The organism is Escherichia sp. MOD1-EC6098 (assembly GCF_002965865.1).
Taxonomy (GTDB): Bacteria; Pseudomonadota; Gammaproteobacteria; order Enterobacterales; family Enterobacteriaceae; genus Escherichia; species Escherichia marmotae.
This window is the reverse complement of sequence record NZ_PTSN01000004.1, coordinates 57,672-114,319: the sequence shown is the minus strand read 5'-3', so window position 1 is coordinate 114,319 and position 56,648 is coordinate 57,672. Positions and strand designations below refer to the sequence as shown.

The 56,648-nt window shown below is 51.1% G+C and carries 63 protein-coding genes (2 of these 63 cut by a window edge); 44 read left to right on the top strand and 19 right to left on the bottom strand.

Features of this window, described 5'->3' with window-relative positions; translation table 11 throughout:
- From C0K55_RS06505 to C0K55_RS06480, 6 genes are all read left to right on the top strand, one after another.
- Positions 1-199, top strand: partial view of a DNA adenine methylase gene (locus C0K55_RS06505; RefSeq protein WP_072664519.1) — the 3' end only. 650 nt of this gene lie to the left of the window's left edge; only the last 199 of its 849 coding nucleotides appear in the window; its start codon lies beyond the left edge, outside the window; it ends in the stop codon at positions 197-199.
- Positions 196-1,206 (top strand): phosphoadenosine phosphosulfate reductase domain-containing protein, encoded by a 1,011-nt coding sequence (locus C0K55_RS06500; RefSeq protein WP_105266190.1) that lies wholly within the window; start codon positions 196-198, stop codon positions 1,204-1,206. The genes C0K55_RS06505 and C0K55_RS06500 overlap by 4 nt, the downstream gene beginning before the upstream one ends.
- Before the next feature lie 56 nt (positions 1,207-1,262).
- On the top strand, positions 1,263-3,644 hold the full coding sequence (locus C0K55_RS06495; protein WP_072833020.1) for a replication endonuclease: 2,382 nt from the start codon (positions 1,263-1,265) through the stop codon (positions 3,642-3,644).
- Positions 3,645-3,796: 152 nt separating this feature from the next.
- Positions 3,797-3,985 (top strand): hypothetical protein, encoded by a 189-nt coding sequence (locus tag C0K55_RS06490; protein ID WP_025649910.1) that lies wholly within the window; start codon positions 3,797-3,799, stop codon positions 3,983-3,985.
- Positions 3,986-4,155: 170 nt separating this feature from the next.
- A complete protein-coding gene (locus tag C0K55_RS06485; RefSeq protein ID WP_025649912.1) occupies positions 4,156-5,316 on the top strand; it encodes a hypothetical protein in 1,161 nt (386 codons plus the stop codon).
- Positions 5,317-5,595: 279 nt separating this feature from the next.
- Positions 5,596-6,750 (top strand): RES family NAD+ phosphorylase, encoded by a 1,155-nt coding sequence (locus C0K55_RS06480; protein ID WP_105266191.1) that lies wholly within the window; start codon positions 5,596-5,598, stop codon positions 6,748-6,750.
- Between the two features lie 54 nt (positions 6,751-6,804).
- Here C0K55_RS06480 and C0K55_RS06475 read toward each other — a convergent pair whose 3' ends face one another.
- Both C0K55_RS06475 and C0K55_RS06470 read right to left on the bottom strand, forming a co-directional pair.
- Positions 6,805-7,833 (bottom strand): phage portal protein, encoded by a 1,029-nt coding sequence (locus tag C0K55_RS06475; RefSeq protein WP_105266192.1) that lies wholly within the window; start codon positions 7,831-7,833, stop codon positions 6,805-6,807.
- Complete coding sequence (locus C0K55_RS06470) at positions 7,833-9,599, bottom strand: terminase ATPase subunit family protein (protein WP_105266193.1); 1,767 nt, start codon at positions 9,597-9,599, stop codon at positions 7,833-7,835. The genes C0K55_RS06475 and C0K55_RS06470 overlap by 1 nt, the downstream gene beginning before the upstream one ends.
- Positions 9,600-9,741: 142 nt before the next feature.
- On the opposite strand from C0K55_RS06470, the gene C0K55_RS06465 reads away from it, so the two are divergent.
- The 11 genes from C0K55_RS06465 (at position 9,742) to C0K55_RS06415 (ending at position 15,173) form a co-directional block, all read left to right on the top strand.
- Positions 9,742-10,575 (top strand): GPO family capsid scaffolding protein, encoded by an 834-nt coding sequence (locus tag C0K55_RS06465; protein ID WP_105266194.1) that lies wholly within the window; start codon positions 9,742-9,744, stop codon positions 10,573-10,575.
- A gap of 16 nt (positions 10,576-10,591) precedes the next feature.
- Positions 10,592-11,650 carry a phage major capsid protein, P2 family gene (locus C0K55_RS06460; RefSeq protein WP_000742511.1) on the top strand — a complete coding sequence of 353 codons (1,059 nt, stop codon included), beginning with the start codon at positions 10,592-10,594 and terminating at the stop codon, positions 11,648-11,650.
- A gap of 3 nt (positions 11,651-11,653) precedes the next feature.
- On the top strand, positions 11,654-12,304 hold the full coding sequence (locus C0K55_RS06455; RefSeq protein WP_000059197.1) for a phage terminase small subunit: 651 nt from the start codon (positions 11,654-11,656) through the stop codon (positions 12,302-12,304).
- Positions 12,305-12,399: 95 nt separating this feature from the next.
- Complete coding sequence (locus tag C0K55_RS06450) at positions 12,400-12,864, top strand: head completion/stabilization protein (protein ID WP_000673520.1); 465 nt, start codon at positions 12,400-12,402, stop codon at positions 12,862-12,864.
- Positions 12,864-13,067: a tail protein X gene (locus C0K55_RS06445; RefSeq protein ID WP_000868175.1), complete on the top strand. Its 204-nt coding sequence runs from the start codon at positions 12,864-12,866 to the stop codon at positions 13,065-13,067. The genes C0K55_RS06450 and C0K55_RS06445 overlap by 1 nt, the downstream gene beginning before the upstream one ends.
- A 3-nt stretch (positions 13,068-13,070) precedes the next feature.
- Positions 13,071-13,286: an HP1 family phage holin gene (locus C0K55_RS06440; RefSeq protein ID WP_042106347.1), complete on the top strand. Its 216-nt coding sequence runs from the start codon at positions 13,071-13,073 to the stop codon at positions 13,284-13,286.
- Positions 13,267-13,782: a lysozyme gene (locus C0K55_RS06435; protein WP_001573376.1), complete on the top strand. Its 516-nt coding sequence runs from the start codon at positions 13,267-13,269 to the stop codon at positions 13,780-13,782. The genes C0K55_RS06440 and C0K55_RS06435 overlap by 20 nt, the downstream gene beginning before the upstream one ends.
- Complete coding sequence (gene lysB, locus C0K55_RS06430; protein ID WP_105266195.1) at positions 13,779-14,207, top strand: Rz-like lysis system protein LysB; 429 nt, start codon at positions 13,779-13,781, stop codon at positions 14,205-14,207. Before C0K55_RS06435 ends, lysB begins: the two co-directional genes overlap by 4 nt.
- Positions 14,092-14,340: an Rz1-like lysis system protein LysC gene (gene lysC, locus C0K55_RS26525; protein ID WP_236942157.1), complete on the top strand. Its 249-nt coding sequence runs from the start codon at positions 14,092-14,094 to the stop codon at positions 14,338-14,340. The genes lysB and lysC overlap by 116 nt, the downstream gene beginning before the upstream one ends.
- Positions 14,303-14,734, top strand: coding sequence for a phage tail protein (locus tag C0K55_RS06420; protein ID WP_105266196.1), 432 nt, complete (start codon positions 14,303-14,305; stop codon positions 14,732-14,734). Before lysC ends, C0K55_RS06420 begins: the two co-directional genes overlap by 38 nt.
- Positions 14,727-15,173, top strand: a complete 447-nt coding sequence (locus C0K55_RS06415; protein WP_105266197.1) for a phage virion morphogenesis protein — start codon at positions 14,727-14,729, stop codon at positions 15,171-15,173. Before C0K55_RS06420 ends, C0K55_RS06415 begins: the two co-directional genes overlap by 8 nt.
- Positions 15,174-15,230: 57 nt before the next feature.
- Here the strand turns inward: C0K55_RS06415 and C0K55_RS06410 are convergent, their stop codons facing one another.
- Positions 15,231-16,985 carry a hypothetical protein gene (locus C0K55_RS06410; protein WP_021542920.1) on the bottom strand — a complete coding sequence of 585 codons (1,755 nt, stop codon included), beginning with the start codon at positions 16,983-16,985 and terminating at the stop codon, positions 15,231-15,233.
- A gap of 80 nt (positions 16,986-17,065) precedes the next feature.
- On the opposite strand from C0K55_RS06410, the gene C0K55_RS06405 reads away from it, so the two are divergent.
- Genes C0K55_RS06405 through C0K55_RS06380 form a run of 6 tightly spaced genes read left to right on the top strand, consistent with a single transcriptional unit; the run spans position 17,066 to position 21,714 of the window.
- Entirely contained in the window at positions 17,066-17,644 is a 579-nt protein-coding gene (locus C0K55_RS06405) for a phage baseplate assembly protein V (RefSeq protein WP_105266435.1), read from the top strand.
- Positions 17,641-18,000 (top strand): GPW/gp25 family protein, encoded by a 360-nt coding sequence (locus tag C0K55_RS06400; RefSeq protein WP_000177576.1) that lies wholly within the window; start codon positions 17,641-17,643, stop codon positions 17,998-18,000. The genes C0K55_RS06405 and C0K55_RS06400 overlap by 4 nt, the downstream gene beginning before the upstream one ends.
- Positions 17,987-18,895, top strand: coding sequence for a baseplate assembly protein (locus tag C0K55_RS06395; protein WP_040075574.1), 909 nt, complete (start codon positions 17,987-17,989; stop codon positions 18,893-18,895). The genes C0K55_RS06400 and C0K55_RS06395 overlap by 14 nt, the downstream gene beginning before the upstream one ends.
- Complete coding sequence (locus tag C0K55_RS06390) at positions 18,888-19,493, top strand: phage tail protein I (protein ID WP_105266434.1); 606 nt, start codon at positions 18,888-18,890, stop codon at positions 19,491-19,493. Before C0K55_RS06395 ends, C0K55_RS06390 begins: the two co-directional genes overlap by 8 nt.
- On the top strand, positions 19,490-21,115 hold the full coding sequence (locus C0K55_RS06385; protein ID WP_105266433.1) for a phage tail-collar fiber domain-containing protein: 1,626 nt from the start codon (positions 19,490-19,492) through the stop codon (positions 21,113-21,115). Before C0K55_RS06390 ends, C0K55_RS06385 begins: the two co-directional genes overlap by 4 nt.
- Positions 21,115-21,714 carry a tail fiber assembly protein gene (locus C0K55_RS06380; RefSeq protein ID WP_105266432.1) on the top strand — a complete coding sequence of 200 codons (600 nt, stop codon included), beginning with the start codon at positions 21,115-21,117 and terminating at the stop codon, positions 21,712-21,714. The genes C0K55_RS06385 and C0K55_RS06380 overlap by 1 nt, the downstream gene beginning before the upstream one ends.
- A gap of 20 nt (positions 21,715-21,734) precedes the next feature.
- On the opposite strand, the gene C0K55_RS06375 is transcribed toward C0K55_RS06380, so the two are convergent.
- Complete coding sequence (locus C0K55_RS06375; protein WP_105266431.1) at positions 21,735-22,724, bottom strand: acyltransferase family protein; 990 nt, start codon at positions 22,722-22,724, stop codon at positions 21,735-21,737.
- A gap of 186 nt (positions 22,725-22,910) precedes the next feature.
- Between C0K55_RS06375 and C0K55_RS06370 the strand changes: the two genes are divergently transcribed.
- The 8 genes from C0K55_RS06370 (at position 22,911) to C0K55_RS06335 (ending at position 30,057) form a co-directional block, all read left to right on the top strand.
- Positions 22,911-24,083, top strand: a complete 1,173-nt coding sequence (locus tag C0K55_RS06370; protein WP_105266430.1) for a phage tail sheath protein — start codon at positions 22,911-22,913, stop codon at positions 24,081-24,083.
- A gap of 9 nt (positions 24,084-24,092) precedes the next feature.
- Positions 24,093-24,608, top strand: coding sequence for a phage major tail tube protein (locus C0K55_RS06365; protein ID WP_001207660.1), 516 nt, complete (start codon positions 24,093-24,095; stop codon positions 24,606-24,608).
- A gap of 54 nt (positions 24,609-24,662) precedes the next feature.
- On the top strand, positions 24,663-24,965 hold the full coding sequence (locus C0K55_RS06360; protein WP_105266429.1) for a phage tail assembly protein: 303 nt from the start codon (positions 24,663-24,665) through the stop codon (positions 24,963-24,965).
- 14 nt (positions 24,966-24,979) lie between these two features.
- Positions 24,980-25,099, top strand: a complete 120-nt coding sequence (locus tag C0K55_RS06355) for a GpE family phage tail protein (RefSeq protein ID WP_000763311.1) — start codon at positions 24,980-24,982, stop codon at positions 25,097-25,099.
- Complete coding sequence (locus C0K55_RS06350) at positions 25,092-28,169, top strand: phage tail tape measure protein (protein ID WP_105266428.1); 3,078 nt, start codon at positions 25,092-25,094, stop codon at positions 28,167-28,169. Before C0K55_RS06355 ends, C0K55_RS06350 begins: the two co-directional genes overlap by 8 nt.
- Positions 28,166-28,651, top strand: coding sequence for a phage tail protein (locus C0K55_RS06345; RefSeq protein ID WP_000980389.1), 486 nt, complete (start codon positions 28,166-28,168; stop codon positions 28,649-28,651). The genes C0K55_RS06350 and C0K55_RS06345 overlap by 4 nt, the downstream gene beginning before the upstream one ends.
- On the top strand, positions 28,648-29,748 hold the full coding sequence (locus tag C0K55_RS06340) for a phage late control D family protein (RefSeq protein ID WP_001583381.1): 1,101 nt from the start codon (positions 28,648-28,650) through the stop codon (positions 29,746-29,748). Before C0K55_RS06345 ends, C0K55_RS06340 begins: the two co-directional genes overlap by 4 nt.
- Before the next feature lie 90 nt (positions 29,749-29,838).
- Positions 29,839-30,057, top strand: a complete 219-nt coding sequence (locus tag C0K55_RS06335; RefSeq protein WP_000972391.1) for an ogr/Delta-like zinc finger family protein — start codon at positions 29,839-29,841, stop codon at positions 30,055-30,057.
- Positions 30,058-30,292: 235 nt separating this feature from the next.
- Here the strand turns inward: C0K55_RS06335 and C0K55_RS06330 are convergent, their stop codons facing one another.
- Positions 30,293-31,978 (bottom strand): aspartate:alanine antiporter, encoded by a 1,686-nt coding sequence (locus C0K55_RS06330; protein ID WP_001024862.1) that lies wholly within the window; start codon positions 31,976-31,978, stop codon positions 30,293-30,295.
- A gap of 268 nt (positions 31,979-32,246) precedes the next feature.
- Here C0K55_RS06330 and C0K55_RS06325 point away from each other — a divergent pair, with 268 nt between their 5' ends.
- Entirely contained in the window at positions 32,247-32,624 is a 378-nt protein-coding gene (locus tag C0K55_RS06325) for an inner membrane protein YbjM (protein ID WP_000681115.1), read from the top strand.
- Between the two features lie 32 nt (positions 32,625-32,656).
- On the opposite strand, the gene grxA is transcribed toward C0K55_RS06325, so the two are convergent.
- Complete coding sequence (gene grxA / locus C0K55_RS06320; RefSeq protein ID WP_001195226.1) at positions 32,657-32,914, bottom strand: glutaredoxin 1; 258 nt, start codon at positions 32,912-32,914, stop codon at positions 32,657-32,659.
- A gap of 159 nt (positions 32,915-33,073) precedes the next feature.
- On the opposite strand from grxA, the gene C0K55_RS06315 reads away from it, so the two are divergent.
- From C0K55_RS06315 to rlmC, 10 genes are all read left to right on the top strand, one after another.
- Positions 33,074-33,361 carry a YbjC family protein gene (locus tag C0K55_RS06315; RefSeq protein ID WP_001259126.1) on the top strand — a complete coding sequence of 96 codons (288 nt, stop codon included), beginning with the start codon at positions 33,074-33,076 and terminating at the stop codon, positions 33,359-33,361.
- Positions 33,345-34,067, top strand: coding sequence for a nitroreductase NfsA (gene nfsA, locus C0K55_RS06310; RefSeq protein ID WP_000189116.1), 723 nt, complete (start codon positions 33,345-33,347; stop codon positions 34,065-34,067). Before C0K55_RS06315 ends, nfsA begins: the two co-directional genes overlap by 17 nt.
- 60 nt (positions 34,068-34,127) lie before the next feature.
- Positions 34,128-35,030 (top strand): 30S ribosomal protein S6--L-glutamate ligase, encoded by a 903-nt coding sequence (rimK, locus tag C0K55_RS06305; RefSeq protein ID WP_000684354.1) that lies wholly within the window; start codon positions 34,128-34,130, stop codon positions 35,028-35,030.
- 87 nt (positions 35,031-35,117) lie between these two features.
- Positions 35,118-35,594, top strand: coding sequence for a YbjN domain-containing protein (locus C0K55_RS06300; RefSeq protein WP_001516074.1), 477 nt, complete (start codon positions 35,118-35,120; stop codon positions 35,592-35,594).
- 350 nt (positions 35,595-35,944) lie between these two features.
- The gene (potF, locus tag C0K55_RS06290) at positions 35,945-37,057 is read left to right on the top strand and encodes a spermidine/putrescine ABC transporter substrate-binding protein PotF (protein WP_000147250.1); all 1,113 of its coding nucleotides are present in this window, start codon (positions 35,945-35,947) and stop codon (positions 37,055-37,057) included.
- A 94-nt stretch (positions 37,058-37,151) separates the two neighbouring features.
- Complete coding sequence (potG, locus tag C0K55_RS06285; protein ID WP_000995979.1) at positions 37,152-38,285, top strand: putrescine ABC transporter ATP-binding subunit PotG; 1,134 nt, start codon at positions 37,152-37,154, stop codon at positions 38,283-38,285.
- Positions 38,286-38,294: 9 nt separating this feature from the next.
- Positions 38,295-39,239: a putrescine ABC transporter permease PotH gene (gene potH, locus C0K55_RS06280; RefSeq protein WP_001516075.1), complete on the top strand. Its 945-nt coding sequence runs from the start codon at positions 38,295-38,297 to the stop codon at positions 39,237-39,239.
- On the top strand, positions 39,236-40,081 hold the full coding sequence (gene potI / locus C0K55_RS06275; protein ID WP_001516076.1) for a putrescine ABC transporter permease PotI: 846 nt from the start codon (positions 39,236-39,238) through the stop codon (positions 40,079-40,081). The genes potH and potI overlap by 4 nt, the downstream gene beginning before the upstream one ends.
- 59 nt (positions 40,082-40,140) lie before the next feature.
- Positions 40,141-40,629 (top strand): YbjO family protein, encoded by a 489-nt coding sequence (locus C0K55_RS06270; RefSeq protein WP_000389253.1) that lies wholly within the window; start codon positions 40,141-40,143, stop codon positions 40,627-40,629.
- A gap of 40 nt (positions 40,630-40,669) precedes the next feature.
- Entirely contained in the window at positions 40,670-41,797 is a 1,128-nt protein-coding gene (gene rlmC, locus C0K55_RS06265; protein ID WP_001149757.1) for a 23S rRNA (uracil(747)-C(5))-methyltransferase RlmC, read from the top strand.
- A gap of 174 nt (positions 41,798-41,971) precedes the next feature.
- Here rlmC and artJ read toward each other — a convergent pair whose 3' ends face one another.
- The 6 genes from artJ to C0K55_RS06235 form a co-directional block, all read right to left on the bottom strand.
- On the bottom strand, positions 41,972-42,703 hold the full coding sequence (gene artJ / locus C0K55_RS06260) for an arginine ABC transporter substrate-binding protein ArtJ (protein ID WP_001516078.1): 732 nt from the start codon (positions 42,701-42,703) through the stop codon (positions 41,972-41,974).
- Between the two features lie 303 nt (positions 42,704-43,006).
- A complete protein-coding gene (artM, locus tag C0K55_RS06255; protein ID WP_000895404.1) occupies positions 43,007-43,675 on the bottom strand; it encodes an arginine ABC transporter permease ArtM in 669 nt (222 codons plus the stop codon).
- On the bottom strand, positions 43,675-44,391 hold the full coding sequence (artQ, locus tag C0K55_RS06250; protein WP_001001690.1) for an arginine ABC transporter permease ArtQ: 717 nt from the start codon (positions 44,389-44,391) through the stop codon (positions 43,675-43,677). The genes artM and artQ overlap by 1 nt, the downstream gene beginning before the upstream one ends.
- A gap of 6 nt (positions 44,392-44,397) precedes the next feature.
- Positions 44,398-45,129: an arginine ABC transporter substrate-binding protein ArtI gene (artI, locus tag C0K55_RS06245; RefSeq protein WP_000756581.1), complete on the bottom strand. Its 732-nt coding sequence runs from the start codon at positions 45,127-45,129 to the stop codon at positions 44,398-44,400.
- A gap of 17 nt (positions 45,130-45,146) precedes the next feature.
- Complete coding sequence (gene artP / locus C0K55_RS06240; protein ID WP_000027205.1) at positions 45,147-45,875, bottom strand: arginine ABC transporter ATP-binding protein ArtP; 729 nt, start codon at positions 45,873-45,875, stop codon at positions 45,147-45,149.
- Between the two features lie 217 nt (positions 45,876-46,092).
- Complete coding sequence (locus tag C0K55_RS06235; protein ID WP_001516079.1) at positions 46,093-46,608, bottom strand: lipoprotein; 516 nt, start codon at positions 46,606-46,608, stop codon at positions 46,093-46,095.
- A gap of 125 nt (positions 46,609-46,733) precedes the next feature.
- Between C0K55_RS06235 and C0K55_RS06230 the strand changes: the two genes are divergently transcribed.
- On the top strand, positions 46,734-47,057 hold the full coding sequence (locus C0K55_RS06230; protein ID WP_001160731.1) for a heavy metal-binding domain-containing protein: 324 nt from the start codon (positions 46,734-46,736) through the stop codon (positions 47,055-47,057).
- On the top strand, positions 47,054-47,884 hold the full coding sequence (amiD, locus tag C0K55_RS06225) for an N-acetylmuramoyl-L-alanine amidase AmiD (RefSeq protein ID WP_001516080.1): 831 nt from the start codon (positions 47,054-47,056) through the stop codon (positions 47,882-47,884). The genes C0K55_RS06230 and amiD overlap by 4 nt, the downstream gene beginning before the upstream one ends.
- On the opposite strand, the gene C0K55_RS06220 is transcribed toward amiD, so the two are convergent.
- From C0K55_RS06220 to lysO, 7 genes are all read right to left on the bottom strand, one after another.
- Positions 47,881-48,894 carry an NAD-dependent epimerase/dehydratase family protein gene (locus tag C0K55_RS06220; protein ID WP_000866894.1) on the bottom strand — a complete coding sequence of 338 codons (1,014 nt, stop codon included), beginning with the start codon at positions 48,892-48,894 and terminating at the stop codon, positions 47,881-47,883. The genes amiD and C0K55_RS06220 overlap by 4 nt on opposite strands.
- Positions 48,895-48,994: 100 nt before the next feature.
- The gene (locus C0K55_RS06215; protein WP_001516081.1) at positions 48,995-50,425 is read right to left on the bottom strand and encodes an SDR family oxidoreductase; all 1,431 of its coding nucleotides are present in this window, start codon (positions 50,423-50,425) and stop codon (positions 48,995-48,997) included.
- Between the two features lie 10 nt (positions 50,426-50,435).
- On the bottom strand, positions 50,436-51,437 hold the full coding sequence (gene ltaE, locus C0K55_RS06210; RefSeq protein WP_105266427.1) for a low-specificity L-threonine aldolase: 1,002 nt from the start codon (positions 51,435-51,437) through the stop codon (positions 50,436-50,438).
- A 36-nt stretch (positions 51,438-51,473) separates the two neighbouring features.
- Entirely contained in the window at positions 51,474-53,192 is a 1,719-nt protein-coding gene (poxB, locus tag C0K55_RS06205) for a ubiquinone-dependent pyruvate dehydrogenase (protein ID WP_105266426.1), read from the bottom strand.
- Positions 53,193-53,324: 132 nt separating this feature from the next.
- Complete coding sequence (hcr, locus tag C0K55_RS06200) at positions 53,325-54,293, bottom strand: NADH oxidoreductase (RefSeq protein ID WP_001516083.1); 969 nt, start codon at positions 54,291-54,293, stop codon at positions 53,325-53,327.
- Between the two features lie 11 nt (positions 54,294-54,304).
- Positions 54,305-55,957, bottom strand: a complete 1,653-nt coding sequence (hcp, locus tag C0K55_RS06195; RefSeq protein WP_000458827.1) for a hydroxylamine reductase — start codon at positions 55,955-55,957, stop codon at positions 54,305-54,307.
- 142 nt (positions 55,958-56,099) lie between these two features.
- A protein-coding gene (lysO, locus tag C0K55_RS06190; RefSeq protein WP_105266425.1) for an L-lysine exporter LysO crosses the window boundary here: on the bottom strand, positions 56,100-56,648 show its 3' portion. It continues 351 nt past the right edge of the window; the window shows 549 of its 900 coding nt (coding positions 352-900); its start codon lies off the right edge, out of view — the gene reads right to left on this strand; its stop codon occupies positions 56,100-56,102.

Genomic DNA, 56,648 nt, shown 5'->3' with positions numbered 1-56,648 from the left:
TGTTTCTAACAGTGACACATCCCTGATCCGTTCGCTGTATCGCAATTTCACTCACCACTACATCAAGTCAAAACGCAGCATTGGCGTGTCAGCTGGCGAGAGTAAATCTGCAACAGAAATCATTGCCACCAAATCAGCTGGGTGGTTTGGTGTCGATTTTGCCAGCGGCTCTGACCGTACCGTTGAGGTACGCGCATGAATGCTATCGATCCGCGTTGCTTTGCCTCAAGCACCATTAACATCATCACTACTTCTGGTGGCAAAGATAGTCTCGCTCAATGGTTAAGAGCCATTGAAAACGATGTTCCGCATATTTCTGTATTTGCCGATACGGGTCATGAACATCCACAGACAATAGAATATCTGGATTATCTGGAATCAAAGCTGGGCAAGATTATTCGCGTCAAAGCGGATTTCACACGCCAGATAGAAGGGAAACGTAAATTCATTGCGGAAAAGTGGCCCATTTCTCTCGTTGAGGAATGTGGTATGTCGACAGATGAGGCTGAGGAACGTATTTACCGGGCACTGGAAATCCTTAAACCAACCGGCGTTCCGTTTCTTGATTTGTGCATGTGGAAAGGTCGCTTCCCTTCAACAAAAGCTCGTTTCTGCACTTTTGAACTGAAACATGAACCAATACGTACACAGGTAATCGATCCGGCTCTGGATGAATACGATGAGGTAATCAGCTGGCAAGGAGTCCGGGGGCAGGAATCACCGGAACGTGCATTGTTGCCTGAGTGGGAGGACGATGCAGACAATACTCTGGGCCTGCATGTTTATCGTCCGATCCTTAATTGGCTGCATGAGGATGTGTTTGCTATTGCCAAACGTCATGGCATTAAGCCTAACCCCCTTTATATGCAGGGATGCAGTCGTGTCGGTTGTATGCCATGTATTCATGCTCGCAAGTCAGAACTTGCTGAGATTTTCCAACGCTGGCCAGAAGAAATCCGCCGAGTGGCTGAGTGGGAAAGACTGGTTGCGGAATGTTCAAGACGTGGCAATTCAACGTTCTTTCCATCCACGCATGATCCGCGCCGTGATGAAAAACGGATCGAAGTCATAACTGTTGATGCTTATGGCATTGAAACTTATCGGGACTGGGCCTTAACGACTCGGGGCGGTATGCAGTTTGACCTGCTGGCAGGCATGAATGATAAAGCGGTGTGCAGCAGTGTATATGCAGGAGTCTGTGAGTGACAGAGATCAGCACAGGCCGTCTTGCCGATCCATTTGTCAGTGTAACTTCCGGTAGCATTGAGAATTCTGCCGGGGGTTATTCGTGGAATTTACCTAAGAAAGCCATTAACCCTTATCTGGACCCGGCGGAAGTTGCGCCGGTTTCTGCGCTTTCAAACCTGATCACTCTGTACGCTGCCGATAACGAGCAGGAACAAGTGCGCCGCGAGGCACTGAGTGATCAGGTCTGGGAGCGTTATTTCTTTAATGAATCCCGTGATCCTGTCCAACGCGAAATGGAGCAGGATAAGCTCATTAGCCGGGCAAAGCTGGCGCATGAGCAGCAGCGTTTTAATCCGGACATGGTCATTCTGGCGGACGTTAACGCCCAGCCTTCCCATATCAGCAAGCCGCTGATGCAACGTATTGAATACTTCAGCAGCCTGGGCAGGCCAAAGGCTTATTCCCGCTATTTGCGTGAGACGATTAAGCCATGTCTGGAACGGCTGGAGCATGTACGCGACAGTCAGCTATCCACTTCTTTTCGCTTTATGGCGAGCCATGAAGGGCTGGACGGCCTGCTGATCCTGCCTGAAATGAGTCAGGATCAGGTGAAACGCCTGTCCACCCTGGTAGCTGCGCATATGAGCATGTGCCTTGATGCCGCTTGTGGTGATTTGTACGCCACCGATGATGTTAAGCCAGAAGAAATCCGCAAGACATGGGAAAAGGTGGCAGCGGAAACCCTGCGACTGGATGTTATCCCGCCTGCGTTTGAGCAACTTCGTCGGAAAAGAAAGCGTCGCAAACCCGTGCCCTATGAACTCATTCCGGGTTCGCTGGCGCGTATGTTGTGTGCCGACTGGTGGTATCGGAAATTATGGAAGATGCGCTGCGAATGGCGGGAAGAGCAGTTGCGTGCTGTCTGCCTGGTCAGCAAAAAAGCATCTCCCTATGTCAGCTATGAAGCCGTGATGCATAAACGTGAGCAGCGCCGTAAGTCGCTGGAGTTTTTCCGTTCTCATGAACTGGTGAACGAAAACGGCGACACGCTGGATATGGAAGATGTGGTAAACGCCAGCAGCAGCAACCCGGCGCATCGCCGCAATGAGATGATGGCCTGTGTTAAAGGTCTGGAGCTTATCGCGGAAATGCGCAGTGACTGCGCCGTTTTCTACACCATCACCTGTCCGTCACGTTTCCATTCCACGCTAAATAACGGCAGGCCCAACCCGACCTGGACAAATGCGACGGTAAGACAAAGCAGTGATTATCTGGTCGGCATGTTTGCTGCATTTCGTAAGGCGATGCACAAAGCCGGATTGCGCTGGTATGGCGTGCGGGTGGCTGAGCCGCATCATGACGGTACAGTTCACTGGCACCTGTTGTGTTTTATGCGCAAAAAAGATCGCCGCGCCATTACTGCTTTGTTGCGTAAGTTTGCCATTCGTGAAGACCGCGAGGAGCTGGGTAATAACACGGGACCACGCTTTAAGTCTGAGCTGATAAACCCGCGCAAAGGTACGCCAACAAGCTACATCGCGAAATACATCAGTAAGAACATTGACGGGCGTGGTCTGGCTGGCGAGATCAGCAAGGAAACGGGTAAATCCCTGCGTGATAACGCTGAATACGTTAATGCCTGGGCGTCTCTGCATCGTGTTCAGCAATTCCGCTTCTTTGGCATTCCGGGGCGTCAGGCTTACCGTGAACTGCGATTGCTGGCTGGTCAGGCGGCAAGGCAACAGGGCGACAAAAAAGCAGGTGCGCCGGTACTGGATAACCCGCGCCTTGATGCCATCCTGGCTGCTGCTGATGCTGGTTGTTTTGCCACCTACATCATGAAGCAGGGCGGCGTACTGGTTCCCCGCAAATATCACCTCATCAGAACCGCTTATGAAATTAACGAAGAGCCGACCGCCTATGGCGATCACGGCATTCGTATTTATGGCATCTGGTCACCCATTGCAGAGGGCAAGATCTGCACTCATGCCGTGAAGTGGAAAATGGTTCGTAAGGCCGTTGACGTTCAGGAGGCGGCAGCCGACCAGGGCGCTTGCGCCCCTTGGACTCGTGGCAATAACTGTCCCCTTGCTGAAAATTTGAACCAACAAGGGAAAGACAAATCAGCTGATGGGGACTCCAGAACGGATATTACCCGTATGAATGACAAGGAGTTGCACGATTACCTGCACAGTATGAGCAAAAAAGAGCGCCGGGAACTGGCTGCAAGGTTACGCCAGGTGAAACCGAAACGGCGTAAAGACTACAAACAGCGAATTACAGACCATCAGCGACAGCAGCTCGTCTATGAACTGAGGTCCAGAGGATTTGATGGCAGCGAGAAAGAGGTCGATTTACTCCTTCGCGGCGGCAGTATTCCGTCAGGAGCAGGCCTGCGTATCTTCTATCGGAACCAGCGTTTGCAGGAAGATGACAAGTGGCGGAACCTGTATTAATTACGCGGGTTAACAATTCGTGCTCTTAATAATACCAGGCATATCAGGCTGATGAGCGTAAAAAAACGTTTTACATCAGTAAGATTATTATATACTGTAAATATAAACAGTGGTTATGTATACAGTATTGTTTTGGTGTCATAGGAGGAAAGATGCAGGACTATTTTTTGGAGTCTTTGAAGCTCCAGCGCATTGATTTTTTTCTTAAGCTTGTAGCGGCTAGTGAGTGTAGTGATGAAGAGAAGGGGCTGGCTCTGCAGTGGGTTTCAGAGCTGACTGATGAGTTGATGGCGAAAATTCGTGCCCATGAATATAACCGTGTAATGGATCTTCCCGGTTAGCAGCAGGGGCGTTGCTGGCGTGAGAACTAGATTCTCGCGTCAGCAAGGTCAACTAAGGATTGAAACAGAAAGCCCTTGAAAACAGTAGCAAGTTGCCTATTATCTACGCTGTATTTAATCGATGTCATTGGCTGTAATACCTTAAGTGATATTGAAAGGCGGTGTGGGGAATGGATCTGGCTAAAGTTGAAGAACGCGTCCGAAGAGTCATAGGGACAATGGAGTCTGCCGAGCTTGATGAATATTTTTGGGGTAAGCGCTCGGGTTTGGGAGACTCATTACCTCCGTATTATCTCGTTTATTTTCTTTTGGTAGATTTACTGAAATTTAAAAATCGTGGGGTTGATGAGAAGATTTCTTTTTCTATCCCAGTCCGGATTGATGGGACTGTCGTAATTATAGAACATCGTAAACTTGGTTTAGATATATTTATCAAGAGTGATGATGATATAGAGCAAGCTAAAACTGTTTTGAGACATATTTGCGCAGGGGTTAAAGCTGCTACGAAATTTTTTGACTCGCTTGCAGACAATGCAGCAAAGACTTCAAATCTAAATGTTAATAACAATGCTAATTCTCTTTATGATAGGTTTTGCTATTTTTTAGAGCTATATAAACAGAAGCTTGATGAAGTTGCTGCTGGCCAAGAGTCTAAACTGGAAGTTGATAGTGAGTTTAAGTCTGATAATTTTTTCAGCCTGTTACAATCCACTTTTGAACAATCAAATAAGATAATTGAACTCCGAAGAGAGGCTATGTGGTTAGCAACGTCTGCAATTGAGTCATTTTTCAATTGGACCGAGCATGTTTTCATTCTTATTGCAATCTTGAAGGGTGAGATAAAAAATGGGAATGATGTGGCTGATAAAGTTGGAAAAGAATGGGGGGAGAAATTCAAATTAGCCATTGATATTAACTCTTCCAGTCTAAAATCATTCTATGATCGTTTACTTATACTCAGAAAACAGGTGCGTAATTTTGTAGCCCATGGCGCCTTCGGTAAGGATGGGCAAGCATTGGAATTTCACTCAAGTGTAGGGGCTGTGCCACTATTGCTGCCTCATCGAGAAAATAAAGAACGTTTCAAGTTTGGAAATGGTGTGCATTTTTTGGCACCTGAAGCAATGCAATTAATTAACGATTTTCTTGAAAATTTGTGGCAGGGAGAACTGTCCCCAGCAAAAATTTATATTGAATCTGGATGTCCTTTAATACTATCTTACGTAACTAATGGAACCTATGCGGAGGCGATGAAATCAGAAAGGAATATGGACTTATTGGTTAATTACTTAACTCGTGAGATGGATAATGCCGCAAACATGGATTGGTAAACTCTAGGTGCGGGTTACAAACACACAAAAAATCTTCCTGAGTTAGGTGTTATCCCAACCCAAGGCTGTGTCAGGAAAACTTCATATGGCGCATGAGATCGCATGATAGTATGACGATCGTTTTCGCTGATGCCAGCCTGAGCTGGCGGGCTGTTGCATATGTCATGCAGGCGCATGAAAACCACTGCATAAAGCGGGTAGGCGTGGCGGGGATACGATTGCGCGCGCAGTCCCAAACGGCAATAATTAGTATCTAAGGGGTAATTAAGGGGGATTATAATGTTTATCTGCGAAAATCATATTATCGAATCAAATATTAAAAACTTAATGCGTTTGCAAAACATTCATAGTACTTGTGCTTTTTGTGGTTCAGATAATATTTGTTTAGATACTGAATCACTTGAAGTACATAACTTGCTGAAGGCTATAGTGAGATATTTTTATGATGAGGTTGATTATAATACTCATTTTGGTGGTGATAATTTTACGGGTTTTCTTTTAGCAGATGATTTTATTTTTTCTAAAGATATACAGGAGCAAGATGAAGCTCTTGGGGACCTTGATGGCGAATTGTGGAATATGGGTTTTTATGTGGAAAATGAAATTAATCTTTATGCAGGATATGGAGTTGATAGAACATATAATATGCCATATATGTCTATCAAGAATTCACATCAGCCATTTTTAGAGTCGTTATCGAAAAAACTTTCAGAAAGAAATTATCATGATTTTGAAGATGAGTTAAGGAGTATTATAAGCAGCTATGATGATAACTTCGCTAAGACTATTGAAGGGAGTTCGGTAGTCTATAGAGCAAGAGTCGGAACTGCTGGTTATAAAGTTGCTTTTCAAGAATTCAGCCGTGAAGGAAAGAAAATATTTGTTCCATTTAAAGACAAGGAAATAGGAGCAGTGCCTCCACTTAGGGCAACGTCTGGTAGGGCCAATAGAGTGGGGGTTTCATATCTTTATTGTGCTACAGATAGCTATACCGCGATTGCGGAAGTTCGACCGCATCCAACAGATGTTGTTTCAATTGGCACCTTTAGAGTTGCAAGAGCATTAAAAGTATTCGATTTTTCACACCCGAATTTTTTAGGATTCATTGAGGATGATGACAGTCTATTAGCTATGATTCCATATGCTAAAATGGCGGGTATTTTTAATACTGCAACCCCGCCTTCCTTAGAAGGTAGATATAGCGTGTCACAACTTATATCCGATTGTATAAGAAAGGAAGGGTACGATGGTATTCAATTTTCAAGTACAGTTGGTGAAGGAAAGAATTTGGTTGTTTTTAATCCTTCGGACATGGAATTTATAGAAGGAACCTCAAAAGTGATTGAAATTGATAGAGTTCAGTATACTTACGAGGAAAAACAAGTTGTAGGAATGAATGACCAGTGGGAAATTTATTATGAGGAAGTTGAGTAAGTGAGGGTTGCCCCGTTGAAAAAGTTTGTATTTTCTCGGGGCTGGATCCGAATGTTAAGTAAAATAATATGGATTGAATGTGATTAGGTCTTCCCCTAGCCAATCATTAAATTCCTCCATCCTCTTTTGTAATGGTAATAGTTCGTTACGTACAAAAACATTTGCGGCCTTCTCCACATCCCCAAATCCCCCAACATTATTCGGCATAATCCCCATCATCTGCGGCGGCACGCGGTGCGCAGCCATCATGTCATCACGGCTCACGTTCTTGATATTCAGAAACTCATCCTTCGCCGCAACTTCTGACAAAGGGATGATCTGAAGGCCGTCCTTTTTGCCGTTAGGCGAGTACATAAACAGGTTGCGGAAGTTGCCTGGACCTTTGGCGCTTTTCATCGCGTTGCGGAGATTGTTCACATCCTCCTGATTCTGCGCGGCGTCGGTCATGTACATGATGAAGCCTGCATGGCTGCCGTTGATGTAATACTTACGGCGGAACAGCGTGGCAGACTCGTTGAGCAGGGCGGATGGAATGGCAGAAAGATAGCCTGGCAGGCCGTAGATCTCCTGGTTGATGTCCGGTTCCATCAGATGAAAAATGCTGCCTTTCGTGAACTGATACGGCTGCGTGGTCATGCCGTATTGCACAAACCAGTAGGTATCCAGGTCTAATCCGCGTCGGGTGTATTTTGCCAGCGCAGGTTCAAGGGCGATAACTTCACCGAAGCGGTTCGTGCGTTTCTCCAGGTAGGCGTTACCAAATACCAGATAGTCCTGCACAAAACGTGAAAAAGCCTGCTGGCTGAGCAGCGGGTGAGGGATATAGGTGCTGGTCAGAATGTTGCACTTTACTGCAATCGGTGAGCTGTGGTGTACGGCGGCGCGGAAGGTTCGCGCCAGGCCGTCGAAACTCACAGGCGGCTCATACCAGCGATCCATCTGTACGCATTCCACATAGTCCAGCAGTTCGCGACGGTCCAGAACAGGAACGGGATCGCCGAAGCTGAATGCTTCGGCTGAAGTCTGGCTTTTATGCTGGATCTGATTCATCTCCGCTGCGCGGTTTTTCTTACTCTTTCCCATCAAAAAATCTCCACAATATTGCTGGTATTGGCGGACTCGCCCTGCAGCGGTTCGTTAAACAGTGCGTGCATCGTTGCCCAGGCCAGATCGGCGTGGCTGGCTTCTTCGCTGCGGCTGGCTTCATAGGTTGGGCGGTTGCCACTGGCGGTGGTTGCGCGACGGATTGCCATGAATGACTGCGCAATGTCGGTGTGCCCGGCGTCAAACTCCAGACGGCGGTGGCTGATAATGTCGTAGGCCTTGAGTACCAGGGCGTTTTTAACGTTGGGGTTGTAGACAAACTCCCTGACGGCAGGAAAAAACGCTTTCACGTTCTCGTAAACCCCGTGACCGACGCCGGTCGAGTCGATGCCGATATAGGTCACGTTATACTGTTCGGTCAGTTTTTTGATGGCGTCAGCCTGGGCGCGGAAGTCCATCCCGCGCCACTGGTGACGCTCAAGAATGCGGAACTTACCGCCCGGCACGGCTGGCGGTGCCACCACCACGCATCCGGCGCTGTCGCCGTTCTGCGTACCTTTTGCCGGGTCATAACCGATCCAAACCTCGCGCCAGCCAAACGGGCGCAGCGCCAGTGCATGAAAGTCGGTCCAGACTTCCCAACTGTCCACCATGCACGCCTGCAGCTCGCTGAGCGGGAACACGGACGCGAGATCGTCCACGAACTCACACATCAGCAGGTTCTGGTATTCGTCCGGGCTGTACTCCATGCGCAACTGGTCGAGATCGAACAGGTTACAGCCGCCGCGCACCGCATCTTCCACGGTGACTATCTGGCGGTATTGCCCGTCTGCGCACAGCAGGCCGGGGGCCAGATTGCTGTGGGACAGGTCGATGTCCACCTTATCGGCTTTGTTGCGCCCACGGTTGAATAGCGCACCGGACCAGAACGGATAAGCACTGTGTGTCAGGCTGGATGGCGTGGAAAAATAGGTTTGTCGCCATTTTTTGTGAATAGCCATACCGGAAGCCACTTTGCGTAACTCCTGGAATTTCGGTATCCAGAAATATTCATCCAGATACAGGTTGCCGTGGTAACTCTGGGCCGTGCGGGCATTGGTGCCGAGGAAGTAAAGCGTGGCCCCGTTAGGAAGCACCATCGGATCGCCTTTCAGCTCCACCTCCACTTCTTTGGCGAAGTCGATGATGTACTGCTTAAAGACGTGGGCCTGTGCCTTGCTGGCAGAAAGGAAAATCTGGTTACGTCCGGTAAGCAGGGCGTCAATCAGGGCTTCACGGGCAAAGTAAAAGGTCGCGCCGATCTGGCGTGACTTCAGCAGGTTGCGGATGCGGTTGGTTTTTCCGGCTTCCCACCAGTGGCGCTGGTAGTTGAACATGGAGGAATGGAAAATTTCTTCCAGCTTCTCAATCTGTTCATCGGTGAAAACGTTCTTTTCCGGCTGACGGCGTGGGCCTTTGTTGCGGTTGGCGACGTTAGGGTTTAAGTCGGCTTCGTTGCCGCCATTGTTAAACTTGCCGATCTGCGCGTGGCGTTCCGACTGGCGCGCCAGCAGGTCAATCTCTTTGAAATCTTTCCCTTCTTTGTGCTCCTTCATAATGAGCTGGCAGTAGCGTGTGGCGGTGGTGAGCTGCATCTGATCCAGCGGCCCATAATCACCCCACTTGTCGCGTTTTTTCCAGCTGTGAACGGTTGCAACTTTCTCGCCCAGCATTTCAGCAATGCGGGCTACGCGGTATCCCTGAAAGTACAGCAGCATGGCCTGCCGACGGGGATCGAGATCTGCGGGTGTCAGTGTGGTGTTCATGGCACAAACCTACAGCCTTGAATGAAGGCTTTCCCCGCCTGCGGTTTGTGTGGTTGTCGGTACAAATACCGCGCATTGTTTCACTACCCCCATCACCGCAACCATAAGGCTCCAGTAAGTTTTTTCTAACGGAGCACGGCTCATGACAGTGAAAGCAAAGCGTTTTCGCATCGGGGTGGAAGGTGCCACCACCGACGGACGCGAAATCCAGCGTGAATGGCTGGAACAGATGGCAGCCAGCTACAACCCGGCGGTGTATACCGCGCTGATTAACCTTGAGCACATCAAGTCTTATCTGCCGGACAGCACCTTTAACCGCTACGGCAAGGTGACGGCGCTGTTTGCTGAAGAAATCACGGAAGGTCCGCTGGCAGGCAAGATGGCGCTGTATGCCGATGTTGAGCCAACGGAGTCCCTGGTGGAGCTGGTGAAAAAAGGCCAGAAATTATTCACCTCTATGGAAGTCAGCCCGAAGTTCGCTGATACGGGCAAAGCCTACCTGGTCGGCCTGGCTGCCACTGATGACCCTGCCAGTCTGGGCACTGAAATGCTGACATTCAGCGCAAGTGCAGCCCATAACCCGCTGGCAAACCGCAAGCAGAATCCCGCCAATCTCTTTACCGCTGCAGAGGAAACGGTGATCGAACTGGAAGAAATCCAGGACGACAAACCTTCCCTGTTTGCCCGTGTCACGGCGCTGTTTACCAAAAAAGAGCAGTCCGACAATGCCCGGTTCTCTGATGTGCATAAGGCCGTGGAGCTGGTCGCCACTGAGCAGCAAAACCTGAGCGCACGCACCGAAAAATCCCTGTCTGAGCAGGAAGAACGTCTGTCTGAGCTGGAGACTGCCCTGCAGGCACAGCAGACCGCCTTTAACGAACTGGTGAATAAGCTGAGTCATGAAGACAGCCGCCAGGACTACCGCCAGCGTGCAACAGGCGGTAACGCCCCCGCTGACACTCTGACCAATTGCTGATGGAGCACAAAACCTGATGAAGAAGAATACCCGCTTTGCTTTTAACGCTTATCTGCAGCAGCTGGCGCGTCTGAACGGTGTGGCAGTTGAAGAACTGTCCAGCAAGTTCACTGTAGAGCCGTCTGTGCAGCAGACGCTGGAAGACCAGATCCAGCAGTCCGCCGCTTTCCTGACGCTGATTAACGTCACGCCAGTGACTGAGCAGTCCGGTCAGCTGCTGGGGCTGGGTGTTGGCAGCACCATTGCCGGAACCACTGACACCACCGCGAAAGAGCGTGAACCTGTCGATCCAACGCTGATGGTCGATGTGGAATACAAATGCGAACAGACCAACTTTGACACGGTGCTGACCTACGCGAAGCTGGATCTGTGGGCGAAGTTTCAGGATTTCCAGGTGCGTATCCGTGACGCCATCGTGAAACGTCAGGCACTGGACCGCATCATGATCGGCTTTAACGGCGTGAAGCGTGCGAAAACCTCCAACCGTAGCGAAAACCCGCTGCTGCAGGATGTGAACAAAGGCTGGCTGCAGAAAATCCGTGAGGATGCACCGGATCACGTCATGGGCAGCACCACCACGGGCGGTGAAACCACACCGGGCGCAGTGAAAGTCGGCAAAGGTGGCGAATATGCCAACCTGGACGCCGTAGTGATGGATGCCGTCAATGAGCTTATCGATGTGGTCTACCAGGACGATGACGATCTGGTGGTGATTTGCGGTCGTGAACTGTTGTCTGACAAGTATTTCCCACTGGTCAACAAAGAGCAGGAAAACAGTGAAAAACTGGCTGCCGATATGATCATCAGCCAGAAACGCATGGGTGGCCTGCAGGCCGTGCGTGCGCCGTTCTTCCCGCCGAATGCGCTGCTGATCACCCGTCTGGATAACCTGTCCATCTACTGGCAGGAAGACACCCGCCGCCGTTCAGTTATCGACAACCCGAAACGTGACCGGATTGAAAATTTTGAATCCGTTAACGAAGCCTATGTGGTTGAGGACTACCGCTGCGCCGCACTGGTGGAAAACATCCAGATTGGCGACTTCAGCGCCGCCGCAGCAGAAACCGGAGCATAAACCATGAGCCTGAGTCCCGCACGGCAGCATCGCCTGCGCGTTCAGGCTGAACAGGCCGCCCGTGAGGGCGGCAGCGTTCGCCACGCGTCGGGCTATGACCTGATGCTGCTGCAACTGGCGGAAGACCGCCGCCGTCTCAAGGGCGTTCAGTCCACGGTCAAAAAAGCGGAAATCAAAGTGGAGCTGCTGCCGAAGTACGCCGCCTGGGCGGAGGGTGTTCTGGCTGCCGGAGGCGCGCAACAGGATGACGTGCTGATGTACGTGATGCTGTGGCGTATTGATGCCGGAGATTATGCCGGGGCGCTGGAGATCGGGCGTCATGCCCTGCGTCATGGCTGGGTGATGCCGCTGGGTAACCGCAACGTGCAGACCGTGCTGGCAGAGGAAATGGCAGACGCCGCGCAGAGCGCAATGCTTGCCGCCACCGGCTTCGATGTCGATCTGTTGTTGCAGACGCTGGAGCTGACAGACGGTCTGGATATGCCGGACCAGTCACGGGCGCGTCTGCATAAAGCGATTGGCGCAGTCCTGAGCGAAAGCAATCCGGCTTCCGCCCTTAATCATCTCAACCATGCGTTACAGCTCGATCCCCGCTGTGGCGTGAAAAAAGACAAACAGCAGCTGGAGCGCAGACTGCGCAATGACAGCCGCTGACAGAACGTGCCCCCGCGCACGGGCGGCACGGGGTGGCGAAAGGCACAGCCACATCAAAACTCCGTCCACCGCCCTCTATTTCAGGAGAAAGCAGCATGAAGTTTGTTGCGCCAGAACAGGCACCGGAACAGGCGGAAATCATCAGAAATACGCCGTTCTGGCCTGATGTGGACCTGTCGGAGTTTCGCAGTGTCATGCGCACTGACGGCACGGTGACGCAGCCGCGTTTAAAGCAGGTTGCGCTGTCGGCAATTTCGGAGGTCAACGCAGAGCTGTATGAGTTTCGCAGACGCCAGCAGATGCTGGGGTATGCCTCGCTGGCAGAAGTCCCGGCGGAACAACTGGACGGCAAAAGCGAGCGCATTCAGCACTATTTCAACGCGGTTTACTGCTGGGCACGCGCCATGCTCAACGAACGTTACCAGGACTATGACGCCACGGCATCCGGTGCGAAGCGAGGCGAGGAACTGGCGGAAGCAAGCGGTGATTTATGGCGTGACGCCCGCTGGGCCATCAGCCGGGTGCAGGATGCGCCGCACTGCACAGTGGAGCTTATCTGATGAAAGTGCGTGCGCATCAGTATGACACGGTGGACGCACTTTGCTGGCGTCATTACGGGCGCACGCAGGGTGTCACGGAGCAGGTACTGAAGGCAAATCCGGGGCTTGCCGAATACGGCCCCTTTTTACCTCACGGGCTGCAGGTGGAGCTGCCGGACATTCCGACAACCACCACCGTGCAGACCGTCCAGCTATGGGACTGAATTATGACGCTTGAGCGAATCAGCGCCTTTATCACGTATTGCATCGCCGTCGTGCTGGCCTGGCTGGGCGATTTGTCCATCAAGGATGTCTCAACGCTGGGCGGCCTGATGATCGGTGTGCTGATGCTGGCTATCAACTGGTACTACAAACACAAAGCCTACCAGCTTCTGCGCGACGGGCAGATCTCGCGGGAGGATTATGAATCCATCAATCGTTAAACGTTGCCTTGTCGGGACCGTGCTGGCTATTGCTGCCACTCTGCCGGGTTTTCAGCAGCTTCACACCTCCGTCGAGGGGCTGAAACTGATTGCCGATTACGAAGGCTGTCGTCTGCAGCCGTATCAGTGCAGCGCGGGTGTCTGGACCGACGGCATTGGTAATACATCGGGCGTCATTCCCGGCAAAACTATTACGGAACGACAGGCAGCAGAAGGGCTGATCTCCAACGTGCTACGTGTGGAGCGGGCGCTGGAAAGGTGTGTGAAGCAACAGCCGCCGCAGAAGGTGTATGACGCTACGGTGTCGTTTGCCTTCAACGTGGGGACGGGCAATGCCTGTAGTTCCACGCTGGTGAAATTGCTCAATCAGCGGCGCTGGGCGGATGCGTGCCGACAGTTGCCGCGCTGGGTTTATGTGAAAGGTGTTTTTAATCAGGGGCTGGATAACCGCCGTGCGCGGGAGATGGCCTGGTGCCTTAAAGGAGCTGGACTATGACACGTGCGCTGGCGGTAGTGGCGGTGCTGGCACTCGTTGCGCTGGGCTGGCAGTCGTGGCGGCTTAACAGCGCCAGCCACACCATCGAAACGCAGCGCGCGGCGCTGAAAAGTAAAGCGCAGGAACTGACGAAGAAAAACAGCCAGCTCATCGGTCTGTCCATTCTGACTGAAACCAATAACCGGGAGCAGGCGCGGCTCTATGCCGACGCAGAACAAACCAGCGTACTGCTGAGACAACGACAACACCGGATTGAGGAACTGAAACGTGAGAACGAGGATTTACGCCGCTGGGCTGATACTCCTTTGCCTGCTGACATTATCCGGCTGCGAAAACGTCCGGCATTCACCGGAGGTGCAGCTTACCGTCAGTGGTTGTCCGCGAGTGACGCCGTGTCGGCTGGATCAGGCCGCGCCGCGCACTAACGGTGATCTGAACGCATTGCTGGATGAAACGGAGGCCGCCTGGGCGGTCTGTGCAGACAAAGTGGACATGATTATTGCGTGTCAGGAGCGAAACAGTGAACAAACCACAATCCCTGCGCCACGCCCTCAATAAAGCAGTGCCTTATGTCCGTAATAACCCGGACAAACTGCATCTGTTTGTAGATAACGGTTCGCTGGTTGCCACCGGGGCCAGCTCCATGTCATGGGAGTATCGTTACACCCTGAACGTGGTGATAGAGGATTTCAGCGGCGACCAGAATCTGCTGATGGCCCCGGTTTTGCTGTGGCTGCGTGATAACCAACCTGATGCCATCAATAATCCGGCATTACGGGAAAAGCTATTCACCTTTGAGGTGGATATTCTGCGCAACGATGTCTGTGATATCAGCCTTAACCTGCAGCTGACAGAGCGTGTGGTGGTCAACACTGACGGCAGTGTGTCGAGTGTTGAAGCTGTAGCGGAACCCGATGAACCTGAAGAAATGTGGACGGTGAAACGTGGCTGAACTGCAGAAGGTGGACGACTGGCTGAGTGCCTTGCTGGCGAATCTGGAGCCAGCCGCAAGAAGCTGCATGATGCGTCAGCTGGCGCAGGAACTGCGCCGGACACAGCAGCAGAACATCAGGATGCAGCGCAACCCTGACGGCAGCAGCTATGAACCGCGACGGGTAACAGCACGCAGTAAAAAAGGCCGTATCAAACGTCAGATGTTTGCAAAGCTGCGCACCACAAAATACCTGAAAACTGCCGCCAGCGCCGACTCTGCCAGCGTGCAGTTTGAAGGCAAGGTGCAGCGCATTGCCCGCGTTCACCATTACGGCCTGCGTGATCGCGTCAGTCGCAAAGGACCGGAGGTCCGTTACGCAGAGCGTCGCCTGCTGGGTGTAAATGATGATTTATACTTTTTAACACGCCGCATTTTATTGCAATGGTTGGCGAGGTAGAGTTGGTTGACTTTTTGTAGTTCCTACTCTAACCTCACCGATTGATTTTAGGTTATATCAATCCCAAAATAAATTATTATTAATATTGCTCATATCGAAAGTGAAGTTCTTTTCTGTAATAGTTTCGTACCTTTGTTCATAGATTATTTTTACATATCTAAACCCCTGTGTTACAGAGCGAATTTTTCGGGGTTTTGATGCAAGCATAACAAGTATTTCAAATACTTTATCAAGATAGTTGTGGGTGTGTTCAACTAAAAGGGGGGTAAATTTACCACCTTTTCCAGAATGGACTATGTTATTTCTTGTTCTATAAATTCTTCTGAGTTGCCATTCTAATCTTAACTTATGGTTATCTAAAGTTGATTTAATTGACTCCGGGGATGAAACTATGTTTTTTATATACTCGAAACGATCTGAAAGCAATGTGTAATCACGAAATTTAGCGGATAAAGATTCCCTTACTGATTCGTATTCAGGAAGAATCATTATATTGGCTAGTTTGTGTTTCGCTTTTGCTCCAGGTATTCCTTTTAAATGTGAGTTTAGTATGTGTCTATTCCATAACAGCAGGTCTCGGGTAAGGTTGTCAATTAAGGAGTCTATATATGTAATATTCAGGAATGGAATTATACTTGCAGTAATATGTTCTATTGTTGCTTGATCCTTGGATTTAGTGTCTGTCGGCACTAATGATTCAAGAGCTATCCATAGATTTAAAAGCTGATTTTCAACATTTTCACTTTTTAATGCCATTGAATGTAATTGAATACTTCTCAAGAACTTGGCAAATGAACTATTTTCTAGAGAAAACTCAGACATCAATGATTCAAGACGTTTCTTGGCCTTTTCATGCTTTAAGTCCTTGCATTTTTTCATGGGGTTAAGTCTTTCAGCCACTTTCAAAGAGTCTGTATCAGTTATAACGAAAGCTTCATTTGACCAAGTAGGTTTATCTTTATGATGATAAATATTTAAAAAGGATGATGCTAATTTAAGTAGGTTTTCAGCATTCTCTCTTGCTGAATAAGAATCAAAAGCTTCTATATTTGATACGCAAACTATCTTCTTTCTTTGCAGATTTCTAAAAAAAACATGTTGGGAAAATTCTTCTGGTGGTTCTTTCTCAACAGACAAAGAGAGTCTTTCGAAAGTTGGCTCTGCGCCTAAAAACACTGGTTCAACAATAAAATATATTTTGTATTTCTTTTTTTCGAGTTTTATTAAATCAAAAAAAGAAGAGACATCAGTGTTATTTGATATTTTATTATTCCCATAATAAAAAAATTGCTGGGTTAAATTCTTAAGATTATGTTGGCTAAAGCCAATGTAGAGTAATAAACTGATATAATTTCTTGTTAGCTTGCGTATGATGCTTCTTTCCCAGTTAGGGGATGATAACTCTTGGGTGATAAGTTCTTCACTTTTTTCTTTATATAATTTGGGTGGTAATTGAATGACCAGCATTTCAATTATTGAGCTTCTCTCTTTAGGGCTTATGTTAGTATTTTTTAGTTTGTTGAGAAAAGCTTGGTAAGCATCACCTAATAAATCTTGTGCTACTTTATCACATGACAAGTTATGTATTAATTCTGCGGTTAAATGTTCAATATTTTTAGGCTGAATAATACCATCCTCAACATCTTTAATTGTATTTAAAGTTTCTACTCCAATTGTTGGGGTATTCATCACTGAGGGTTTGTATGTGTCCAGTGTATAGTCAAATAGCATTTCATCCAGTAATTGCGCAAAATATACTAGTGCTTTACAAGTGTCTGGGCAATCCCATTTATACAAAGAACGAAATTTCATTTTTGTTATTCCATATTGTAAGACCGCTCATACAAATACATATGTTTTAAGATAAATGCAAGATGTTGAATCATTGCCCTATGAACGCACAACTAACCGAAATCATGCGCCTTATCACCAACCTGATCCGCACTGGGGTAGTCACCGAAGTGGACAGGGAAAACTGGCTTTGCCGGGTGAAAACGGGCGAGCTTGAAACCAACTGGATCAGCTGGCTGACGCTGCGTGCCGGGAATGCCCGCACATGGTGGCGACCATCGGAAGGTGAGCAGGTTGTGCTGCTGAGTCTGGGCGGCAATCTGGAAACCGCCTTTGCGCTGCCCGCTGTCTATTCGAATCAGTTCGCACCACCGTCTACGTCGGCGGACGCCTGCGTGACAGAACATCCTGACGGCGCCTGGTTTGAATACGAACCCGCCACCGGGCGCTGGTATGTCAGGGGCATCAAATCAATGGTCATTGAGGCCGCTGACAACATCACCATGAAAACCAGTGAGTTTGTGCTGGAGGCTGATCGCACGCGTATTAACAGCGAAGTGGTGATCAATGGTGGCGTTACCCAGGGCGGCGGAGCGATGAGTTCTAACGGGATCGTGGTTGATGCGCATCAGCATACTGGCGTTCTGAAAGGCGGCGACACAACCGGAGGCCCGCTATGACGCTTTATAGCGGGATGAACAATACCAGCGGCAAAGCCATTACTGATATTGACCATCTGCGCCAGTCGGTGCGGGACATTCTGCTGACGCCGCAGGGTAGCCGCATTGCTCGCCGTGAATATGGTTCCCTGCTGTCGGCACTGATAGACCAGCCACAAAATCCGGCGTTACGCCTGCAGGTCATGTCGGCAGTGTATGTGGCGCTGAGTCGCTGGGAGCCACGGCTGACGCTGGATTCCATCACCATCAACAGCCATTTTGACGGTTCAATGGTGGTGGCGCTGAGCGGGCGGCGTAATAACGGTGTGCCTGTTTCCCTTTCCGTATCAACAGGAGCAGAGAATGGCAGTGATTGACCTTTCGCAGTTGCCTGCGCCGCAGATTGTGGATGTGCCGGACTTTGAGACGCTGCTTGCCGAACGCAAGGCCGAATTTGTTGCGCTTCATCCGAAAGATGAGCAGGAAGCAGTGATGCGTACGCTGGAACTGGAATCTGAACCCGTCACCAAATTGCTGCAGGAGAACGCTTACCGTGAGTTGCTTCTGCGCCAGCGCATTAACGAAGCCGCGCAGGCTGTGATGGTGGCTTACGCGATGGGCAGCGATCTTGACCAGCTCGCTGCCAACTACAACGTGAAACGCCTGACGGTGACGCCTGCTGATAATGACGCTGTGCCGCCCGTTGCAGCTGTGATGGAAAGCGATGAAGCGTTACGCCTGCGTGTGCCTGCAGCCTTTGAAGGGCTTTCAGTTGCGGGGCCAACTGCAGCTTATGAATTTCATGCCCGAAGCGCCGACGGTCGGGTGGCGGATGCCAGTGCAACCAGCCCGGCACCTGCAGAGGTGGTGCTGACTGTCCTTAGCCGCGAAGGCGATGGAACTGCAGAAAAAGACCTGCTGGACGTGGTGGAAAAAGCTCTGAACAGTGAGAACGTCCGCCCGGTGGCTGACCGTCTTACGGTTCGCAGCGCAGAAATCATCCCGTATCGCGTGGAAGCCACCATTTTTCTCTATCCGGGACCGGAAGCAGAGCCGGTAATGGCAGCGGCAAAAGCCAGCCTGCAGAAGTACATCGCCAGTCAGACGCGTCTTGGTCGGGATATTCGCCGTAGCGCCATCTTTGCCGCCCTGCATGTTGAGGGTGTGCAGCGTGTGGAGCTGGCTTCTCCTCTGGCGGATGTGGTCCTGAACAAAACACAGGCGGCATCATGTACGCAGTGGAGCGTGACCAACGGGGGAACGGATGAATAGTCTGCTGCCACCGGGTTCAACGCCACTGGAGCGCCGACTGGCGCAGACCTGTCGCGGGATTTCTGAACTGCAGGTGCCACTGCGTGACCTGTGGGATCCGGCTACCTGTCCGGTCAGTTTCCTGCCTTATCTCGCCTGGGCGTTCTCTGTGGATCGCTGGGACGAGGGCTGGACAGAAGGCGTCAAGCGCCAGGTGGTGAAGGATGCTTTTTATATTCATCAGCATAAAGGGACCACCAGTGCCGTGCGTCGGGTGGTGGAGCCGTTCGGCTTTCTGATCCGCATTATTGAGTGGTGGCAGACCGGAGAGACACCGGGCACGTTTCGTCTGGATATCGGCGTGCAGGACCAGGGCATCACTGAAGATACCTATCTGGAACTTGAGCGACTGATAAGCGATGCCAAACCATGTAGCCGTCACATGATCGGCATGTCCATCAACCTGCAGACCAGCGGCCCGCATTGGGTGGGGGCAGCCAGTTATCTTGGCGAAGAAATCACGATCTATCCGTATATCAACGAAACAATTATTTCCGGCGGCACCGCGCATGAGGGCGGGGCAGTCCACGTTATTGACACAGTGAGAGTGAATCCATGAGCACAAAATTTTATACCCTGCTGACGGATATTGGCGCGGCGAAACTTGCCAGCGCCGCCGCGCTCGGTGTGCCGCTAAAAATTACCCATATGGCGGTGGGCGATGGCGGCGGAGCATTGCCGACGCCGGACGCAAAGCAGACTGCACTGGTAAATGAGAAACGCCGGGCTGCGCTGAATATGCTCTATATCGACCCGCAGAACAGCAGCCAGATTATTGCTGAACAGGTGATCCCTGAAAACGAGGGCGGTTGGTGGATTCGTGAAGTGGGGCTGTTTGATGAGTCCGGGGCATTGATTGCCGTGGGCAACTGCCCGGAAAGCTATAAGCCGCAACTGGCTGAAGGCAGCGGGCGCACCCAGACCGTGCGCATGGTGCTGGTTACCAGCAGCACGGACAATATCACCCTGAAAATCGACCCTGCCGTCGTGCTGGCAACCCGCAGGTATGTGGATGACAAGGCTCTGGAGCTGAAGGTGTACGTGGATGATCTGATGGCAAAACATCTTGCCGCACCGGACCCGCATTCACAGTATGCACCCAAAGAAAGTCCGACGTTTACCGGGACACCCAAAGCGCCAACGCCAGCAGCAGGGAATAACACCACGCAGATTGCGACCACCGCGTTTGTTCAGGCGGCTCTGACGGCTCTTATTAATGGTGCGCCAGCCACCCTGGACACGCTGAAAGAAATAGCCGCAGCCATTAACAATGATCCGAAATTCAGTACCACCATTAACAATGCGCTGGCGCTGAAAGCGCCGCTGTCGAGTCCGGCACTTACCGGGACGCCAACAGCTCCCACGGCGGCGCAGTCGGTCAACAATACACAGATTGCCACTACCGCTTTTGTGAAATCGGCAATTGCAGCCATGGTGGGTTCTGCACCTGCGGCACTGGATACGCTGAACGAACTGGCAGCGGCGCTGGGGAATGATCCGAACTTTGCCACGACAATAACTAACTCCCTTGCGGGGAAGCAGCCAAAGGATGCTACTTTAACGGCGTTGGCAGGGCTTTCTACATCAAAAGATAAACTCCCTTATTTTACAGGGGAAGATCGGGCTGCCTTAACTGCACTGACAAGTGTTGGGCGTGCCATTCTTAGCAAGCCCAGCGCACAGGGCGTTCTTGATTATCTTGGTTTAGGGGATGGCTCTGCATTACCTGTTGGTGTCCCTGTTCCGTGGCCTTCTGCCACTCCACCGACAGGCTGGCTGAAATGCAACGGAGCGGCTTTTTCGGCTGAAGAATATCCCAAACTGGCAAAGGTTTATCCGACAAATAAATTGCCTGATTTACGTGGTGAGTTTATTCGTGGCTGGGATGATGGGCGTGGTATTGATGCTGGACGTGCTTTATTGAGCCTTCAGGCTGGAATGCTGGAAAAACACCGCCATATGGTTGTAGCCAACGATGGGTATGATTCAAAAGAGGAATGGGAACTGGCGGCAATCTTCAGAAAAGCATATACGCAAGGCCGGGGGCTTGATGCTGCCGATGCCGGAGGGACTCTGATTCCATCACCAACGCTACATACACGAGGGAGTATTGGTAACACAGGTGGGAGCGAAACCCGTCCACGAAATATTGCATTTAACTATATCGTGAGAGCTGCATAATGGATAAAGCCGTATTAAATAGCGAACTTATTGCCACGAAGGCGGGGAATATTACCGTCTATAACTATGATGGTGAAACACGGGAATATATTTCTGAATCAACAGAATATCTTGCTGTCGGCGTCGGTATCCCCGCATATTCGTGTTTAGATGCTCCTGGTTCATATCAGTCAGGTTATGTGTCCTGTCGAACTCTGGATTTGAGATCATGGGAATATGTCCCTGACCACCGTGGTGAAACGGTCTATAACACATTGAACGGTAAACCGATGGAAATAAAAACGATTGGTGAATACCCGGAAAATGTGACCACTCTTGCACCATCCACACCATATGATGTTTGGAATGGGAATGAATGGGTTGTGGACCTACAGGCGAAAAAAAACGCATTAGAGAAGGTTTTTATAACAGAAAGAGATATGGCGATCAATGAAGCTCTGAACTACATATCTCCTTTACAGAGTGAATTATTATTGGGGAGTATTTCGGAGCGAAATAAAGAAATTTTGCAGGTATGGTTAAACTATATTAATGAGCTAAAGGAAGCGGTATTTGTTTCTGATAAAGCTTCCTTATTGCCTGCTAAGCCAGAATGTTAGTATTGCCTAAAGCTAGCCATTTATTGGCTGGCTTTTGAGAGCAATATACTTTGTGTGCGTGAAAATAATCGGTCCATGATTCTGGAAGAAATTGTACTGCTTAATAAGTAACATATAGCAAAGCTGATTATTACTGTACCTACCAATACGAACGGCCATGACAACATCTTATTTAGGTAAGTGGAAATGTATAATATAAATAGACCATGTAACAGATATATACTAAGACTATTTTTTCCAAACATCTCTAAAATTACACAGGTGGGTTTTAGCTGCATGAGAGCTAATACAAAAGCCGGAACTGCTGCATAGTTGACTACTTTGTATAACATAAGTACAACTATAGACTTATCAAAATAAGAGAATGGAAAAGCGCCGTAGAGAAATATGGTAGGTGCAAATATCGATAAAATCACTAATGCAATAACTGCTGAGAATAAAATGAGGTATATCGTATTTTTGCCGTGCCTTTTACGTAATAAATTATTCCGATAAAATAACGCTCCTATAATAAAGTAGGGTAGAAAATTAATTGTCCTCATAATGGATAGAGTCTGCGAACTGAAATCAATGAATTGAAATGCGAAGCTTATAAGTAAAGAAAGACAAAGAGGGTAACGGAAGGTGAATAGAACAGAAGCAATTATTTGCCAGAAAAAAAGGCTTAAAAGATACCACATTATCCAATAAGGCGCGCCAATCTTAAGATAACCAGAAATACTTCCTGTCAGCAAGAAGTTGATAAATTCATAAATAAAATTAAAAACAATGAATGGAACAAGAATATGTTTGCTTAATTTGTATATGTCAAGATTGCTACATCCCTTGCTAAGAAAACCAGAAATTAATACAAAGGCGGGCATGTGAAATGTGTAAATGAAATCATATATATATTTCACTTGTTCATGTTCTACGCCACCGCCAAGTATGTGCGCCATAACCACCAGTAAAATTAACGCGCCTTTGAGCGTATCGATAGTGTTATCACGATTATCGATCTGTTGTGCCACGGACAATCCTTAAGTGTATATAGTTAGTTTTCTGTTGAAGACAGTATCCAGGGTAACGGATTCAATTAAAAGTATTAAATGAGAATCTGATAATTGTGCAGGCCGTCGTACAAACGACCTCGCGTGACCTAAGGCAACTTTATTTTCATAGTAGGCATTATCCCTGTAAACCGGAGAGACTGCCTTATGGCTCAGGATTACCACCACGGGGTGCGCGTTGTTGAAGTCAACGAAGGCACCCGATCCATTACCACGGTGAGCACCGCCATCGTGGGTATGGTCTGCACGGGCGATGATGCCGATGCAAAAATGTTTCCTCTTAATAAACCCGTGCTGATCACTGATGTACTGACCGCCAGCGGTAAAGCGGGTGAGACCGGCACGCTGGCCCGTTCGCTGGATGCCATCGCTGACCAGGCAAAACCCGTGACCGTAGTTGTGCGTGTGCCGCAGGGTGAAACGGAAGAAGAAACCACAACCAATATCATCGGCGCAGTGACTGCTGAAGGTAAAAAAACAGGCATGAAAGCCCTGTTATCTGCCCAGTCACAGCTCGGCGTTAAACCGCGCATTCTCGGCGTGCCGGGTCACGATAATAAAGCCGTTGCGACTGAGCTGCTGAGTGTGGCGCAAAGCCTGCGCGGGTTTGCTTACCTGTCGGCGTATGGCTGCAAAACAGTGGAAGAAGTGCTTACCTACCGTGAAAACTTCAGCCAGCGCGAAGGGATGCTGATCTGGCCCGACTTTACTGGCTGGGACACGGTGCTGAATGCCGAAGCAACAGCATATGCCACCGCCCGTGCGCTTGGTCTGCGCGCCAAAATTGACGAGCAGACCGGATGGCACAAAAGCCTGTCTAACGTGGGCGTGAACGGTGTCACCGGAATTTCTGCTGATGTGTTCTGGGATCTGCAGGACCCGGCAACAGATGCAGGTCTGCTGAACCAGAACGACGTCACCACGCTTATCCGCAAAGACGGTTTCCGCTTCTGGGGTTCCCGCTGCCTGAGTGATGACCCACTCTTTGCCTTCGAAAACTACACCCGCACGGCGCAGGTGCTGATGGACACGATGGCAGAAGCGCATATGTGGGCGGTGGACAAACCGCTGAACCCGTCGCTGGCCCGCGACATTATCGAAGGTATCCGCGCCAAAATGCGCAGCCTGGTCAGTCAGGGCTATCTCATTGGTGGTGATTGCTGGCTGGACGAGTCGGTGAATGACAAAGACACTCTGAAAGCCGGAAAACTCACCATCGACTACGACTACACGCCAGTGCCGCCACTTGAAAACCTGATGTTGCGTCAGCGCATCACCGATCAGTACCTGGTGAATTTCTCCAGCCAGGTCAGCGCGTAAGGGGACAACATGGCTTTACCACGCAAATTAAAACATCTGAACTTGTTTAACGACGGGAACAACTGGCAGGGGATCGTTGAGTCGCTGACGCTGCCGAAATTCACCCGCAAATATGAGAAGTATCGCGGCGGCGGAATGCCGGGTGCAGTGGATGTGGATCTGGGGCTTGATGACAGTGCGCTGGATACAGAATTTTCCATTGGTGGTACTGAATTGCTGCTGTTTAAGCAGATGGGCAAAGCCACGGTGGATGGCATCCAGCTGCGCTTTACCGGCTCTATCCAGCGTGATGATACCGGGGAAGTGCAGGCCGTGGAGCTTGTGGTGCGTGGACGTCACAAAGAAGTGGATTCCGGCGAGTGGAAGACGGGCGAAAGCAACACCACCAAAGTGACCAGTACCAACAGCTACGCGAAGCTGACCATCAATGGTGAGGTGCTCTATGAAGTGGACCTTATCAACATGGTGGAAATTGTGGACGGTGTGGACCTGATGGAAGCGCACCGCAACGCCCTCGGCCTCTGATGTATCTGAACGGCGCGGGATTCCGCGCCAGAACCCAATTTACAGGACAACAAAATGAGCGATAAGCAGACTGAAAAGACCATTCAACTGGATACCCCTATCAAGCGCGGTAAAACGGAAATCACCGAAATTGTGCTGCGTAAACCGCAGTCTGGTGCGCTGCGCGGTACACGCCTGCAGGCCATTATGGATATGGATGTGAACGCGATGATGACCGTGATCCCCCGCATTTCCAGTCCGGCACTGACTGCACAGGAAATTGCAGATATGGACCCGGCAGATCTCACTGCCATGTCGGTTGAGGTTGTTACTTTTTTGTTGAAGAAGTCGGTGCTTGCCGGTTTACCGACAGCCTGACGGTTGACGATCTGGTGGCAGATATCGCCACCATTTTTCACTGGCCGCCATCCGTTACTGACGTTATGCCGCTGACCGAAGTGCTGGAATGGCGGTATAAAGCGATTCAGAGAAGCGGGGCCAACGATGAGTGATAACAACCTGCGCCTGCAGGTCATTCTTAATGCGGTTGACAAACTCACCCGCCCATTCCGTGCTGCACAGGCCAGTTCGAAAGAGCTGGCTGGCGCAATCAGAAACTCCCGTGACGCATTAAAGCAACTCAATCAGGCGGGTAACAGCCTGGAAAAATTTCGCAAGCTGCAGGCCGATAACAAGAAGTTAGGCGACAGGCTGAACTATGCCAGACAGAAGGCTAATTTGCTTAGCTCTGAGCTGGAGGCGATGGAACAACCATCACAACGGCACCTTGTGGCTTTAGGTCGGCAAACGCTGGCAGTCCAACGCCTGGAAGAACAACAAAAATATTTGCAGAAGCAAACGGCGCTTGTGCGTGCAGAGCTGTACCGGGCGGGAATTTCTGCGAAAGATGATGCGGGAGCAACTGCCCGTTTAGCCCGTGAAACATCACGTTATAACCAGGAACTTTCGAAACAGGAGGCGCGGCTGAAGCGACTGGGGGAAGCTCAGCGCAGGATGAATGCGGCGCGTGCCAGTTATGCCCGTTCACTGGAGGTGCGTGATCGTATTGCAGGTGCCGGAGCCACCACCACGGCTGCAGGGCTGGCAATGGGCGCACCAGTGATGGCGGCAGTAAAAAGCTATACCAGCATGGAAGATGCCATGAAAGGTGTGGCAAAGCAGGTCAATGGTCTTCGTGACGATAATGGCAACCGCACTGCACGTTTTTATGAAATGCAGGATGCCATCAAGGCTGCCAGCGAACAGTTGCCGATGGAAAACGGTGCGGTGGATTTCGCTGCACTGGTTGAAGGTGGTGCGCGCATGAACGTCGCAAACCCTGACGACAGCTGGGAAGACCAGAAACGTGACCTGCTGGCCTTCGCCAGTACGGCAGCAAAGGCGGCAACAGCCTTTGAGCTGCCAGCGGATGAACTGTCAGAAAGTCTGGGGAAAATCGCCCAGCTCTACAAAATCCCTACCCGCAATATTGAACAGCTCGGTGATGCGCTGAACTATCTGGATGATAACGCCATGTCGAAAGGGGCAGATATCATTGATGTCATGCAACGCCTGGGTGGTGTGGCTGATCGTCTGGATTATCGTAAAGCGGCGGCGCTGGGTTCCACCTTTCTGACACTGGGCGCTGCGCCAGAGGTTGCAGCCAGTGCAGCAAACGCGATGGTGCGTGAATTGTCCATTGCCACCATGCAAAGCAAGAGTTTCTTTGAAGGAATGAATCTGCTGAAACTCAATCCTGAAGTGATTGAAAAGCAGATGACGAAGGATGCGATGGGAACTATCCAGCGCGTACTGGAGAAGGTGAACGCACTGCCGCAGGATAAACGTCTGTCTGCCATGACCATGTTGTTTGGTAAAGAGTTTGGCGATGACGCGGCGAAACTGGCAAACAACCTGCCGGAACTGCAGCGCCAGTTAAAGCTGACAGCGGGCAATGATGCGCTCGGTTCCATGCAGAAAGAATCCGACATCAACAAGGACTCACTTTCTGCTCAGTGGTTGCTGGTCAAAACCGGAGCGCAGAACACCTTCAGCAGCCTGGGCGAAACGCTGCGCCAGCCGCTGATGGATATTCTGTACACGGTGAAAAGCATCACGGGGGCGTTGCGCCGCTGGGTGGAAGCTAACCCGGAACTGACAGGCACACTGATGAAAGTAGCCGCTGTGGTGGCTGCGGTTACCGTAGGCCTCGGAACCTTAGCGGTGGCGCTGGCTGCAGTGCTGGGGCCGCTGGCAGTGATTCGTCTGGGATTCTCTGTGCTGGGTATCAAAACGTTACCTTCCGTTACGGCAGCAGTAACCCGAACCAGCAGCGCGTTGTCCTGGCTGGCTGGCGCACCACTGGCACTGTTGCGACGCGGGCTTGCTTCATCGGGCAACGCCGCAGGTTTACTTACTGCGCCGTTGTCGTCTTTGCGCCGCACGGCATTACTGACGGGAAATGTCCTGAAAACTGTAGCAGGTGCGCCGGTTGCACTTTTGCGGTCTGGATTATCCGGTTTACGTGCTGTTGCTGTGATGTTTATGAATCCTCTGGCGGTACTGCGCGGTGGACTGGCCGCCGCAGGCACGGTGCTGCGAGTACTGGCATCTGGTCCACTGGTGATGCTGCGCGTTGCCCTGTATGCCGTATCTGGTCTGTTAGGTGCTCTGCTCAGTCCGATTGGTCTTGTGGTTACTGCACTGGCGGGCGTGGCGCTGGTTGTCTGGAAATACTGGCAACCCATCACCGCATTTCTTGGTGGAGTGGTGGAGGGATTCAAAGCGGCGGCAGGTCCCGTCAGTGAAGCATTCGAACCGCTTAAGCCCGTGTTCCAGTGGATTGGCGACAAAGTACAGGCGCTGTGGGGCTGGTTTACTGATCTGCTGACGCCCGTTAAGTCGACCTCTGCCGAACTGCAGAGTGCAGCGGCAATGGGGCGACGATTCGGGGAGGCACTGGCGGAAGGGCTAAATATGGTCATGCATCCGCTGGACTCCCTGAAATCCGGCGTTTCCTGGTTGCTGGAGAAGCTCGGCATTGTCAGTAAAGAGGTCGCAAAGGCAAAACTGCCGGAAAGCGTGACGCGTCAGCAACCTGCGACGGTGAATGCAGACGGTAAAGTGATGATGCCATCGGGTGGTTTTCCATCATGGGGATATGGCTTTGCGGGGATGTATGACAGCGGCGGGTATATCCCGCGCGGGCAGTTTGGCATCGTCGGTGAAAACGGGCCGGAAATTGTTAACGGCCCGGCAAATGTGACCAGCCGGAGAAATACAGCTGCACTGGCTGCCGTTGTTACCGGAATGATGGGAGTTGCTGCCGCGCCAGCAGAGCTTCCACCGTTGCACCCTTTGGCACTTCCCGCGAAAGGTGGAGAAGCAATTGTGAGTCGCGCAGCCACTGTGCCGCCCGTTTACAGGATTGAGGCACCGACGCAGATCATCATCCAGACGCAGCCAGGACAAAGTGCGCAGGATATTGCACGGGAGGTGGCCCGCCAGCTTGATGAACGTGAACGCAGGCTGAAGGCAAAAGCCAGGAGTAACTACAGCGATCAGGGGGGATACGACGCATGATGATGGTGCTGGGATTGTACGTGTTTATGCTGCGCACCGTGCCGTATCAGGAACTGCAGTATCAGCGCAGCTGGCGACATGCGGCTAACAGTCGGGTAAATCGTCGTCCATCCACGCAGTTTCTGGGACCGGACAACGACATGCTGACGCTTTCTGGTGTTCTTATGCCGGAGATAACAGGCGGCAGGCTGTCATTGCTGGCACTGGAGCAGATGGCAGAACAGGGGAAAGCATGGCCCCTGATTGAAGGCAGCGGCACGATTTACGGCATGTATGTGATTGAGGGACTGAATCAGACCAAAACGGAGTTTTTCCGCGACGGTATGCCGCGCCGGATTGAGTTCACCCTGTCGCTCAAACGGGTGGATGAATCCCTGTCCGATATGTTTGGTGATCTCAGTGCGCAGCTGAATAATCTGCAGGACATGGCAACATCTGCCTTAAGCGATATCAGTAAAACGGTGGGAGGGCTGCTGTCATGAATTTCAGCTCTGAACTGCTTAACAAAGGCAACAAAACTCCGGCATTCAGTATCAGTATTGAGGGCAGGGATATCACCACTGTGCTGGATAACCGTCTGATGAGTCTGACGCTGACGGACAATCGGGGCTTTGAAGCGGACCAGCTTGATCTGGAGCTGGACGACGCCGACGGAAAAATCGTGCTGCCGCGCCGTGGTGCGGTCATTACGCTGGCGCTGGGCTGGAAGGGGCAGCCGCTTTTCCCGAAAGGGGCATTCACGGTGGACGAGATTGAACACACCGGCGCACCGGATCGCCTGACTATCCGGGCGCGAAGTGCTGATTTTAGGGAAACGCTGAATACCCGCCGTGAAAAATCGTGGCACAAGACCACTGTCGGGGAAGTGGTGAAGGAAATAGCCGCGCGTCATAAGCTGAAGATGGCACTGGGTAAAGACCTGTCGGATAAGCCCGTGGAGCATATAGACCAGACTAATGAGAGTGACGGCAGTTTTCTGATGCGGCTGGCGCGCCAGTACGGTGCCATCGCGTCGGTGAAAAATGGCAATCTGTTATTCATCCGGCAGGGACAGGGCAAAAGCGCCAGCGGTAAACCACTGCCGGTGATCTCAATCACACGTAAGGACGGCGACAGTCACCGCTTTACCCTGGCAGATCGCGGAGCCTACACGGGCGTAATTGCCAGTTGGTTGCATACCCGCGAACCCGCGAAGAAAGAAAGCACCACGGTGAAGCGTAAGCGCAGGACTAAGAAGCAGAAGAAAGAGCCGGAAGCGAAGCAGGGCGATTACCTGGTGGGTACGGATGAAAACGTGCTGGTACTTAATCGCACTTATGCCAACCGGAGCAACGCCGAACGGGCAGCGAAAATGCAGTGGGAACGCCTGCAACGCGGCGTTGCATCATTCTCGCTACAACTGGCGGAAGGGCGGGCAGATCTCTACACAGAAATGCCTGTGAAGGTCAGTGGCTTTAAACAGCCGATAGATGATGCGGAATGGACCATTACGACTCTGACGCATACCGTCAGCCCCGATAACGGTTTTACAACCAGTCTGGAGCTTGAAGTGAGGATTGATGATTTCGAAATGGAATGATTCTTCGCAATGGAGAACTTTTAAGTTTGCAAAATGGAATAATGCGGTATCATTATTGTGAATTTAGCAAAAATGGGGAGAACTCGAAAAATGATGATTTGCCCACTGTGTGGAAGTGCCGCCCATACTCGCAGCAGTTTTCAGGTATCTTCATTGACCAAAGAGCGTTACAACCAGTGCCAGAATATTAACTGCAGCCATACTTTTGTAACCCATGAAACTTTTGTTCGTTCGATTGCAACGCCAAAAGAGTCAAATCCGGTTCAGCCGCATCCAATGAAATCAGGACAGGTGGCGCTCTCTCTTTGACGCTGCCGCCATTTTGTCGCCATCGTTAAAAAACAGTGCTTCTAACGTCATGATTTTAAACGGCATAAATTTCAGGCAACAAAAAACCCATCAACCTTGAACCTAAATGGCGGGGTTGATGGGCTCCACAAAATGGGGACATCAAAGAAAAGCAGTGGCACTAATTAAGACTGATACCCTGAAGAAAAGTTCTGCGGTTGTACAAAAAAATTTCATTTTTAGGGCAACTTCAGTTTTATCCGAGTCCGGGCCATACCATCACAATGATTGTCCCTGCCAGTGTCAGCAGTACGTTAGCTATTGCATAAGTGCCCGCATAGCCCAGCGCCGGGATGTTACTGCGGGCTGTATCACTGATGATCTCCATTGCCGGTGCGCAGGTTCGTGCGCCCATCATTGCGCCGAATAACAGTGCGCGGTTCATACGCAATACGTAAGCACCGAACAGGAAGCAGATAACAACGGGCACCAGACTGACAATCAATCCGGCAATCAACATCTGACCGCCAATCGCGCCCAGGCCGTTATTGATGCCGCTACCGGCGCTTAAACCAACACCCGCCATAAACACCATCAAACCAAACTCTTTCACCATACTTAACGCACCCTGCGGAATATAGCCGAAGGTCGGGTGGTTAGCGCGCATAAAGCCCAGCATAATGCCAGCGAATAACAATCCGGCAGCGTTACCCATGCCAAAACTGAAAGTGCTGAACTGGAAGGTAATCATCCCGATCATCAGGCCTATAACAAAGAATGCGCAGAATGCCAGCAAGTCGGTGACCTGGCTGTGAATCGAAATAAAGCCGATACGGTCAGCGATGGTCTTCACACGGCGGGCATCGCCGCTCACCTGCAAAACGTCACCTTTGTTAAGCACTACGTTATCGTCAATTGGCATCTCGATCTGACTGCGGATCACGCGGTTAAGGAAGCAACCGTGATCGGTCAACTTCAATTGCGCCAGACGTTTACCGACGGCGTTATGGTTTTTGACGACCACCTCTTCAGTGACAATACGCATGTCGAGAAGGTCACGATCAAAAACTTCTTTACCGTTACGGAAGCTGGGATCGAGTCGGGCGTGGGCATCGGGATATCCTACCAACGCTATTTCATCGCCCATTTGCAACACGGCGTCACCATCCGGATTTGCCAGAATCCCGTTACGACGGATACGTTCAATATAGCAACCGGTCTGTCGATAAATACCCAATTCACGCAAGTTCTTGCCGTCGGCCCAGGCGACCAGTTCCGGTCCGACTCGGTAAGCGCGAATCACCGGCAGATAGACTTTGCGGCTGGCGTCGGTGTCCAGACCTCGCTCACGAGCGATTTGCTGGGCGCTGGTCTGTAAGTCCTGATGCTGTAACTTGGGCAGGTAACGCGCTCCGACAATCAGGCTCACCAGACCGATCAAATAGGTTAATGCATACCCAAGGCTTAAATTATCCAGTGCCGCGGAGAGCTGCCCGCTTTCTATACCAGAGTGGCGTAACGTATCGCCCGCACCGACCAGAACCGGCGTCGATGTCATGGAGCCAGCCAACATACCGGCCGTCAGGCCAATGTCCCAGCCAAACAGCTTACCCAAACCTAAGGCGATCAACAGCGCACTACCGACCATTACCAGCGCTAACATTAGGTAATTTTTCCCATCGCGGAAAAAAATGGAAAAAAAGTTGGGTCCGGCTTCGACCCCGACGCAGAAAATAAACAGCATAAAGCCAAGATTAAGCGCGTCGGTGTTAATACTGAAATGTTGTTGACCTAATAATAGCGATACGACTAAAACGCCAATGGAATTACCCAGTTGGATTGAACCAAGTCGTAATTTTCCGAGACATAGCCCAAGCGCGAGGACCACGAATAATAACAGAATGTAATTCCCATTTAACAATTCGGCGACGTTTATATTCACGGAGACTAACTTCTTGTTTACGAGTAAGCTGTTGAAAGAAATGGTAATTTAAGATAATGTTTTTACCTGAATTCAGGGCGCAGATTCATTCAGCGCACTTAATCAATAGTAAAGTAACAATATATTTTACTAGTGTAATCACATTAGATACCAACGGCTATAAGAATTGTGTTGGCCTATATTAGCATGGAATGCGAAGCGGCTTTATCTTACTGAGCGCCACACTGGCGAAAAATGTGTTCGATAGAGGCAGTGTCAGGAGGAAGATGTGAAACATAAACAACGTTGGGCGGGGGCAGTCTGCTGTTTTGTCCTCTTCATTGTGGTGTGCCTTTTCCTGGCGACGCATATGAAGGGCGCTTTTCGGGCTGCCGGGCATCCTGAAATCGGCTTACTGTTTTTCATTCTTCCTGGAGCTGTCGCCAGTTTTTTTTCGCAGCGTAGAGAAGTCCTTAAACCCCTGTTTGGCGCAATGCTGGCAGCACCGTGTTCTATGTTAATTATGCGCCTGTTTTTTTCACCAACACGCTCATTCTGGCAAGAGCTGGCATGGTTATTGAGTGCTGTCTTCTGGTGTGCGCTGGGGGCGTTGTGTTTCTTGTTTATCAGTAGCTTGTTCAAGCCACAACACAGAAAAAATCAATAAAGCCCTCAAACAGAGAGGGCTTATCCGGCAAATCAGGCGTCAAGATTCTCTTTTACCCAGGCTGCAAAATCGGTATAGCCACCGATGTGTTGCTGATCGACAAAAATCTGCGGCACGGTTTCAACGGGCTTCCCGGCCTTCTGTTGTAAATCTTCTTTAGTGATCCCTTCAGCACGAATATCCACATACTGATAGTGAAAATCATCGCGCTCGTTGCTTAATTTTTCTGCCAGATCTTTTGCACGAACGCAGTAAGGGCAACCCGGACGGCCGAAAATAACGGTTTGCATTTTCTCTCTCCATTTATCTGTCATGCGTGCATGATCACGCCAAATCTTATTCGCTGAAAGTAGGTTTAACCTGTTGCATTGATTGCTTAAAGCTATAACTGTTAAGCACAATGTGATGAAAGGTTTTAAACTGGCCGCTCACTTTGCAGAGGGAAGCCTATGCGCACGATCGGTAAATTGCCTGACAGTGTGTTGATACTGGAATTTCTCGGAATGATGTTACTGGCTGTGTCGCTGCTGTCGGTAAGTGACTACCTTTCGCTTCCGATGCCGTTTTCTACACCAGAAGCGCAAATTCTGATGATTTTTCTCGGTGTTTTGCTCATGCTTCCCGCTGCGGTGGTGGTTATTCTTCAGGTTGCAAAACGGCTTGCCCCGCAACTGATGAATCGTCCACCAGAATCTTCATGTTCAGAAAGAGAAAAAGATAATGACGCCAACCATTGAACTCATTTGTGGTCATCGCTCCATTCGCCATTTCACTGATGAACCTATCTCCGCTGAACAGCGCGAGGCGATTATCAACAGCGCCCGGGCGACTTCCAGTTCCAGTTTTTTGCAGTGCAGCAGCATTATTCGCATTACTGATAAAGCTCTGCGTAATGAACTGGTAACGCTGACCGGTGGGCAAAAACACGTTGCGCAAGCGGCGGAGTTCTGGGTGTTCTGTGCCGACTTTAACCGCCATTTACAGATTTGCCCGGATGCTCAACTCGGCCTGGCGGAACAGTTGTTACTCGGTGTCGTTGATACGGCGATGATGGCGCAAAACGCCTTAACAGCAGCGGAATCGCTGGGATTGGGCGGTGTATATATCGGCGGCCTGCGCAATAACATTGAAGCAGTGACGGAACTGCTGAAATTGCCGAAGCATGTATTGCCGCTGTTTGGCTTGTGCCTGGGCTGGCCTGCGGATAACCCGGATCTCAAGCCGCGTTTACCGTCCTCTATTTTGGTGCATGAAAACAGCTACCAACCGCTGGATAAAGACATTCTGGCGCAGTATGACGAGCAACTGGCGGAATATTATCTCACCCGTGGTAGCAATAATCGCCGTGATACCTGGAGCGATCATATTCGCCGGACGATTATCAAAGAAAGTCGTCCTTTTATTCTCGATTATTTACATAAACAAGGTTGGGCGACGCGCTAAAACCGTAACGCCGATGTATTATACGCGGGCTTTTGACCAGGTCTGACAGAGAGGTGCAGGGTGAAAATTGCCATATTGTCCCGGGATGGAACGCTCTATTCGTGTAAGCGACTGCGTGAAGCGGCGTTGCAGCGCGGTCACCTGGTTGAAATTCTCGATCCGCTTTCTTGTTACATGAACATTAATCCTGCGGCGTCGTCCATTCATTATAAAGGTCGCAAGCTTCCCCATTTTGATGCGGTGATCCCGCGCATTGGCACCGCCATTACCTTTTATGGAACGGCGGCGCTGCGCCAGTTTGAAATGCTGGGCAGTTATCCGCTAAATGAATCGGTTGCTATTGCCCGTGCGCGTGACAAATTGCGTTCAATGCAATTGCTGGCACGTCAGGGTATTGACCTGCCTGTCACAGGGATAGCGCATTCGCCGGACGATACCAGCGACTTAATCGAGATGGTCGGTGGTGCGCCGCTGGTGGTCAAGCTGGTTGAAGGTACGCAGGGAATTGGTGTGGTGCTGGCGGAGACGCGTCAGGCGGCAGAAAGCGTGATTGATGCATTTCGCGGCCTGAATGCCCATATTCTGGTGCAGGAATATATCAAAGAGGCGCAAGGGCGCGATATTCGCTGTCTGGTCGTCGGTGATGAAGTGGTTGCGGCGATTGAACGGCGGGCGAAAGAAGGCGATTTTCGTTCCAATTTGCATCGTGGTGGCGCGGCAAGCGTCGCAAGTATCACGCCGCAGGAGCGCGAAATCGCCATTAAAGCCGCGCGAACGATGGCGCTGGATGTTGCCGGTGTGGATATTCTGCGTGCAAATCGCGGACCGTTGGTGATGGAGGTAAATGCATCGCCAGGTCTGGAAGGGATAGAAAAAACCACCGGTATAGACATCGCGGGTAAAATGATCCGCTGGATTGAACGCCATGCTACGGCGGAATATTGCTTAAAAACCGGTGGTTAGTCGCAATAACGTGACTGATCATGGTTTTGCCTGCGCTTTTTGCGTAAGCTGTGCCGGTCTTTTTATCGGAAGAGGTTGTACAAAATTATGACATCGCTGGTCGTTCCTGGTCTGGATACGTTGCGTCAATGGCTCGATGACCTGGGGATGAGTTTTTTTGAATGTGATAACTGTCAGGCTCTGCATCTGCCACATATGCAGAATTTCGACGGTGTCTTTGATGCCAAAATCGATCTGATAGATAACACAATCCTGTTTTCTGCTATGGCGGAAGTCAGACCTTCAGCCGTGTTACCGCTGGCGGCGGATTTATCAGCCATCAATGCCAGTTCGCTGACCGTGAAAGCATTTCTTGATATGCAGGATGATAATCTGCCAAAGCTGGTGGTTTGCCAGTCTTTATCCGTTATGCAGGGCGTAACCTATGAACAGTTTGCATGGTTTGTACGTCAGAGCGAAGAGCAGATTTCGATGGTTATCCTTGAAGCCAATGCCCATCAACTGCTGTTACCGACTGATGATGAAGGGCAAAACAACGTTAGCGAAAACTATTTCCTTCACTGATAATTCCTTTTGAGCACGCAGTCGCTGCCGCAGTGGCTGCGCGTTGTAATATTTTCTGCTGATTTTAACCTTTCATTAAAGATTGTTTCACTTTCGTTGTGCCGGATTTGCTTTATCACATAGAGCAAATACGCATAAAAATTTGTTAAATGCCGTTTTTTTATTACAGCTATAGTTTCAAACCCTGGCTAAAGTTATTCTTGCAATGCTTTTATATAGCGAGCAATGCTGGCCGGGAGAGAGTCCTCTTTTCTTACACCGCGCCGATAAAAAATATGCACATTTATTGCATATCTTTCAGTGTGACAACTTTTGTTCGTTTGTTAACGAACTTTCAGAAGGAAAGAGATATGACCGGCTTAAATAAAAAATGGCTATCGGGTCTGGTTGCGGGTGCTCTGATGGCTGTCTCTGTCGGCACGCTCGCGGCTGAACAAAAAACACTCCACATTTATAACTGGTCTGATTATATCGCCCCGGATACGGTGGCAAATTTTGAAAAAGAGACCGGTATCAAAGTCGTCTACGATGTTTTTGATTCCAACGAAGTGCTGGAAGGCAAATTAATGGCGGGGAGCACCGGCTTTGATCTTGTCGTTCCATCAGCCAGCTTTCTTGAACGCCAGTTGACTGCCGGTGTGTTCCAGCCGCTGGATAAAAGCAAATTGCCAGAATGGAAGAATCTCGATCCAGAACTGTTGAAACTGGTGGCAAAACACGATCCCGGCAATAAATTTGCCATGCCATATATGTGGGCGACGACTGGCATTGGCTATAACGTCGATAAAGTTAAAGCGGTACTGGGTGAAAATGCGCCTGTCGATAGCTGGGACTTGATCCTCAAACCTGAAAATCTGGAAAAACTGAAAAGCTGCGGCGTCTCTTTCCTCGATGCGCCGGAAGAAGTTTTTGCTACCGTGCTGAATTATCTCGGCAAAGATCCGAACAGTACCAAAGCAGATGATTACACCGGACCGGCTACCGACTTACTGTTGAAACTGCGCCCGAATATTCGCTATTTCCACTCCTCTCAGTACATAAACGATCTGGCAAACGGTGATATCTGCGTCGCTATCGGCTGGGCGGGTGATGTCTGGCAGGCGTCAAACCGTGCGAAGGAAGCGAAGAATGGCGTAAATGTCTCTTTCTCGATTCCGAAAGAAGGGGCGATGGCATTCTTTGATGTATTCGCCATGCCTGCCGACGCCAAAAATAAAGACGAAGCGTATCAGTTCCTGAATTACCTGCTACGCCCGGATGTAGTAGCGCATATCTCCGACCATGTGTTCTATGCCAACGCCAACAAAGAAGCGACGCCGCTGGTAAGCGCGGAAGTGCGTGATAACCCGGGGATTTATCCTCCGGCAGACGTTCGCGGCAAAATGTTCACACTGCAAGTGCAGGACCCGAAAATTGACCGAGTGCGCACCCGCGCCTGGACTAAAGTGAAGAGCGGAAAATAATCCGCAGCCGTAGATGCCGGACGGGCGCGCCAGTCCCTCCGGCAATTTGCACCATCATGGTGCGCTTGCACACCTTAAATGCCGGAGAGCAGCCGTGAATGACGCTATCCCTCGCCCACAGGCGAAAAGTCGGAAGTCGCTGACACCACTATTAGAAATCCGCAATTTGACCAAATCTTACGATGGTCAACATGCGGTCGATGATGTCAGTCTGACCATTTATAAAGGCGAAATCTTTGCACTGCTGGGCGCATCTGGCTGTGGTAAGTCCACACTGCTGCGTATGCTGGCAGGTTTCGAACAGCCTTCTGCCGGGCAGATTATGCTTGATGGCGTTGATTTGTCACAGGTGCCGCCTTATCTGCGCCCCATCAATATGATGTTCCAGTCCTATGCGCTGTTTCCGCATATGTCCGTGGAACAGAACATCGCCTTTGGCCTGAAACAGGACAAGTTACCAAAAGCGGAAATTGCCAGCCGGGTCAACGAGATGCTCGGGTTGGTGCATATGCAGGAGTTCGCCAAACGCAAACCGCATCAACTTTCCGGCGGTCAACGCCAGCGTGTGGCGCTGGCCCGAAGCCTTGCCAAGCGCCCAAAACTTCTGCTGCTTGATGAACCGATGGGCGCGCTGGATAAAAAACTACGTGACCGGATGCAGCTTGAAGTGGTGGATATTCTCGAGCGTGTCGGCGTGACCTGTGTGATGGTCACCCACGATCAGGAAGAGGCGATGACCATGGCGGGGCGTATTGCCATTATGAATCGCGGTAAATTTGTCCAGATTGGCGAGCCGGAAGAAATTTATGAGCACCCGACCACCCGCTACAGCGCCGAGTTTATTGGTTCAGTTAACGTCTTTGAAGGGCTGCTAAAAGAGCGCCAGGAAGACGGACTATTGCTCTATTCGCCGGGGCTGGTGCATCCGTTGAAAGTCGATCCGCAGGCGTCAGTGGTCGATAACGTGCCGGTGCATGTGGCGCTGCGTCCGGAAAAAATCATGCTCTGTGACGAACCGCCTACTGATGGCTGCAATTTTGCGGTGGGAGAGGTGACACATATTGCCTATCTCGGTGATTTGTCTGTTTATCATGTTCGCCTGAAAAGCGGGCAGATGATCAGCGCTCAGTTACAAAACGCCCATCGTCATCGTAAAGGGCTGCCGACCTGGGGCGATGAAGTCCGTTTATGTTGGGAAGTGGACAGTTGTGTGGTGCTGACGGTTTAAGGAGCAAAGATGAGTACACTTGAACCTCCTGTCCAGCCGGGCGGGTTGAAACTGTGGCTTACGCAGTGGCAGATGAAGCACGGGCGTAAACTGGTGATTGCGCTGCCGTATATCTGGTTGATTTTGCTGTTTCTGCTGCCATTTCTTATCGTCTTTAAAATAAGTCTGGCAGAGATGGCGCGCGCCATTCCCCCTTACACCGAACTGATGGAATGGGCGGATGGGCAACTGTCGATCACCCTCAACCTTGGTAATTTCCTGCAGCTAACCGACGATCCGCTCTATTTCGATGCTTATCTCCAGTCGTTACAGGTAGCGGCGATTTCGACCGTTTGTTGCTTATTGCTCGGCTACCCGCTGGCGTGGGCGGTGGCGCACAGTAAGCCTTCAACCCGTAATATCTTATTGCTGCTGGTGATCCTGCCGTCGTGGACTTCGTTTTTGATCCGCGTTTACGCCTGGATGGGGATCCTGAAAAACAACGGTGTATTGAATAATTTCCTGCTGTGGCTGGGCGTTATCGATCAACCGCTGACCATTCTGCATACCAATCTGGCAGTTTATATCGGCATTGTTTACGCCTATGTGCCGTTTATGGTGTTGCCGATCTACACCGCGTTAACCCGCATCGATTATTCGCTGGTAGAGGCGGCACTGGATCTCGGCGCGCGACCGCTGAAAACGTTCTTCACCGTCATTGTGCCACTGACCAAAGGCGGGATTATCGCCGGATCGATGTTGGTTTTCATTCCGGCGGTTGGTGAGTTTGTGATCCCGGAACTGCTCGGCGGCCCGGACAGTATTATGATCGGACGCGTCCTGTGGCAGGAGTTCTTCAATAACCGCGACTGGCCGGTGGCCTCAGCGGTGGCGATCATCATGTTATTGCTGCTGATTGTGCCAATTATGTGGTTCCACAAATATCAGCAAAAAAGCGTGGGGGAGCACGGATGAATAATTTACCGGTCGTTCGTTCTCCCTGGCGGATTGTGATTTTGCTGCTGGGTTTCACCTTTCTCTATGCGCCGATGCTGATGCTGGTTATCTATTCGTTTAACAGTTCGAAACTGGTGACGGTGTGGGCCGGTTGGTCAACGCGCTGGTACGGCGAATTATTGCGTGACGATGCGATGATGAGTGCGGTCGGGTTAAGTCTGACTATTGCCGCCTGTGCGGCGACCGCGGCGGCGATCCTCGGGACTATTGCGGCGGTCGTGCTGGTACGGTTTGGACGGTTTCGTGGCTCAAATGGCTTTGCCTTTATGATCACCGCGCCGCTTGTCATGCCGGATGTGATAACTGGTCTGTCGTTGTTGTTATTGTTCGTTGCCCTTGCTCATGCCATTGGCTGGCCAGCCGATCGCGGCATGTTGACTATCTGGCTGGCGCACGTAACTTTCTGTACGGCGTATGTGGCGGTCGTTATTTCTTCACGTTTGCGGGAACTGGATCGCTCGATAGAAGAAGCGGCGATGGATCTCGGTGCGATGCCGCTGAAAGTATTTTTCGTGATTACGCTGCCGATGATCATGCCGGCAATCATTTCTGGTTGGTTGCTTGCTTTTACTCTGTCGCTCGATGACCTGGTGATTGCCAGTTTTGTTTCCGGACCCGGTGCCACCACATTGCCGATGTTGGTTTTTTCCAGCGTGCGGATGGGGGTGAATCCGGAGATTAACGCCCTGGCGACGTTGATCCTCGGGGCGGTAGGAATTATCGGATTTATCGCCTGGTATTTAATGGCGCGTGCAGAAAAGCAGCGGATACGCGATATCCAGCGTGCAAGACGTGGCTGAAGACACTAAAATTTGCCAACCTGGCTACATAATGCCGCGCATGTCGCGGCATTGTTTTCATGGAAGACGAAACGTTGGGATTTTTTAAGAAAACATCTTCATCACATGCTCGCCTGAATGTGCCTGCGCTGGTGCAGGTGGCGGCGCTCGCCATTATTATGATCCGTGGTCTCGACGTGCTGATGATTTTCAATACGCTGGGCGTTCACGGTATTGGCGAATTCATTCATCGTAGCGTACAAACCTGGAGTTTAACGCTGGTCTTTTTAAGCAGCCTGGCGCTGGTTTTTATTGAAATCTGGTGTGCGTTTTCGCTGGTGAAAGGCTGTAGCTGGGCGCGCTGGCTGTATCTGCTGACACAAATTACGGCTGCCAGTTATCTGTGGGCGGCTTCACTCGGTTATGGTTATCCTGAGCTGTTCAGCATTCCCGGTGAATCAAAACGCGAAATCCTCCATAGCCTGATGCTGCAGAAGCTGCCGGATATGCTCATCCTGTTGTTGCTATTCGTTCCCGCTACCAGTCGGCGGTTCTTCCAGTTGCAATAATGTGTATAATCGTCGCCCCTGATGATGTGAAGGTCAATGTATGCAGTGCGCACTTTACGACGCGGGTCGCTGTCGTTCCTGTCAGTGGATAACGCAGCCGATTCCAGAGCAACTCTCCGCTAAAACCGCCGATCTTAAAAATCTGCTGACCGATTTTCCGGTTGCGGAGTGGTGCGCGCCGGTGTCTGGCCCCGAACAAGGGTTTCGTAATAAAGCCAAAATGGTGGTGAGTGGCAGCGTTGAAAAGCCACTGCTCGGAATGCTACACCGCGACGGCACGCCGGAAGATCTTTGCGACTGTCCGCTTTATCCTGCCTCATTTGCGCCCGTTTTTGCGGCGCTAAAACCGTTTATTGCCCGCGCCGGGCTGACGCCGTACAACGTGGCGCGTAAGCGTGGCGAACTGAAATACATTCTGCTGACTGAAAGCCAGACTGATGGCGGCATGATGCTGCGTTTTGTGCTGCGCTCGGAAACCAAGCTGGCGCAACTGCGTAAGGCGCTACCGTGGCTACAGGCACAACTGCCGCAGCTCAACGTCATTACCGTCAATATTCAGCCAGTACATATGGCGATTATGGAAGGGGAGACGGAGATCTACCTGACCGAACAACAGGCGCTGGCAGAGCGTTTTAATAACGTACCGTTGTGGATCCGTCCGCAAAGTTTCTTCCAGACCAATCCGGCAGTTGCCAGCCAGCTTTATGCCACCGCGCGCGATTGGGTGCAGCAACTACCGGTAAACCATATGTGGGATCTGTTTTGCGGTGTTGGCGGTTTTGGTTTGCATTGTGCGACGCCAGAAATGCAGTTAACGGGGATTGAAATTGCACCAGAAGCGATTGCTTGTGCGAAACAGTCTGCTGCTGAGCTGGGCTTAACGCGTTTGCAATTTCAGGCGCTGGACTCCACTCAGTTTGCCACCGCGCAAGGCGAAGTGCCGGAACTGGTGCTGGTTAATCCACCGCGTCGCGGCATTGGAAAGCCACTGTGTGACTATCTCTCAACGATGGCACCGCGTTTTATTATTTACTCCAGTTGTAACGCTCAAACGATGGCGAAAGATATTCGCGAACTGCCTGGTTATCGCATTGAGCGGGTACAGCTTTTCGATATGTTCCCGCACACCGCGCATTATGAAGTGCTGACGCTGTTGGTGAAGCAATAAAAAAGCCGCGGCTGCGGCTTCAGATTGTTGACCAGATGCGCTTTGTTCATGCCGGATGCGGGGTGAACACCTTATGCAACCTACAAAATCTTGCGAAATCAATATATTGTAGAGTCAATGTAGGCCAGATAAACGTAGCGCATCAGGCCATCTTACTTTTGTCATCAGTCTCAATTACTGCGGGAACCATTGATCACTGATTTTCTGATACGTACCGTCGGCTTTAACGGCTGCCAGTGCGTTATTCAGTTTCTCCAGCAGAGCTTTGTTATCCGGACGAACAGCGATGCCCAGGCCGGTGCCGAAGTACTGCGGATCGGTCACTTTCTCAGTCGCAACGCCCAGTTGTGGATTGGTTTTCAGCCATTCATTAACTACCGCTGTGTCACCAAATACACCATCGATACGGCCATTTTTCAGGTCGATAAATGCATTCTGATAGCTGTCATAAGAGACGGTTTTCACTTCCGGATGCTGATCCTGAATATATTTCTGGTGGGTGGTGCCGTTTTCCATACCAATACGTTTACCTTTCAAATCGGCAAAAGTCTTATAGGTATCTTTTTTGGCAATCACGACGGCAGAGTTTTCGTAGTATGGCGTGGTAAAGGCCACCTGTTTGCTGCGCTCTGGTGTAATGTCCATCCCGGAAATCACGGCGTCATATTTCCTGAATTTTAGTGACGGGATCAGGCTGTCGAAAGCGTGATTAGTAAAAGTACATTCTGCCTGCATTTGTTTGCATAACGCTTTTGCCAGATCGATATCAAAGCCGACGATCTCATTATTAGCACCTATAGATTCAAAGGGGGGATAGGTAGCTGATACGCCAAAATTGATTTTCTCTGCGGCAGAAGCGCCGAAAGTAAAGGAAGCAAGTAATGCGGCAAGAACTAACTTTTTCATGATGGAACTCCCGTCTGTCAATCTTATGTTTATTGGCCGTGTCTGCGGCATGGGTTAACAATGCCATTAAGTGAATTTATATGCAATAAATATGATTAAATAATTCAGAATAGATAAAAAAAGACGGACAACTTAGTGGGTTGTCCGTCTTCATTATAAGGATTTATGCAATATGTGGGTTCTGTGCTGGTGTCTGATGCGATGCTTGCGCGTCTTATCAGACCTACAAATTATCCTGCGAATGTAGGCCGGATAAGGCGTTCACGCCGCATCCGGCATTAGCACGTTATCAATGCAGTCACATTAATTCCGACGCTCGAACGCCAGCGCTTTACGCTCGATCAGGCGCATCATCAACGTCAGCAGGCCGTTAACGATCAGGTAAATAATTCCCGCCGCGCCAAACACCATCACATCGTAGGTGCGTCCGTACAGCAACTGGCTGTATCCCATCACTTCCATCAGCGTAATGGTGTAAGCCAGCGAGGTACTTTTAAACACCAGCACCACTTCGTTGGAATAAGAAGAGAGCGAGCGTTTAAATGCATACGGCAGCAGGATCGCCAGCGTATCTTTTTTACTCATCCCCAGGGCGCTACAGGATTGCCACTGACCTTCCGGGATCGCACGAATTGCTCCGTAAAACAGTTGCGTGGTATACGCGGCACTATTCAGCGACAACGCAATCAGTGCACACAACCACGGTTCCGACAGCAAATGCCACAGCGCCGGATACTCCTGCAACGTCGGGAACTGGCCCGGTCCGTAGTAAATCAGGAAGATCTGCACCAGCAGCGGCGTACCGGTAAACAGCGTGATGTAACCCCGCACCAGCCACACCAGCACCGGTGTTTTCAGCGTCAGGACGATGGTAAAAATTAACGCCAGAATCAGCGCCACAATCAGCGAGGCGACCGTCAGCGTCAGGCTGGTATGCAGCCCTTTCATCAGTTCAGGTAAATACTCAAGCATCAGCCAGGTCTCCGCTCAAAACGTGTCGCGCGCAGATCAATGCGTTTGAGAATGTACTGGCTCAACAGGGTAATCACCAGGTAAATCGCCGCCGCCACAATGTACCAGGTAAATGGTTCCTGGGTACGGGTGGCTATGCTTTTGGTTTGCAGCATTAAATCATTCACACTAATCAAACTGACCAGCGCGGTATCTTTCAGCAGTACCAACCACTGGTTGCCGAGACCAGGCAGCGCATGACGCCACATCTGCGGCATCACCAGACGGAAAAATATAGCCGATTTCGACAGCCCCAGCGCCTGACCAGACTCCCACTGACCCACCGGCACCGCTTTCAGTGCACCGCGCAGGGTTTGCGAGGCATAGGCAGCATACAGCAGGGACAGGGCGATCACCCCGCAGAGGAACGGGCTAACGTCGAAGTTCTCTATGTCCATCTGCACCGGGATCTGTACGAACCCAAGGTTGATGGTGAAGCCATCCGAAAGTGTCAGTAGTAGCTGCGAAGAACCAAAATAGATAAACAGCACTACCAGAATTTCTGGCAGGCCGCGCAGAATCGTTACCAGCGCCGAACCTGCCCACGCGACAGGACGCCATTTTGCTGACTCCCACACCGCGAAGAACATCGCCAGCGCCAGACCGACAATCAATGCACAAACGGCAAGGCCGACGGTCATCCCGGCGGCGCTTGCTAAAGGAAAAAATTCATTCATCAGGAATTACTTCTGGAACCATTTGTTGTAGATGGTTTCGTAAGTGCCATCTTTCTTCACTTTTTCCAGCGCAGCGTTGAATTTCTGCTGCAGTTCAGTGTTGCCCTGACGTACCGCAATACCGAGGCCAGTACCGAAGTAATCTTTATCGGTCACTTTGTCGCCAACTGGTGCCAGTTTGGGATTATTGTTCAGCCATTCGGTTACCACTGCGGTGTCACCGAATACGCCGTCAATACGGCCATTTTGTAGATCCAGTTTCGCGTTCTGGTAGCTGTCATATGGAACAGTGGTGATTTCCGGATGTTTATCCATAATGAATTTCTGGTGCGTCGTCCCGTTCTGCACGCCGACTTTTTTGCCTTTCAGTTGATCAACGCTGGTGTATTTGCCTTGCTGACCAACAAACAGTGCAGAGTTGTCATAGTACGGGGTGGTGAACAGTACCTGTTTTTCACGCTCAGGAGTGATATCCATACCCGCCATAACGGCGTCCACACGACGGAATTTCAGACTCGGGATCAGGCTGTCAAACGCCTGGTTAGAGAAAGTACAAGTCGCATCGATCTCTTTGCACAACGCCTGCGCCAGGTCAACGTCAAACCCGACGATCTGGTTATTCGCATCCATCGATTCAAACGGAGGATAGGATGCTTCGGTAGCAAAACGAATGGTTTCAGCGGCTGTGGCGGAAAGACTAAAACCTGCAATTAACGCGGCAATCAGAACTTTTTTCATTGTCGTTATCCCGAATCTTAGTGAGAGAGATAGTTTTTAAATGCTTCGGTTTGCGGCTCGGTAAAACAGCTCGCGTCGCCTTGCTCTACGATGTGACCGTTTTCCATATACACCACACGGCTGGCGGTTTTACGCGCGACTTCAACTTCGTGGGTGACGATCACCTGGGTAATGTTGGTTTCCGCCAGTTCACGAATGATACTGACGATTTGCGCTGTAATTTCCGGGTCCAGTGCGGCGGTCGGCTCATCAAACAGCAACACCTGCGGTTCCATCATCAGCGCTCGGGCGATAGCAACACGTTGTTGCTGGCCACCAGAAAGGTGCAGTGGATAACGATCGCTATAAGGTTTGAGACGCAGACGTTCCAGCAGTTTTTCTGCACGAGCCAGCGCCTGATCTTTACTCAAGCCGAGTACGCGGCAGGGTGCTTCGATCAAGTTTTGCTGCACGGTGAGATGCGGCCACAGATTGTATTGCTGAAACACCATGCCAACGTTACGACGCAGGTCGCGAATCGCTTTGTCAGACGGTGTTTTGGTGAAATCGAAATGATTGCCTGCAATGTTGAGCGTACCGGAGCGCGGCATCTCAAGCAGATTGAGTACACGCAGCAGCGAGCTTTTCCCCGCGCCGCTGGGGCCAAGTAACACCAGCGTTTCGCCCTGCGGGCAATCCAGCGTGATATCGAACAGCGCCTGATGTGCGCCGTAGAAGCAATTAATGCCGTTTAATTGAATACTCATTGACACTCGTATACTGGCAGTCTGATAGCTATTGAGGTCGAAGATAGTACCTTTGACAGAATAATTATGCAATATTTCTGCTTTAAAAGTTAAAAGCAAAGCACATTATTCACTAAACATAGCACAAAATAACGAGGGTGATGGGCGGCGAGCATAAATGTCGGCATTCCTCGCAGAATGCCGGACAATTTATGGGGGTTATAATCTGATCAAGGGATTAACGGTTCTCAACGGACTGACGTAATGTTCCCGCTTTGGCGTGAACGCTGCCACCTAAATAGCGCACATCATCGATAACCCAACATTGCCCCTCCTGAATCATCAATACTTCATCCTGCCAGCTCTGATCGCCTTGTTTCAGATCTACGCGCAGCGGAATATTGCGCGCATCGCGATTCGGGATGGTCGACGCGCTGGCGACTCGGGCGCTATCAGGCAAGGTAGTACGGCTGGAGAACGGATCGCTGCTTAACAATTCGCGATGGTTGTTATCGCGGTTGGCATCGCTGAGCAGTGCCGCCAGTTTATCGCTCAAATACGGGCGCAGAGCGGTAATGTCGTTACTGCGATGCTGAATACGGTAGTCATAGAATTGCTGAGCCACGCTGTCAGGGCCGCCCTGGACGCAAGAACCTGTGCGAGTGCCATTGTCTTTATAGGCTGGCGTAACGGTGGTACAAGCACTGAGTAACAGTGCGCAAGGGATAAGCATGGTCAATTTGCTGTAGCGCATAATGATTTCCTTATAAGCGAACACCTTGAAAGCGTTCTACGATAATAATGATATCCTTTCAATAATAGCGTATCAGTCCGATAATGCTTTTGAGATCGAAGGCTTAGCAAACAAGGAGATCGGTCATGCAATTTTCCACAACCCCAACACTTGAAGGTCAGACCATCGTTGAATATTGCGGTGTGGTGACGGGCGAAGCGATTTTAGGTGCCAATATTTTTCGCGATTTCTTTGCGGGCATCCGCGATATCGTCGGCGGACGCTCCGGGGCTTACGAAAAAGAACTGCGTAAAGCACGGGAGATTGCGTTTGAAGAGTTAGGCGATCAGGCACGGGCGCTGGGTGCTGACGCAGTGGTCGGCATTGATATCGACTATGAAACGGTCGGGCAAAACGGCAGTATGCTGATGGTCAGCGTCAGCGGAACAGCGGTGAAAACGCGTCGATGAGAAGAATCTTCTGGCTGGTTGCTGCGGTTCTGTTACTGGCAGGGTGCGCAGGAGAAAAAGGAATTGTTGAGAAGGAGGGATACCAGCTCGATACCCGACGTCAGGCACAGGCAGCGTATCCTCGTATCAAAGTGTTGGTGATCCATTACACTGCAGATGACTTCGATTCTTCGCTGGCGACACTGACCGATAAGCAGGTCAGCTCGCATTATCTGGTGCCTGCCGTGCCGCCGCGTTACAACGGCAAACCACGTATCTGGCAACTGGTGCCGGAACAGGAACTGGCCTGGCATGCGGGGATCAGCGCCTGGCGCGGAGCAACACGAATTAACGACACCTCTATTGGTATTGAGTTGGAAAATCGTGGCTGGCAAAAATCGGCGGGGGTGAAATATTTTGCGCCGTTTGAACCGGCGCAGATTCAGGCGCTCATTCCACTGGCGAAAGAGATTATCGCCCGCTATCACATCAAACCAGAGAATGTGGTGGCACATGCGGATATAGCCCCACAGCGCAAGGACGATCCTGGCCCGTTATTTCCGTGGCAGCAACTGGCGCAGCAGGGGATTGGTGCCTGGCCGGATGCATCGCGCGTTAGCTTTTATCTGGCCGGACGCGCACCACACACGCCGGTAGAAACAGCATCGTTACTGGAGCTTTTGGCGCGCTACGGCTATGACGTAAAACCTGAAATGACGCCGCGCGAGCAGCAGCGAGTCATTATGGCGTTTCAGATGCACTTCCGCCCGACGTTATATAACGGCGAAGCGGATGCAGAAACTCAGGCGATTGCCGAAGCCCTACTGGAGAAATACGGCCAGGACTAGCGCGGCAGTTTTCCGTGGTCGCGCAGCCAGGCAGCAGTTTGCTCGATACCTTCATCCAGCGAGATGACCGGCTGATACCCCAGCTCCTCCTGTGCTCGCGTAATATCCAGCGTAAAGTCAAAATTCAACTTGGAGACGCCGTAATGGGTTAGCGGCGGCTCTTTTGCTGACTTGCGTCCTAAACGCTCCATACTGCGGGCAATCATATCCAGCATCGGGTAAGGCACCGAACGGATACGGCAATCAATATTCAGTTCGTCGATCAATTTCTGCACGATACTGCGCAGAGTGCGATGTTCGCCGTTGGTAATGTTATACGCACGACCAGAAGGCAGTTTATCGCACGCTTCCTGGCTCGCCAGCCACATAGCGTGCACCGCATTTTCATAGTAAGTCATATCGACCAGTGCGCTGCCGCCGTGGGGTAACAGGATGCTGCCGTAGTGGTGCATCATATGCGCCAGACGGGGAATAAAGACTTTATCGTGCGGCCCAAACAGGCTTTGTGGGCGCAGAATGGTAAAGCGCGTTTGTGGATTTGTCTGCGAAAGCATATTGATGACCTCTTCACTGGCGGCTTTGCTGCGGGCAAATTCGTTGGCGAAGCGGTGCGGACGAAAATCTTCTTTGATGTCGCGGTGGTGGTGGTAGTCGAAGTACAGTGACGGTGAAGAGATATGAATAAAATTACGTACGCCCCAGGCGACGGCCCATTCGCCCAGGCGGCGAGTGGCGCGAACGTTTGCCAGATCGAAAGCCTGCTGCGTTCCCCACGGCGAGGTAAAGCTGGAACAGTGCCACAGCGTATCAATGCCTGCGAGCATTACTTTTGCCTGCGATGAGACCAGTTCAGTCAGATCCGCCTGGACAAACTCTGCGCCTATTTTCTCCAGCAATTTACCCATCGCTTCATTGCGACCGGTCGCTCTTACGCTGATGCCTTTTCGGCATAAAAATTCAACCGCGTTTCGACCTAAGCCGCTGGTGGCGCCGGTAACCAGTACCTTCATATCATTCCACTGTTGTTGATAAAAACGACGTGCGCATTCTTCCGTGATTTCATCCTTGATGCAATGGGAAACATGAAAGAATAACGCAGGTTTTTTTCGATTAATCTGTGCTTTGTTCTGCCAGTCTGGCGATTCGTTTTGCCATCCCGCGAAAAATAAACAGATGTGCGGGGATCATGAACAGCCAGTAAAACAGCCCTGGCATCCCGTGCGGGTGCCAGAAAGCGCGGACATCAATAGTGCGATAGTCGCCTTTATCTTCGAGAGTAAAACAAAGTCGCCCAAGTCCTGGCGCTTTCATACCAAACAATAAGGTAAGCTGTTTTTCAGGCTCGACGACAATCACTTTCCAGCTATCCACCGCATCGCCGGTTTGCAAATATTCTCGCTCGGGGCGACCTTTCGCCAGTTTGTGACCTATTGCGCGGTCCATCAACGCCCGGGTCTGCCACAAAATATTGCCAAAGAAGTAACGTTCTTTACCGCCGATTTGATTCACTACCCGCCATAAAGCCTGAAGGCTGGCGGAGGTTTTAACGGTATAACCCGCCTGTTTGGCGAAATAACCGTATTCTGGTCGCCAGCGGGCAAAGGCCTGAGTGTCATATCCCCAGTCGCTGGAGTTGGCGAGCTTTTCTTCCTCTCTCAACGTGCGACGCACAGCGTCATCAAAAGCGATCAGCGGTTGTGGAATGAGCGCGCGTAAGGTGGTGTCATCCGCCAGCAGATCGTGTTTCAGTCCCTGAATCAACGCACTTGCGGTGGTGGACGGTACGGAGGTAATCACATTGAGAAACCACACCGAAATCCAGCGGGTGGGGAAAGGGATGGGGATTAACCCGCGGTGTTTGCCGCTCACGCTCATAAAATGTTCAAACTGCTGTTGATAGCTGAGCACCTGTGGTCCGGCGGCTTCGAATACCCGATGTTCGCAGGCCGGATGGTCTAACAGCGCCACCAGATAGTGCAGCAGGTTTTCCAGCGCGATGGGTGTGGTACGTGAACGAACCCAGCGCGGTGGTGTTAGCACTGGCAGGTTGTAAACCATATCGCGCATGACTTCGAACGCCGCTGACCCGGCTCCGACGATAATTCCGGCACGCAATTCAGTAACAGGCACATCGGCTTCACGCAAAATATCCGCCGTGGCCTGACGGGCGCGCAGATGATCCGATTGCTCATGGGGCGGAGCCTGCAATGAACTAAGAAAGATGACTTGCTTAACCGGCACTTCACGCAGCGCATCACGGACGTTGAGAGCAACCTGGCGTTCCTGAGCGATAAAATCACCGCCTTCGCCCATGCTGTGCACCAGAAAATAGACGGTATCAACATCTTTTAACAAGGCTGTAAGGTTGTCCGGCCAGCTAAGATCGACTTTATGGCAACTGACATTAGCCAGTTGTAGCTTTGTAAGCCTGTCGACATGACGTGCCGCCGCCAGGATCTGATGCCCTTGCTGGTTGAGTGTGCGCACCAGATGCTGACCAATGTAGCCACTGGCACCGAGAACTAAAATGCGTTGCGGCACGTCTCGCTCCTTAACGCGTCAGGAAAGCGCGCCAGTGGGCGGCGACTTCAGCCAGTTGTTCACGCGAGACGTCGAGATGTGTTACCAGGCGAACAATCGGTGAGGCGTTAATCAGCACGTTTCTCGCTTTCATGTATTCACCCAACGCAGCAGCATTTTCTTCCCCGACGTGAACAAACAGCATATTGGTGTCCTGGCGCATCACATCAGCGCCCGCTTCACGCAGTTGCTCTGCCATCCAGGCGGCATTGTCGTGGTCTTCCTGTAAACGCGCGACGTTATTTTTCAGCGCATACATCCCGGCGGCCGCCAGGATCCCGGACTGACGCATCCCGCCACCGGTCATTTTCCGCCAGCGGATGGCTCGTTTAATGTAATCACGATTGCCTACCAGTAGCGAACCTACCGGCGTACCAAGACCTTTCGACAGACATATGGTGAACGAATCACAATATTGCGTGATCGCTTTCAGTTCGCAGCCATAAGCCACCACGGCGTTAAAGATGCGAGCGCCGTCAACGTGCAGCGCCAGATTGCGCTCGCGGGTAAATTCCCATGCCTGTTTCAGGTATTCACGCGGTAGTACTTTGCCGTTGTGGGTGTTTTCCAGACTAAGCAATTTTGTGCGGGCGAAGTGGATATCGTCAGGTTTGATTTTCATCGCCACTTTATCCAATGGCAGCGTGCCGTCGGTAGCCGCATCGATGGGTTGCGGCTGAATGCTGCCCAGCACCGCAGCACCACCGGCTTCAAACAAATAGTTATGTGCTGCCTGACCGACAATATACTCTTCGCCGCGTTCGCAGTGACTGAGCAGAGCGACCAGGTTGGCCTGGGTGCCGGTAGGCAGAAAAATGGCGGCTTCTTTACCGGAAAGCTCTGCCGCGTAGTCCTGCAGAGCATTAACGGTAGGGTCGTCTCCATAAACGTCGTCCCCAACCGGGGCGGCCATCATCGCTTCTAGCATGGTGCGGCTCGGTCGGGTAACGGTATCACTGCGTAAATCAATCATGGCATGTCCTTATTATGACGGGAAATGCCACCCTTTTTACCTTAGCCAGTTTGTTTTCGCCAGTTCGATCACTTCATCACCGCGTCCGCTAATGATCGCCCGCAACATATACAGGCTAAAACCTTTGGCCTGTTCGAGTTTAATCTGCGGTGGGATAGCTAACTCTTCTTTCGCGACGACCACATCCACCAGTACAGGACCGTCGATGGAGAAGGCGCGTTGCAGGGCTTCGTCGATTTCAGCGGCTTTCTCTACGCGGATGCCCGTAATACCGCACGCTTCGGCAATGCGGGCAAAGTTGGTGTCGTGCAGTTCAGTGCCATCTGTCAGGTAACCACCAGCTTTCATCTCCATCGCCACAAAGCCCAGCACGCTGTTGTTAAAGACGATGATTTTCACCGGTAGTTTCATCTGTACCACCGAGAGGAAATCGCCCATTAACATACTAAAACCGCCATCACCGCACATGGCGACTACCTGACGTTCTGGCTCGGTTGCCTGCGCGCCCAGCGCCTGTGGCATGGCGTTAGCCATCGAACCGTGGTTAAACGAACCTAACAAGCGACGCTTACCGTTCATTTTCAGATAACGCGCAGCCCATACCGTTGGTGTGCCGACGTCACAGGTAAAGATGGCATCATCGGCAGCAAAATGGCTAATTTGCTGAGCCAGATATTGCGGGTGAATCGCTTTCTCGCTCGGTTTGGCTAAATCGTCCAGCCCTTTACGGGCATCGCGGTAATCTTCCAGCGCTTTATCCAGGAACTTGCGATCGGTTTTTTCTTCCAGCAATGGCAGAAGTGCTCGCAGGGTTGATTTGATATCGCCCACCAGCGCCATATCCACCTTGCTGTGTGCGCCAATGCTGGCAGGATTGACATCGATCTGAATAATTTTGGCATCGGTCGGGTAGAACGCGCGGTAGGGGAATTGGGTGCCGAGCAGCACTAAAGTGTCGGCATTCATCATGGTATGAAAGCCCGATGAGAAACCGATTAAGCCGGTCATTCCGACATCATACGGATTATCGTATTCGACATGTTCTTTACCACGCAGAGCATGGATGATTGGCGCTTTAATTTTCCCGGCAAACTCTACTAACTCTTTATGCGCGCCCGCGCAGCCGCTGCCGCACATCAGTGCAATATTTCTGGAGTAACGCAGTAGTTGCGCCAGCTTGCGTAACTCTTCTTCTTCCAGCGTCACTATTGGCAGTGGCGCGTGATACCAGTGGGTGGTTGCCCCTTCTGGCGCAGGTTTTAACGCCACATCGCCCGGTAAAACGACCACCGAAACGCCACGGTTAAGCACCGCTTTGCGCATGGCGATCGCCAGTACTTGCGGGATCTGCTCCGGGCTGGAAACCAGCTCGCAATAGTGACTACATTCGCGGAATAACTCTTGCGGGTGGGTCTCCTGAAAATAACCGCTACCAATTTCGCTGGAAGGAATATGGGCGGCAATCGCCAGTACCGGAACGTGATTACGATGACAGTCGAACAGGCCGTTGATTAAGTGCAGGTTGCCTGGCCCACACGATCCGGCGCAGACCGCCAGTTCTCCTGAAAGCTGGGCTTCAGCGCCAGCGGCAAAGGCCGCGACTTCTTCATGGCGGGTGGACATCCACTCGATAGTGCCCATACGATTAAGGCTGTCGCTGAGGCCGTTAAGCGAGTCGCCCGTCACTCCCCAGATACGTTTCACCCCAGCCGATTCGAGCGTTTTAGCGATATAAGTTGCAACCGTTTGTTTCATGGTTTTCCGTCTCCTGAATGTGATAACGGTTACAAGTTTAGTTCATCTGACGGAGAGGGAAGGGATGGGAGAAAAAGGAGACACTAACAGTTAAATTGCCCGATGACAGGAATATCATCGGGCATAATGCGATTACGCGAGAACCATATCTCCCTGCGGATGGCAGGAACAGGCCAGCACGTAACCCTCAGCGATTTCGGCGTCAGTCAGCGTCATGGTGCTGCTCACCGTGTATTCGCCAGAAATTACTTTTGTTTTACAGCAGCCGCAAACACCCGCACGACAGGCGGCGACGACCGGAACTTTATTGCTTTCCAGCGCCTCCAGCAGCGTGGTGCCAACCGGGGCATAAAATTCTTGTGCCGGTTGTAATTTGGTGAATTTCAGACCACTGGTCGCAGCGTCCGCCACCGGCGTGAAGAACTTCTCTTTAAAGAAGCGTGTTACGCCAAGTGCTTTCACTTCCTGTTCCACCCAATCCATATACGGAGCCGGGCCACAGGTCATCACGGTACGCGAAGCCAGGTCAGGAACGCTTTCCAGCAGTTCGCGAGTCAGGCGACCAGCGATAAAGCCCTCGCTGACGTTATTTTCTGCCACCAGCGTCACCGGATAGTTGCGCCATTCGTCGGCAAAAATGACATCCTGCGGTGTGCGCACGTTGTAGATCACCTGTACATCGGCCTGCGGACGATTTTTCGCCAGCCAGCGACGCATCGACATAATTGGTGTGACACCGCAGCCTGCTGCCAGTAACAGGAATTTCTCTTCTGTTTTATCGTCGCAGGTAAATTCCCCCATCGCATCCGAAAGCCAGAGATAGTCACCGCGTTTCACCTCGCGAGTCAGCCACTGGGAGCCGACACCGTCATCAATCCGCCGCACGGTCAGGGTGATGTATTCACTCACGCCTGGCGTGGAGGAAATGGTATACGCACGCAGCGTTTCTGCTGAGTTACGCACGCTGACCAGCGCATATTGCCCGGCGCGATACGGATAGTAATCGTGGCAAATCAGGGAAAGCGTCCACACATCCGGTGTTTCTTGCTTAATGTGATGAACCTGCATCCGCCACGGGCATTGATTCGTTGGCATCGTCATCGATAAACTCCTTACGCGCTCAACAGTTGCTTCATGTCTTCTTCAACAGTGGTGATAGAACGCAGGCCGAATTTCTCATTCAGCACCGCCAGCAGGTCTGGGGTCAGGAAGCCTGGTGCAGTCGGGCCGGTGACGATATTTTTCACGCCCAGAGAAAGCAGCGTCAGCAGAATAACAATTGCCTTCTGTTCAAACCAGGAGAGTACCAGCGAGAGTGGCAGATCGTTGACACCGCAACCCAGTTTTTCTGCCAGGGTGACAGCCAGAATAATCGCTGAGTATGCATCGTTACACTGGCCGGCATCCACCAGACGCGGCAGACCTTCGATATTGCCAAACTCAAGTTTGTTAAAGCGATATTTACCGCAGGCGAGCGTCAGGATCAGGCAGTCATCCGGCACGCTGGTAGCGAAATCGGTGAAATAGTGACGTTCACCACGGGCACCGTCACAGCCGCCAAGCAGGAAGATATGACGCAGTTTTTCACGGCTCACCAGATCAATCAGCGTATCGGCTGCGCCAAGCAGCGTCTGACGACCAAAACCTACGGTGATCAGATGCGGAATTTCGCTGTACGGGAAGCCCGCCATTTGTTGCGCCTGGGCGATGACCGCAGAGAAATCCTCACCATCCAGATGACGCACGCCCGGCCAGCCAACAATGCTGCGGGTCCAGATACGATCGTCATAAGCGCCGACGGTTGGGTCGATGATGCAGTTAGAGGTCATCACGATAGGGCCAGGGAAGCGAGCGAACTCAACTTGTTGATTCTGCCAGCCACTGCCGTAGTTACCGACCAGATGCTTGAATTTACGCAGCTCCGGGTAGCCGTGAGCAGGCAACATTTCGCCGTGGGTGTAGACGTTAACGCCCGTGCCTTCGGTCTGTTCCAGCAGGTTATAGAGATCTTTGAGATCGTGACCGGAAATCAGAATGCATTTACCCGCTGTAGCTTTGACGTTGACCTGAGTCGGTGTCGGATGACCGTATTTACCGGTTTCGCCTGCATCCAGAATGCTCATCACTTTGAAATTCATCTGGCCGATTTCCATGGAACACTCGAGAAGTGCGTTCATATCGGAAGGCCAGGTTCCCAGCCATGCCATGATTTTATGGTACTGGGCGTAAATATCGTTGTCGTACTGACCGAGAACGTGAGCGTGTTCCATATAGGCCGCCGCACCTTTCAGACCATACAGGCAGAGCAGACGCAGGCCGAGAATATTTTCGCCAATCGTTGCTTTATCTTTATTTGGCGTAAATTCCGCCGCCTGACGTTGCAGTTCACCGAGATCATCGCTCACCAGTTGCAAGTCAGCCATCGGGTTATCGACGCGGGCGTTTGCATCTACTGCCAGGCATTGTGCTTTCAGCGCCTCACGCAGGGCAATCGCTTCACGGGCGTAGCCGACAATACGAGGAGAATCGAAGTTAACGTTAGTCAGCGTTGAGAAAAATGCACGCGGCGCGAAGCTGTCTACGTCGTGGTTGATGATGCCGTATTCACGTGCTTTTACCGCCCAGGCAGAAAGCCCTTGCAGCGCCGCAATCAGTAAGTCCTGAAGGTCAGAGGTTTCCGCCGTTTTACCACACATCCCCTGCGCGTATGAGCAGCCGTTTCCTGCCGGAGTACGGATAGTTTGTTCACATTGCACACAAAACATGATCACACCTTTAAAGTTATATTTAATATACATGTTTAAGGTTAAGACGCTTAACGCGGGGATAAAAGGGATTTTTGTTGCAACTTTAAGGGAGATTGATTTAGCGCAATTTTGGCGGCAGGGTTCTACCGCCAGAGAGGTATTACGCGGAGAAAAGGGCGATCAGAATGGGCACCAGCAGGCTAAGAATAAAACCGTGAACAATCGCCGCCGGGACCATCTCCAGACCACCTGTACGCTGAAGAACGGGCAGGGTGAAATCCATCGATGTGGCACCGCACAAACCCAGCGCCGTTGAGCGACTGCGACGGATAAGGCCGGGGATTAGCATGATGGCGATCAGCTCTCGTGCCAGATCATTAAAAAACGCTGCGCTACCGATTACCGGGCCAAAAGATTCGGTCAACAATATACCGGAAAGAGAATACCAGCCGAAACCGGAGGCTATTGCCAGCGCGGTGTTGATAGGGAGATCAAGAATAAAGGCGTTAATTAAACCGCCAATTAATGAACTGGCAACCACTACCACAGCGACAATCATTCCCCGGCGATTAAGGACAATCTGCTTTAAGGTCATGCCATTATTGCGTAGCTGAATACCGACGAGGAAAAGTAACAGAATTAACGTGTATTCGCTGGCTTCAGTGGCGTGTTGTAAGAAACCTAATCCGCTAAGGCCAATGGCAAAACC

Bases quoted from the DNA above. Each gene is read 5' to 3' on its own strand.
- C0K55_RS06360 (WP_105266429.1), top strand. From the start codon at position 24,663: ATGAGCGATAAGCAGACTGAAAAGACCATTCAACTGGATACCCCTATC.
- C0K55_RS06490 (WP_025649910.1), top strand. From the start codon at position 3,797: ATGCAGGACTATTTTTTGGAGTCTTTGAAGCTCCAGCGCATTGATTTT.
- hcp (WP_000458827.1), bottom strand. From the start codon at position 55,957: ATGTTTTGTGTGCAATGTGAACAAACTATCCGTACTCCGGCAGGAAAC.
- C0K55_RS06390 (WP_105266434.1), top strand. From the start codon at position 18,888: ATGAATAGTCTGCTGCCACCGGGTTCAACGCCACTGGAGCGCCGACTG.
- C0K55_RS06235 (WP_001516079.1), bottom strand. From the start codon at position 46,608: ATGCGCTACAGCAAATTGACCATGCTTATCCCTTGCGCACTGTTACTC.
- C0K55_RS06410 (WP_021542920.1), bottom strand. From the start codon at position 16,985: ATGAAATTTCGTTCTTTGTATAAATGGGATTGCCCAGACACTTGTAAA.
- C0K55_RS06335 (WP_000972391.1), top strand. From the start codon at position 29,839: ATGATGATTTGCCCACTGTGTGGAAGTGCCGCCCATACTCGCAGCAGT.
- rlmC (WP_001149757.1), top strand. From the start codon at position 40,670: ATGCAGTGCGCACTTTACGACGCGGGTCGCTGTCGTTCCTGTCAGTGG.
- C0K55_RS06465 (WP_105266194.1), top strand. From the start codon at position 9,742: ATGACAGTGAAAGCAAAGCGTTTTCGCATCGGGGTGGAAGGTGCCACC.
- C0K55_RS06350 (WP_105266428.1), top strand. From the start codon at position 25,092: ATGAGTGATAACAACCTGCGCCTGCAGGTCATTCTTAATGCGGTTGAC.
- artJ (WP_001516078.1), bottom strand. From the start codon at position 42,703: ATGAAAAAGTTAGTTCTTGCCGCATTACTTGCTTCCTTTACTTTCGGC.
- C0K55_RS06270 (WP_000389253.1), top strand. From the start codon at position 40,141: ATGGAAGACGAAACGTTGGGATTTTTTAAGAAAACATCTTCATCACAT.
- artI (WP_000756581.1), bottom strand. From the start codon at position 45,129: ATGAAAAAAGTTCTGATTGCCGCGTTAATTGCAGGTTTTAGTCTTTCC.
- C0K55_RS06475 (WP_105266192.1), bottom strand. From the start codon at position 7,833: ATGGGAAAGAGTAAGAAAAACCGCGCAGCGGAGATGAATCAGATCCAG.
- C0K55_RS06450 (WP_000673520.1), top strand. From the start codon at position 12,400: ATGAAGTTTGTTGCGCCAGAACAGGCACCGGAACAGGCGGAAATCATC.
- ltaE (WP_105266427.1), bottom strand. From the start codon at position 51,437: ATGATTGATTTACGCAGTGATACCGTTACCCGACCGAGCCGCACCATG.
- C0K55_RS06500 (WP_105266190.1), top strand. From the start codon at position 196: ATGAATGCTATCGATCCGCGTTGCTTTGCCTCAAGCACCATTAACATC.
- C0K55_RS06460 (WP_000742511.1), top strand. From the start codon at position 10,592: ATGAAGAAGAATACCCGCTTTGCTTTTAACGCTTATCTGCAGCAGCTG.
- C0K55_RS06485 (WP_025649912.1), top strand. From the start codon at position 4,156: ATGGATCTGGCTAAAGTTGAAGAACGCGTCCGAAGAGTCATAGGGACA.
- C0K55_RS06395 (WP_040075574.1), top strand. From the start codon at position 17,987: ATGGCAGTGATTGACCTTTCGCAGTTGCCTGCGCCGCAGATTGTGGAT.
- amiD (WP_001516080.1), top strand. From the start codon at position 47,054: ATGAGAAGAATCTTCTGGCTGGTTGCTGCGGTTCTGTTACTGGCAGGG.
- C0K55_RS06455 (WP_000059197.1), top strand. From the start codon at position 11,654: ATGAGCCTGAGTCCCGCACGGCAGCATCGCCTGCGCGTTCAGGCTGAA.
- C0K55_RS06380 (WP_105266432.1), top strand. From the start codon at position 21,115: ATGGATAAAGCCGTATTAAATAGCGAACTTATTGCCACGAAGGCGGGG.
- C0K55_RS06435 (WP_001573376.1), top strand. From the start codon at position 13,267: ATGAATCCATCAATCGTTAAACGTTGCCTTGTCGGGACCGTGCTGGCT.
- C0K55_RS06400 (WP_000177576.1), top strand. From the start codon at position 17,641: ATGACGCTTTATAGCGGGATGAACAATACCAGCGGCAAAGCCATTACT.
- potI (WP_001516076.1), top strand. From the start codon at position 39,236: ATGAATAATTTACCGGTCGTTCGTTCTCCCTGGCGGATTGTGATTTTG.
- C0K55_RS06345 (WP_000980389.1), top strand. From the start codon at position 28,166: ATGATGATGGTGCTGGGATTGTACGTGTTTATGCTGCGCACCGTGCCG.
- C0K55_RS06470 (WP_105266193.1), bottom strand. From the start codon at position 9,599: ATGAACACCACACTGACACCCGCAGATCTCGATCCCCGTCGGCAGGCC.
- grxA (WP_001195226.1), bottom strand. From the start codon at position 32,914: ATGCAAACCGTTATTTTCGGCCGTCCGGGTTGCCCTTACTGCGTTCGT.
- C0K55_RS06480 (WP_105266191.1), top strand. From the start codon at position 5,596: ATGTTTATCTGCGAAAATCATATTATCGAATCAAATATTAAAAACTTA.
- C0K55_RS06220 (WP_000866894.1), bottom strand. From the start codon at position 48,894: ATGAAGGTACTGGTTACCGGCGCCACCAGCGGCTTAGGTCGAAACGCG.
- lysB (WP_105266195.1), top strand. From the start codon at position 13,779: ATGACACGTGCGCTGGCGGTAGTGGCGGTGCTGGCACTCGTTGCGCTG.
- C0K55_RS06340 (WP_001583381.1), top strand. From the start codon at position 28,648: ATGAATTTCAGCTCTGAACTGCTTAACAAAGGCAACAAAACTCCGGCA.
- artM (WP_000895404.1), bottom strand. From the start codon at position 43,675: ATGCTTGAGTATTTACCTGAACTGATGAAAGGGCTGCATACCAGCCTG.
- artQ (WP_001001690.1), bottom strand. From the start codon at position 44,391: ATGAATGAATTTTTTCCTTTAGCAAGCGCCGCCGGGATGACCGTCGGC.
- potH (WP_001516075.1), top strand. From the start codon at position 38,295: ATGAGTACACTTGAACCTCCTGTCCAGCCGGGCGGGTTGAAACTGTGG.
- hcr (WP_001516083.1), bottom strand. From the start codon at position 54,293: ATGACGATGCCAACGAATCAATGCCCGTGGCGGATGCAGGTTCATCAC.
- C0K55_RS06315 (WP_001259126.1), top strand. From the start codon at position 33,074: ATGCGCACGATCGGTAAATTGCCTGACAGTGTGTTGATACTGGAATTT.
- C0K55_RS06300 (WP_001516074.1), top strand. From the start codon at position 35,118: ATGACATCGCTGGTCGTTCCTGGTCTGGATACGTTGCGTCAATGGCTC.
- potF (WP_000147250.1), top strand. From the start codon at position 35,945: ATGACCGGCTTAAATAAAAAATGGCTATCGGGTCTGGTTGCGGGTGCT.
- C0K55_RS06445 (WP_000868175.1), top strand. From the start codon at position 12,864: ATGAAAGTGCGTGCGCATCAGTATGACACGGTGGACGCACTTTGCTGG.
- poxB (WP_105266426.1), bottom strand. From the start codon at position 53,192: ATGAAACAAACGGTTGCAACTTATATCGCTAAAACGCTCGAATCGGCT.
- C0K55_RS06440 (WP_042106347.1), top strand. From the start codon at position 13,071: ATGACGCTTGAGCGAATCAGCGCCTTTATCACGTATTGCATCGCCGTC.
- C0K55_RS06370 (WP_105266430.1), top strand. From the start codon at position 22,911: ATGGCTCAGGATTACCACCACGGGGTGCGCGTTGTTGAAGTCAACGAA.
- C0K55_RS06365 (WP_001207660.1), top strand. From the start codon at position 24,093: ATGGCTTTACCACGCAAATTAAAACATCTGAACTTGTTTAACGACGGG.
- artP (WP_000027205.1), bottom strand. From the start codon at position 45,875: ATGAGTATTCAATTAAACGGCATTAATTGCTTCTACGGCGCACATCAG.
- C0K55_RS06405 (WP_105266435.1), top strand. From the start codon at position 17,066: ATGAACGCACAACTAACCGAAATCATGCGCCTTATCACCAACCTGATC.
- nfsA (WP_000189116.1), top strand. From the start codon at position 33,345: ATGACGCCAACCATTGAACTCATTTGTGGTCATCGCTCCATTCGCCAT.
- C0K55_RS06230 (WP_001160731.1), top strand. From the start codon at position 46,734: ATGCAATTTTCCACAACCCCAACACTTGAAGGTCAGACCATCGTTGAA.
- C0K55_RS06385 (WP_105266433.1), top strand. From the start codon at position 19,490: ATGAGCACAAAATTTTATACCCTGCTGACGGATATTGGCGCGGCGAAA.